47 protein-coding genes and 3 pseudogenes are annotated in these 54,100 nt (G+C 60.7%); 34 read left to right on the top strand and 16 right to left on the bottom strand.

Annotated features, from left to right (window positions below):
• Positions 1-345: 345 nt before the first annotated feature.
• Positions 346-2,193: an asparagine synthase (glutamine-hydrolyzing) gene (asnB, locus tag HV675_RS25490; RefSeq protein ID WP_175114227.1), complete on the bottom strand. Its 1,848-nt coding sequence runs from the start codon at positions 2,191-2,193 to the stop codon at positions 346-348.
• 1,181 nt (positions 2,194-3,374) lie between these two features.
• On the opposite strand from asnB, the gene HV675_RS25485 reads away from it, so the two are divergent.
• Positions 3,375-4,478, top strand: coding sequence for a catalase family peroxidase (locus HV675_RS25485; RefSeq protein WP_175114226.1), 1,104 nt, complete (start codon positions 3,375-3,377; stop codon positions 4,476-4,478).
• A 701-nt stretch (positions 4,479-5,179) separates the two neighbouring features.
• On the opposite strand, the gene HV675_RS25480 is transcribed toward HV675_RS25485, so the two are convergent.
• Positions 5,180-6,070: a TolB-like translocation protein gene (locus tag HV675_RS25480; RefSeq protein WP_175114225.1), complete on the bottom strand. Its 891-nt coding sequence runs from the start codon at positions 6,068-6,070 to the stop codon at positions 5,180-5,182.
• 576 nt (positions 6,071-6,646) lie between these two features.
• Between HV675_RS25480 and HV675_RS25475 the strand changes: the two genes are divergently transcribed.
• From HV675_RS25475 to HV675_RS33010, 5 genes and pseudogenes are all read left to right on the top strand, one after another.
• Positions 6,647-8,188, top strand: coding sequence for a GMC family oxidoreductase (locus HV675_RS25475; protein ID WP_175114224.1), 1,542 nt, complete (start codon positions 6,647-6,649; stop codon positions 8,186-8,188).
• A 201-nt stretch (positions 8,189-8,389) separates the two neighbouring features.
• On the top strand, positions 8,390-9,928 hold the full coding sequence (locus HV675_RS25470) for a class I adenylate-forming enzyme family protein (RefSeq protein ID WP_175114223.1): 1,539 nt from the start codon (positions 8,390-8,392) through the stop codon (positions 9,926-9,928).
• Positions 9,929-10,002: 74 nt separating this feature from the next.
• Positions 10,003-11,023 (top strand): annotated as a pseudogene (locus HV675_RS25465) (ISNCY family transposase); the annotation flags it as partial.
• 178 nt (positions 11,024-11,201) lie between these two features.
• Entirely contained in the window at positions 11,202-12,452 is a 1,251-nt protein-coding gene (locus HV675_RS25460; RefSeq protein WP_217478252.1) for an IS4 family transposase, read from the top strand.
• Positions 12,370-12,636 carry an IS4 family transposase gene (locus HV675_RS33010; protein WP_377700488.1) on the top strand — a complete coding sequence of 89 codons (267 nt, stop codon included), beginning with the start codon at positions 12,370-12,372 and terminating at the stop codon, positions 12,634-12,636. Before HV675_RS25460 ends, HV675_RS33010 begins: the two co-directional genes overlap by 83 nt.
• A 70-nt stretch (positions 12,637-12,706) precedes the next feature.
• On the opposite strand, the gene HV675_RS25455 is transcribed toward HV675_RS33010, so the two are convergent.
• The 10 genes and pseudogenes from HV675_RS25455 to HV675_RS25410 all read right to left on the bottom strand — a co-directional run bounded on the left by HV675_RS25455 (position 12,707) and on the right by HV675_RS25410 (position 21,015).
• Positions 12,707-13,468: an AraC family transcriptional regulator gene (locus HV675_RS25455; RefSeq protein WP_377700487.1), complete on the bottom strand. Its 762-nt coding sequence runs from the start codon at positions 13,466-13,468 to the stop codon at positions 12,707-12,709.
• A gap of 1,751 nt (positions 13,469-15,219) precedes the next feature.
• Positions 15,220-15,519 (bottom strand): hypothetical protein, encoded by a 300-nt coding sequence (locus tag HV675_RS25450; RefSeq protein WP_175114221.1) that lies wholly within the window; start codon positions 15,517-15,519, stop codon positions 15,220-15,222.
• A 157-nt stretch (positions 15,520-15,676) separates the two neighbouring features.
• On the bottom strand, positions 15,677-15,901 hold the full coding sequence (locus HV675_RS25445) for a hypothetical protein (protein ID WP_175114220.1): 225 nt from the start codon (positions 15,899-15,901) through the stop codon (positions 15,677-15,679).
• Between the two features lie 27 nt (positions 15,902-15,928).
• Positions 15,929-16,456, bottom strand: a pseudogene (locus HV675_RS25440) (recombinase family protein); the annotation flags it as partial.
• Positions 16,457-17,073: 617 nt separating this feature from the next.
• Positions 17,074-17,343 (bottom strand): DUF6953 family protein, encoded by a 270-nt coding sequence (locus HV675_RS25435; RefSeq protein ID WP_217478251.1) that lies wholly within the window; start codon positions 17,341-17,343, stop codon positions 17,074-17,076.
• Positions 17,340-17,540, bottom strand: coding sequence for a YodC family protein (locus HV675_RS25430; protein ID WP_175114218.1), 201 nt, complete (start codon positions 17,538-17,540; stop codon positions 17,340-17,342). The genes HV675_RS25435 and HV675_RS25430 overlap by 4 nt, the downstream gene beginning before the upstream one ends.
• A gap of 380 nt (positions 17,541-17,920) precedes the next feature.
• The gene (locus HV675_RS25425) at positions 17,921-18,298 is read right to left on the bottom strand and encodes a hypothetical protein (protein ID WP_175114217.1); all 378 of its coding nucleotides are present in this window, start codon (positions 18,296-18,298) and stop codon (positions 17,921-17,923) included.
• A 98-nt stretch (positions 18,299-18,396) separates the two neighbouring features.
• Entirely contained in the window at positions 18,397-19,431 is a 1,035-nt protein-coding gene (locus tag HV675_RS25420; RefSeq protein ID WP_175114216.1) for a hypothetical protein, read from the bottom strand.
• A gap of 509 nt (positions 19,432-19,940) precedes the next feature.
• Positions 19,941-20,648: a lysozyme inhibitor LprI family protein gene (locus HV675_RS25415; protein WP_175114215.1), complete on the bottom strand. Its 708-nt coding sequence runs from the start codon at positions 20,646-20,648 to the stop codon at positions 19,941-19,943.
• A gap of 139 nt (positions 20,649-20,787) precedes the next feature.
• Positions 20,788-21,015 carry a hypothetical protein gene (locus HV675_RS25410; protein ID WP_175114214.1) on the bottom strand — a complete coding sequence of 76 codons (228 nt, stop codon included), beginning with the start codon at positions 21,013-21,015 and terminating at the stop codon, positions 20,788-20,790.
• 200 nt (positions 21,016-21,215) lie between these two features.
• Here HV675_RS25410 and HV675_RS25405 point away from each other — a divergent pair, with 200 nt between their 5' ends.
• The 7 genes and pseudogenes from HV675_RS25405 to ftsB all read left to right on the top strand — a co-directional run bounded on the left by HV675_RS25405 (position 21,216) and on the right by ftsB (position 27,904).
• Positions 21,216-21,584 (top strand): helix-turn-helix domain-containing protein, encoded by a 369-nt coding sequence (locus HV675_RS25405; protein WP_175114213.1) that lies wholly within the window; start codon positions 21,216-21,218, stop codon positions 21,582-21,584.
• A gap of 255 nt (positions 21,585-21,839) precedes the next feature.
• Positions 21,840-22,028 (top strand): annotated as a pseudogene (locus HV675_RS25400) (hypothetical protein); the annotation flags it as partial.
• 103 nt (positions 22,029-22,131) lie between these two features.
• On the top strand, positions 22,132-22,935 hold the full coding sequence (locus HV675_RS25395; RefSeq protein WP_175114212.1) for an alpha/beta fold hydrolase: 804 nt from the start codon (positions 22,132-22,134) through the stop codon (positions 22,933-22,935).
• A gap of 380 nt (positions 22,936-23,315) precedes the next feature.
• The gene (pyrG, locus tag HV675_RS25390; protein ID WP_175114211.1) at positions 23,316-25,001 is read left to right on the top strand and encodes a CTP synthase; all 1,686 of its coding nucleotides are present in this window, start codon (positions 23,316-23,318) and stop codon (positions 24,999-25,001) included.
• Entirely contained in the window at positions 24,998-25,852 is an 855-nt protein-coding gene (gene kdsA, locus HV675_RS25385) for a 3-deoxy-8-phosphooctulonate synthase (RefSeq protein ID WP_175114210.1), read from the top strand. Before pyrG ends, kdsA begins: the two co-directional genes overlap by 4 nt.
• A 233-nt stretch (positions 25,853-26,085) precedes the next feature.
• Entirely contained in the window at positions 26,086-27,369 is a 1,284-nt protein-coding gene (gene eno / locus HV675_RS25380; RefSeq protein WP_075156776.1) for a phosphopyruvate hydratase, read from the top strand.
• A gap of 88 nt (positions 27,370-27,457) precedes the next feature.
• Positions 27,458-27,904 (top strand): cell division protein FtsB, encoded by a 447-nt coding sequence (gene ftsB, locus HV675_RS25375; RefSeq protein ID WP_175114209.1) that lies wholly within the window; start codon positions 27,458-27,460, stop codon positions 27,902-27,904.
• A gap of 171 nt (positions 27,905-28,075) precedes the next feature.
• Here ftsB and HV675_RS25370 read toward each other — a convergent pair whose 3' ends face one another.
• The 3 genes from HV675_RS25370 to HV675_RS25360 form a co-directional block, all read right to left on the bottom strand.
• Positions 28,076-28,447, bottom strand: coding sequence for a hypothetical protein (locus tag HV675_RS25370; protein ID WP_175114208.1), 372 nt, complete (start codon positions 28,445-28,447; stop codon positions 28,076-28,078).
• 257 nt (positions 28,448-28,704) lie between these two features.
• Positions 28,705-29,658 carry an Hsp33 family molecular chaperone HslO gene (gene hslO, locus HV675_RS25365; RefSeq protein WP_175114207.1) on the bottom strand — a complete coding sequence of 318 codons (954 nt, stop codon included), beginning with the start codon at positions 29,656-29,658 and terminating at the stop codon, positions 28,705-28,707.
• A gap of 58 nt (positions 29,659-29,716) precedes the next feature.
• Positions 29,717-30,241, bottom strand: a complete 525-nt coding sequence (locus HV675_RS25360; RefSeq protein WP_175114206.1) for a gamma carbonic anhydrase family protein — start codon at positions 30,239-30,241, stop codon at positions 29,717-29,719.
• A gap of 303 nt (positions 30,242-30,544) precedes the next feature.
• Between HV675_RS25360 and HV675_RS25355 the strand changes: the two genes are divergently transcribed.
• From HV675_RS25355 to HV675_RS25310, 10 genes are all read left to right on the top strand, one after another.
• Positions 30,545-31,390, top strand: a complete 846-nt coding sequence (locus HV675_RS25355) for a ferritin-like domain-containing protein (RefSeq protein WP_175114205.1) — start codon at positions 30,545-30,547, stop codon at positions 31,388-31,390.
• 84 nt (positions 31,391-31,474) lie between these two features.
• Positions 31,475-32,359, top strand: coding sequence for an alpha/beta fold hydrolase (locus tag HV675_RS25350; protein ID WP_175114204.1), 885 nt, complete (start codon positions 31,475-31,477; stop codon positions 32,357-32,359).
• Between the two features lie 169 nt (positions 32,360-32,528).
• Positions 32,529-33,359 (top strand): 3',5'-nucleoside bisphosphate phosphatase, encoded by an 831-nt coding sequence (locus tag HV675_RS25345; protein ID WP_175114203.1) that lies wholly within the window; start codon positions 32,529-32,531, stop codon positions 33,357-33,359.
• A 69-nt stretch (positions 33,360-33,428) separates the two neighbouring features.
• A complete protein-coding gene (locus HV675_RS25340; protein WP_175114202.1) occupies positions 33,429-34,064 on the top strand; it encodes an L-threonylcarbamoyladenylate synthase in 636 nt (211 codons plus the stop codon).
• A 271-nt stretch (positions 34,065-34,335) separates the two neighbouring features.
• The gene (locus HV675_RS25335; protein ID WP_175114201.1) at positions 34,336-34,998 is read left to right on the top strand and encodes a site-2 protease family protein; all 663 of its coding nucleotides are present in this window, start codon (positions 34,336-34,338) and stop codon (positions 34,996-34,998) included.
• A gap of 7 nt (positions 34,999-35,005) precedes the next feature.
• Positions 35,006-36,208 (top strand): tryptophan--tRNA ligase, encoded by a 1,203-nt coding sequence (locus tag HV675_RS25330; protein ID WP_175114200.1) that lies wholly within the window; start codon positions 35,006-35,008, stop codon positions 36,206-36,208.
• Positions 36,209-36,254: 46 nt separating this feature from the next.
• Positions 36,255-36,920: a class I SAM-dependent methyltransferase gene (locus HV675_RS25325; RefSeq protein ID WP_246270529.1), complete on the top strand. Its 666-nt coding sequence runs from the start codon at positions 36,255-36,257 to the stop codon at positions 36,918-36,920.
• 42 nt (positions 36,921-36,962) lie between these two features.
• On the top strand, positions 36,963-37,901 hold the full coding sequence (gene dapA / locus HV675_RS25320) for a 4-hydroxy-tetrahydrodipicolinate synthase (RefSeq protein WP_175114199.1): 939 nt from the start codon (positions 36,963-36,965) through the stop codon (positions 37,899-37,901).
• Between the two features lie 169 nt (positions 37,902-38,070).
• Positions 38,071-39,195, top strand: coding sequence for an outer membrane protein assembly factor BamC (bamC, locus tag HV675_RS25315; protein ID WP_175114198.1), 1,125 nt, complete (start codon positions 38,071-38,073; stop codon positions 39,193-39,195).
• Between the two features lie 8 nt (positions 39,196-39,203).
• Positions 39,204-39,977: an MBL fold metallo-hydrolase gene (locus HV675_RS25310; RefSeq protein WP_175114197.1), complete on the top strand. Its 774-nt coding sequence runs from the start codon at positions 39,204-39,206 to the stop codon at positions 39,975-39,977.
• 162 nt (positions 39,978-40,139) lie between these two features.
• Here HV675_RS25310 and HV675_RS25305 read toward each other — a convergent pair whose 3' ends face one another.
• Positions 40,140-40,838 (bottom strand): Bax inhibitor-1/YccA family protein, encoded by a 699-nt coding sequence (locus HV675_RS25305; protein ID WP_175114196.1) that lies wholly within the window; start codon positions 40,836-40,838, stop codon positions 40,140-40,142.
• Between the two features lie 309 nt (positions 40,839-41,147).
• On the opposite strand from HV675_RS25305, the gene ndk reads away from it, so the two are divergent.
• The 11 genes from ndk to hflK all read left to right on the top strand — a co-directional run.
• A complete protein-coding gene (ndk, locus tag HV675_RS25300) occupies positions 41,148-41,573 on the top strand; it encodes a nucleoside-diphosphate kinase (protein ID WP_175114195.1) in 426 nt (141 codons plus the stop codon).
• A gap of 115 nt (positions 41,574-41,688) precedes the next feature.
• Complete coding sequence (gene rlmN / locus HV675_RS25295; RefSeq protein WP_175114194.1) at positions 41,689-42,840, top strand: dual-specificity RNA methyltransferase RlmN; 1,152 nt, start codon at positions 41,689-41,691, stop codon at positions 42,838-42,840.
• Positions 42,841-43,090: 250 nt separating this feature from the next.
• Positions 43,091-44,263, top strand: a complete 1,173-nt coding sequence (locus tag HV675_RS25290; protein WP_175114193.1) for a helix-turn-helix domain-containing protein — start codon at positions 43,091-43,093, stop codon at positions 44,261-44,263.
• 251 nt (positions 44,264-44,514) lie between these two features.
• Positions 44,515-45,819, top strand: a complete 1,305-nt coding sequence (ispG, locus tag HV675_RS25285; protein WP_175114192.1) for a flavodoxin-dependent (E)-4-hydroxy-3-methylbut-2-enyl-diphosphate synthase — start codon at positions 44,515-44,517, stop codon at positions 45,817-45,819.
• A gap of 21 nt (positions 45,820-45,840) precedes the next feature.
• Positions 45,841-47,181 carry a histidine--tRNA ligase gene (gene hisS / locus HV675_RS25280; RefSeq protein ID WP_175114191.1) on the top strand — a complete coding sequence of 447 codons (1,341 nt, stop codon included), beginning with the start codon at positions 45,841-45,843 and terminating at the stop codon, positions 47,179-47,181.
• A gap of 90 nt (positions 47,182-47,271) precedes the next feature.
• Positions 47,272-47,910: a tetratricopeptide repeat protein gene (locus HV675_RS25275; RefSeq protein WP_175114190.1), complete on the top strand. Its 639-nt coding sequence runs from the start codon at positions 47,272-47,274 to the stop codon at positions 47,908-47,910.
• 70 nt (positions 47,911-47,980) lie between these two features.
• Entirely contained in the window at positions 47,981-49,126 is a 1,146-nt protein-coding gene (gene bamB / locus HV675_RS25270; RefSeq protein WP_175114189.1) for an outer membrane protein assembly factor BamB, read from the top strand.
• Positions 49,127-49,756: 630 nt separating this feature from the next.
• Entirely contained in the window at positions 49,757-51,094 is a 1,338-nt protein-coding gene (gene der / locus HV675_RS25265) for a ribosome biogenesis GTPase Der (protein WP_175114188.1), read from the top strand.
• Positions 51,095-51,246: 152 nt separating this feature from the next.
• Positions 51,247-51,483 (top strand): RNA chaperone Hfq, encoded by a 237-nt coding sequence (gene hfq / locus HV675_RS25260; RefSeq protein ID WP_028224456.1) that lies wholly within the window; start codon positions 51,247-51,249, stop codon positions 51,481-51,483.
• An 84-nt stretch (positions 51,484-51,567) separates the two neighbouring features.
• Positions 51,568-52,794: a GTPase HflX gene (hflX, locus tag HV675_RS25255; RefSeq protein ID WP_175114187.1), complete on the top strand. Its 1,227-nt coding sequence runs from the start codon at positions 51,568-51,570 to the stop codon at positions 52,792-52,794.
• Between the two features lie 72 nt (positions 52,795-52,866).
• The coding region (hflK, locus tag HV675_RS25250) for an FtsH protease activity modulator HflK (protein ID WP_175114186.1) at positions 52,867-54,100 on the top strand (1,234 nt) is incomplete at its 3' end.

The following is a 54,100-nucleotide window of genomic DNA, read 5'->3' as shown; positions in this document are numbered from 1 at the left end:
GCTCGATTACGTCAGCCCCATGACGTTCGAAAAGAACTGGTTCGCAGCTCAAAGAGGCGAAGCCGCATAATTCCCCCCAGCTATGGGATTCGTCAAACGAGGGCAAGGTCAATCGTTCTACCTCCTTGAACACGGTCTCCCGTATGATTCAAGTTCGAAGCTGTTGACTGGCGGCTTGAGGTCGAAGAACGGGAGCGCGTTTGGGGGTGAACAAAGGCGCGCTGGTTCGAAGAGAGGTGTCGCAAAGCTTGGGCGCGAAACGCCCCGACTCAAGGAGAAGAAGGCGCTTCAAAAATGCGGTCGCCTCGGCTTTGCAAACGCGTCACGAAGCGTCGGCGGATGGACTTAGTTAGTGTGAAGGTGAAGTTGTATGTCGTAGCGCTCTAACCAGTCTATCATCGCAAGCGAGTGATCCAGATCTCCCCTGTCCCAGTGCGTGCCGACATGGGTTACGGGATCGTCGGCGAGCTCACTAAGTGCAACGGGGTCTACGATCTTCATCGTTTTACGTGAGGCAGTATAGACTGCTTCGTTTAATTTCATACGTAATGCCTTTTCATACAAAGGATCTTGCGTATTAGGATAAGGGCTTTTTACTCGCTGCAAGATTGCTTCGGGTACCACGTCACGAACAGCAGCGCGTAAGAGACTCTTTTCGCGTCCATCAAACGTTTTCATGTTCCATGGCGTATTGAATACGTATTGCATCAGTTCATGGTCGCAATAAGGTACGCGTACTTCTAGTCCGACGGCCATGCTCAGTCTGTCCTTGCGGTCGAGCAGAAGGGGCAGCCAGTTTGCGAGGTGTAGGTAGCACAGTTCGCGCATCCGTTTCTCGGTGCCCGTTTGTCCAACATGGGGAACTGCCCGAAGCGCTGTGGCATAACAATCAGCTTCATATTCCTTGAGGCGAAGTTCGCCGGCCACATCATGCGCCAGCAGGTTCTCCAACCGCGACGATGAGAACTGCATCCATGGGAACGTGTCACCGTTGACCGTCTCTGGCGTGTGAAACCATCGATAGCCGCCGAAGACCTCATCAGCGGCTTCTCCGGACAGGGCGACAGTCGAGTGCTTCCGTACTTCCGAAAACAGCAGGTAGAGGGACGGATACATGTCACCGGCATGAATCCAACCCTTGTCTAACGCATCAACGACGGCACTGCGGACGGGCTTGTCCGCCATTGTGCGGCTTTCCAGTATGACCTCGGTGTGCTGTAATTTTAACTGGGTGACCAATTCACGCACATATGGTGTATCGGCGGTATCGCGATACGCGTCTTTTTCGAACGCTTCGCTATAGCCGACAAAATCAACCGAATACGAATGGACACCTTTACCATCACGTTGTCGCAAGATTCGATCAGCCATCGCAGTGATGAACGAAGAGTCCAGTCCGCCGGAAAGAAGGCTGCAGAGCGGCACATCTGCAATGGTTTGCTCACGCACAATGCGGTCCAGATGCGATCGGATAGTCTCTACAGTTACCTCTAGCGAATCGGTATGCTCTTGACCTTCAAGTTTCCAATAACAACGGGTGCTGATGCCCTCTCGCGAAACCTTCACTATATGACCCGGGGGTACTTCGTACATTCCTTCATAGACCGCATCGCCTGGCATGCGAAAGACACTCATCGCGCGTCGCAATCCGTCGATGCCGACCCGGGCGACGACATCCGGATGCGCAAGGATGGCTTTCGGCTCGGATCCGAATAGTACTCCGTGCTCGCGAGGCTGATAGAAAAGCGGCTTTACACCTACGCGGTCGCGCACTAGCAGCAACTGCTGTTTACGTAGATCCCAGATCGCGAACGCATACATTCCGACCAGTTGGTCCACGAACGACTCGCTCCATTCAAGATAGCTTCGCAGTACCACTTCGGTGTCACTCTTTGTCCTGAAGCGATGTCCGCGTTTGGTTAACTCGTCCCGTAATTTGACGAAGTTATAGACTTCGCCACTGTAGGTAAGGCACGCAACCACTTGCCCTCCCTCGACGGCTTGCATAGGTTGTCTCCCTCCCTCAACGTCGATGACAGCAAGCCTCCGATGACCAAGTGCCGCATGCTTACCAATCCAGACGCCGTCCGCATCCGGACCACGCAGAGCCATCGTCTGGGTCATGGCTTGAACTGTCGACCGATATTCATGGAGGTTGCGTCCGTAATCTACCCATCCAGCGATCCCACACATACTCATCTCCTTCGCAATAACTCTCAAGGCAACAAATGGGTCGGGACGCAACCTATTCTTGCGCGCGTTACAGTGTGCGAGTGCATATCCCGCCCCCTTCATGTCGGAGAACACTTTGTCATGTGAGTAAATTCCGTTCAACAAGAGGTTTCATGCACGAACGCGTACTAGAATCAATTGGTTATTGCGAATATGTGAAATATATAGTATGTGTAACTAAAATAGACAAAGTAATTCAGAAATTCACGCTGCTACGAGCCGGGAGTTACCGTTCGGATGGGTGGACACGACTAGTCTTTTGGTGCTTCTGTATTGGTGCGTCGGCGATGGATATGACGCCCAGCGTTTGTCCTATTTGTCCGTATCGTGCATCTACTTGTCTTTGACGACCTTCTTGGGATGTCTTGGCGAAAGCATGGAGGGCCGTCCGTCAAGGACAGGTTCAAACACCGCGATCTCTTCGGGTGCCTCTTCGATAACTAGATTTCCTTCGTCCAAGCTAGATGGTCTCAGTGGGGAATACGCCGACGCCGAGGTCACTCCAATCGCTCACCTTGGTGTATATGTGAGAGATTTTTGGAGAATACGGGATATCAACTTGATCAAAACGCAACTTGACAGATGGTTCCGTTAGATATGGAATACCGCTTGTCAGAAGCGTCAACCGATGTTCCGAGCGCGACCAGCAGAAGGGACCACGATCGGTCGTAAGGCACAACGATGACCAACTAGTTATGCTTTGCATTTTTCCTATCAGTATGATCGATCTGGATGTAATACCTGAGACGCAACGTATTGGATATAAGTGGTAGTCGTGCACTTTTTGGAAAGTGGTAGATATGGCGACATTCCTTGACGCATTTGGTGTCAGTTGACGCCCCGACACGAGAGTTTGTGTGTTTGCGGTATTTGATCGAAGCAGTATCGTACCGTTCATATCGAGTGAGACTAGCCGGTTTGGTTTCGGGCAGCGTTTCTTCGTTGCCTCGTCCAACGGCTTCTTTGCCATGGCACGCATCCCATCAATCCCTCAGAGATATAACGTGCCAGCATCGAATCGGTTGCCATATCATGAGCCTGTACAAATATTTCTGTACTCGACATGGCTATGCTGGAATATCAGGCGACCTGCTCTTGTTTGCACGGGAGAACCCAACAACACCGTGAAAGGAGTGGTCGCGATGAGTCAGAACCAAAAGAAAGCTGAAGAAAATGGCCCAAACAGCCGCCGCTCGTTTCTGAGCACGGCGGGCCGCCTAACGATGGCGGGCGCAGTTGCGCCGGTCATCGGGCTGCAGGCTCCCCCCGCGCTTGCTGAGGAAGCGCAACCGTCACAAGCGGAGTTGCCGACCAACGGATATCTCGAAGCGACTGCCCAACGTTCTCTAAGCGCTCTTGAAAGCGCGTATGGCGCACACGAGGGGCAGCGACGCAATCACACGAAAGGTATAGGTGCGATCGGTAAGTTCGTTGGTACCTCTGCGGCACGTGAATACTCACGATCGCTCCTCTTTTCCGGCGAGACGATCGAGGTTGTTGCGCGCTTCTCGTTGGCCGGCGGGGATCCAGACGCATCTGACGCCGAGCGCAGTGCACGCGGGATTGGACTGCAATTTAGGCTACCCGACGGTAGCCTGCAGCACATGACAATGTTGCACACACCAATATTCTTTGCGACGATGCCCCAAACGTTTATCGACAAATTCTTCGCACTAACGCCGGACGTGGCGACCGGCAAACCGGATCCTGCGCGATTCAGGGAATTTTTGAGAAGTCATTCCGACAACGATGCACAGGCGCATTATCTTGGTACCGTAAATCCACCAATTAGTTATGCGAATTGTCAATTCTTTGGTATCCACACGTTCAAATTCATCAGTGGAGATGCCAAGGTATCCATGGTTCGCTGGCGATTCGTGCCCCGAGATGGAGCGAAGAATCTGACCGACGACGAAGTGAAGAATGCTCCGAGAGATTTTCTGCAAGCTGCGCTTGTGGAGCGCGTCAAGCGCGGTCCGATTCAGTGGGACATGATCGTGTCGATTGGCGAACTCGGTGATTCGGTTACCAACCCGACCGTGCTGTGGCCGGAAAATCGCAAGGAGTTCAACGCAGGCATACTCACGCTGACCGATGCGATGCCGCAGGAGCTGGCCCCAAGCTACGGCATCAACTTCGATCCTCTGGTAATGGCTGATGGCATCGAACCGAGCGACGATCCAATCCTGCGGTTCCGCTCACCTTCCTATGGTCTGTCGTATTCAAGGCGCTTACGCGAGCTGTGAGTCGTAGCGCCTTTGTGCGGTGCAGCCGTAAGGCACGACATGTCAGACAACGCAATCGAGAAATCCCTAGGGTTTTCTCGATTACGACCCGTCTGCCGGTCTGGTGTGAGTAGGTCTCAACGCATCGTTTCCTGTCGATGAATCGGTGTTATTGCCGCAACGTTTACTATTAAACGCGCAAATCCCAATGCTATCGTACTCCGGGGTAGGCCATAATTTGCGAGTGCGTTCGGAGCCGGATCTAGCGGTGCGAACTGTGAAGCTCGGCACGGCGTGAAACTATGTGTCATATCCCGGGCCAGTGCGCGGAAGAGTATGACCAAGAATTCCGGGCCGTGGTGGTGTCCGTCAGGATACCGCACATGTAGATTCGATACACCGATGTGGGCGGATGGAAGCTACGCGGAAGCTGGCGTATCAACCGTCGGTCGTGCGGGGTGTTCGGTGTGATCGTGTCAAGAACAAAGTCGCCCGTTGGAACCGGAGCGTTGCGCATGGCTGTGGGACGAGTAGGAGGAACTTGCGAGGCGAGATATGCTCATGTTTCTTTCCTGGTCAGCCAACCCAACATCCTGAACCGCATGAGCTTTTTCTGGCAGAGTGTAGATACCTCGCGGACCGTGTCGCGGTTCATGAATAGATGAGATGTGTTGCGTCGGAACGATGAAGTAGCTGCCAGTGGAACTCGCATCGGGACTGGCTCACGCAAACGAAAACTGCGAAAGGTAACTGTTGTGTCCCATGCCGGATGTGAACACGATGTGCTTACCATCCGGAGACCATGCGGGATGAACGTTGTCGACCAACGGCGGTTGTCGTATCAAACGCACATCACCACTATCGACATCGATCGTCATGATCTTGAAGTGTGCGGTACCACTTCTTGCCGAGACCGCTAGCCTGCGGCCGTCCGGACTCCAGAACGGCTGTTGCCAGTCTCCGCGGTTGTTGATCCGCGTTGGGTCTTCGCCATTTGGCCCGCACGTCCAGATTTGAAACCCGTTTGTTCCAGCATTTGCCGAGTACGCGATTCGCTTTCCATCCGATGACCACCAAGGCTGGCGGCTCTCGCCTGGCCGGTTGGTCATCTGACATGTGTTTGAACCATCGGGAGAGACGGTCCATATGTTCAGTTTGTTTCCGCCCTTTCGTGAGAAGTACGCGATCAAATTAGTCGATGACCACGTCGGACCGAAACTCCACCACTGAAGATCGGACACGCGCGTTAAGTTGCCGCTTGCCATATCGAGAACATAAATCGCGTTCCGGCCATCGCGATCGGAACTGAAGCTGATATGCGTTCCATCCAAGTACGTTGCAACGCGTCCGAAGTCGTTTGCGTTGCTTTGATGCAAGCGGCTTAGCGCGTTACCGTCCGGGTGAATCGACCAAAGTTGAGACTTGCCGGTGCGCATCGATGCAAACACGATTCGATTTCCGTCGGGCATGTAGACCGCCCGATTGTCGCCGTGACCTGAGCCCGTGAGTTGATAGAGCTCGCCCGCGTCCACCATACGCTGATCGGCCGCGATTGCCTGCACTGGTGGGGATGTCATCGCGATTGCAGAACATATAAAAAGCCGACGATTCACGCTGAGCCTCCATCTTACAGACTGAAACACCTAAATTTTCCTACCTAGATCGACTCGATGTAATGACCACGGACGCGGCGACGCCAAAGCATCGGCAGAGGCCATCGGTGGGCTACGCGGTGTGTGCAGTGGCCATCGAGAAAGAGCAGATTACCGCTTCAACCGTATAAACCTTTATTGTGGCTCTTTATTCCAGACGAAGTGACTTTTTGACCGGGATTCGCATGGCGTCGCTATTGTACGAAAACGTAAGCGTTACCATGTGACGGCCGAGCATGATCCGCTGAGGGGCGCTACGCACGCCTACAAGGGAGGGTTTATGGGGGCATGGAGCGAGGCACGTGCGGTTGTCTAGTTTGGCCTGTTCAAAGAGACCGAAGCGTTCGGAGCTGTGCACCGATGCCGCACGCCGTTACTTTTCATGCGTTTACGACATCGCTCAACGCTGGGGTTGAGGGTTTTCACCGGTCGCGTCGAAGAAATGGTCACTCTGCGGCAATCTACGCGCCGCCGCCGGGCAAATTCGCGACCGCAATCGAAAGTACAGTGAAGACGTGCAGTCCTTGGAGATCTCGCATGATATTGACCACCGCATCCGCATCCGCATCCGCATCCGCGCCCGTTGACACCTATGACCATATCGTCATCGGCGCCGGGCCAAGCGGGTGTGTCCTAGCGGCTAGATTGTCGGAGCAAAGTGGAAGACGGGTACTGCTGCTCGAGGAGGGCGGAGCCGGCATCGAGCGCACCTCGATCGAGGACCCGGATCTGTGGCGTACCAACCTAGCAACTGATATCGACTGGCAATACAGCACGACCCCTCAACCGAAGCTTGACGGCCGCAGAATCATATGGAACCGTGGCAAAGTGTTGGGTGGCTCCAGCACAATTAATGCGATGGCATGGGTTTGGGGGCAGCAGGCAGACTTCGATGGTTGGGCCGCGGCTGGCAATGTAGGTTGGGATTTCGCGAGCCTCGAACCTGAGTTCCAGCGAATCGAGACGTCCTTGCCGCAGCGGGGTCGAGGTACGTCAGGCCCGATGCCTCTTTATTCGATTCCCTCAGATGAGCCTCTGGTCAAGGCGTTCTTGGCGTCGTGCGAAGCGGCTGGCCACGATGTACTTGCGAACGCCTGTGCGCCTGTACGCATGGGCGCTGGCACCAACGAACTGAACATCACGAATGGCGCACGCTTTAGCGCAGTCCACGCATATCTACTGCCGGCGATGCAACGGAAAAATCTGACCGTGCTGACCAACAGTGCGGCTCTAGAGCTAGTTTTTGATGGCTTGCGTTGCGTGGGTGTTCGTTGCAATGTCAACGGTACATATAGGATGTTCCGGTCGTCCGAAGACGTCGCGCTATGCGCGGGTGCGATCGAATCTCCGCGTCTGCTCGCACTCTCTGGTATCGGTAACGCCACTGACCTACGTCGACTCGGCATTGACGTAGTAGCCGACTTGCCTGGTGTTGGCCTGAACCTCCAAGACCATTGCGTTGTTCGAGCGTATTCGACCACCCATACTCCGCAACCGAGGTCGAGACTTGATGCACATCTGTACCTGAACAGCAAAGGTACATCGCCAATACCGGACATTGAGGTCGCACTGCTTCGAGGTGCTACCACGGGCGTGTTGGCAAGTGACCCCGCGTCCAGCTACGCATTGCTCGCCTGTTTACTGCGGCCGCGTAGTCGCGGGGAAATCGCCCTGCGTTCGTCTGACAATCGTGTGCCTCTAGACATTAACCCAAACTACCTGAGCGAGGCTGCTGACGTTGATGCCCTTTGCGAGGCTACCCGCATCGCAGCTGACCTTGGAAATTCGTCCCCGTTTGCGCCTTGGCGCAAGGGGGATGAAACGGCTGCACCATCAACCAAACGGGAGATCGAAGCCTACATGCGACGCTCCGCAACCACCTACTGGCATCCGGCAGGGACCTGCGCAATGGGAACTGGCGTTTGCGCTGTTGTGGACCCAATGCTCAGTGTTCGAGGGGTCAGCAATCTCCGAATTGCAGACGCATCCATTATGCCAACGATTCCAACCGGCAATACGCTGGCGCCGACCTTGGTCGTGGCCGAACGCGCCGCCCGATTGATACTGGCTCAATCTTAGGATGAGGATCCCTTAAGAACAGGAGCCTCCTGAAAACTTGGGTCGGTGAGCTCGAAGCGAAATTTTGTTAATGTTTAGAAAAGCGTTTAGCATTACAGAGGAAGATGGCGGCCGACGGTAGCTGCCTGCGACATGAGTGCCTCACGTTAGCTCCATAGAGCTGCCGGAGGTCGTAAGGTTCATCAAAACCGGGAATCGCCCATGCCTAGCGTTTCGCAAACCACATATGTGCCGGCCATGAGTGTTGGTGAAGACCGTGTCGCCGATCGATTCTTTGCTACGGCACGGAATTCACCCGACAGAGCAGTTTATTTCGCCAACGGAAACGTTTGGACCGCTGGTCGGCTAGCTGACGACGCCCGGCGTCTCGCCCGGGGCATGCTTGCGTCAGGCCTGAATCCGGGAGACCGGGTTGTATCGCAACTCAGCAACCGGCCGGAGGCCGCTGTGATTATTGGCGCGTGCCTTGCGGCCGGCATGATCTGCATACCCCTCAACCCAGGGTACAAACCGGCCGAGATGGACGCCTATCTGCGCAAGCTCCGTCCGTCAATCTGCTTCTGCGAAGCGCGGTATTTCGCATCGGTTGCCAAAATCCCTTCTTCCGTGGTTGAGATGGAAAGGCGATTGATAGTCGGAGACGATATTGAAGGGACCGGTCTCAGGTCCTGGCAGGCACTTCAAAGGGAAACCGGCGATCCCCTGCCGCCTGTCGATCAGCAAGCGCCAGCCGTGATGATTCATACCTCAGGCACGACTGGAAGTCCGAAGTTCGTTGTGCATACGCAAGCTTCACTGGCGCACATCCTCGAGCGTATTGCCGGGGCCGGGTTCGACGACTCTACAAGACTACTCGTCACCTTACCGTCTTGTTACATGTCGGGGCTGGTTGCGCTCATTAGCTGTATGTCGTCCGGCATGAGCGCAGTGCTGCTGGAAAGCTATGAACCCGACGCGTCGCTTGACGCGATCGAGAAACATCGCTGCACGTCCATCTTCATGACTCCGTACATGATCAGTTCGCTAAATCAGGCTCAGCGAATGCATCCGCGCCGAGTGGACTCGCTAAAGCTATGCGTCGTGGGCGGGGACGTCTGCCGTCCGGCCATCAAACAGGAATTTGCCGAGTTGTTCGGCCAACCGCTTCGCAGCGGCTGGGGCATGACCGAGGCGATCGGTACGTTATCGGGGGGGGAAGTGGACGGAGCGTATGTCGCCCGACCGGGTTGTGCGCAATTGGTCGGTGAGGACGGCAATGTCGTGAAGGATGGCGATGAAGGCGAACTGGTCATTCGTGGAAACAATGTTTTCATGGGCTATTGGCTCGGACCGAACCTTGTCGACGATGGGCGCATAGACGGTTGGTTTCATACTGGCGACATCATGCGTAAAGATGACAACGGCGAACTTCGATATGTCGCACGTAAGAAGGACCTTATCGTCATCAATGGTCACAGTGTCGCGCCTGTCGAAGTCGAAAATGCGCTGTTGTTGCATCACGCCGTCGTTGAGGCAGCCGTTGTTGGTTTGCCCGACCTCGAACGGGGTCAACGAATTGTAGGCTTTGTCGTGCTCAATGCTTCTTCCGGCTCTAGTCCAGAGGATATTCTGCGCGACGTTGCGACGAAGGTAGCTGGTTATAAGGTTCCTGAGAAGCTTTTCATCGTCGATCGCATTCCACGCAACGGCATGGGCAAGGCGATTCGCCCAAGGCTCATGGAACAAGCTACGGAGGTATAACGGCTAAGTTGTAATGTCCGCTTTTTCGATGCGTAAGCGGTCCGGCTGCCGGTTGTCCGGCGCCGGGAGCTTTGATGGCTACGACAGAACGGATAACGATGCCAATAACACGAGCTAGACAGGTACAAGAGCGATTCAGGACATGGCCGATGGCGTGCTCAGGCCGGGGCGTGCGGCTGAGCGGCTCGGATTGACGACCGCGGCAGGTCCGCCGACTGGTGGCCCGATTGCGTGAACATATGGGCCGAGCTGGTGTCCGGCCGACGCTCCAAGGCGAGTCACAACCGGCTGGACGCCACGACGGCTGATCGGACCATAGCGATCAGCCGGGAGCGCTACGCCGATTTCGACCCGACGCTGGCGTGCGAGAAGCTCGCCGAATGTCATGGCGTGATGCTGGGCACGGGGAACCGTGCGGCGCTGGATGCGTGATGCCGGGCTGTAGATTCCGCGCAAACAGCGGCCGCCAAAGCTGCATCAGCCGCGTAACCGCCGCGCGTGCCTAGGCGAACTGATCCAGATCAACGGCAGCGAGCATGCATGGTTCGAGAAGCGCGCGCAGCAATGCACGCTGCTGCTGTATGTGGACGATGCCATGAGCCGCCGATGATGCTGCATCACCACCAGCGGGGGTCAGCCTTCAGCTACTTCGAGGCGACGAGCGCTTACCTCGAGCGTTATGGCAAGCCGGTGACGTTCCATAGCGACAACGCGAGCGTGTTCCGTAGCACGGCAGCCAGAAAGACCGGCAAGTGCGTGACGCACTTCGGGCGCGCGATGTACGAGTTGAACATCGACACATTCTGCACGAGCTTGAGCTCTGCGAAGGGGCGGGTCGAGCGCGCGCACCTCACGCTGCAGGACCGCCTCGTGAAGGAACTCAGGCTGCGCGGCATGAGCACGGTGGCCGCGGCGAACGCGTATGCACCCTCTTTCATCGCCGCCTATAACGCGCTCTTCGCGAAGCCGCCGCGCGGCGACTTCGATGTGCACCGGCCCTCTGCGGGCGCACGAGAATCTCGACCAGTTGATGGCTTGGCATCAGACGTGTCGAGCATCGAAATCGCGACGATGCAGTACGATCGCGTGATGTACCGATGTACCTGCTGGATGACACGCTGGTCACGCAGCGGAAAGTTGGGCACGACCTTCCCATGTCCATCTTCGCTGAGAACCGGTCCGTAGGTAAGCGAGTTCTCAGTCTTGCAATCACCCACATCTTCGCCGCGAAACCTGGTAACCTGGCATACGTCATGTTCCGTGTGTAAACAAGATGGCCGGCAAGCGACAGGCGGATGATCGGTCGTGGTTGGATCTTGAAGTCCAGGGAAGCGAATTCCAGGACACACGGTTGCGCCGCCGCTTCGCAATGCTGCTCGAAAAGCTGTGGGACGGTATGGGGCATACTATTCCGTTTGCGTGTCAGGACTGGGCTTCGACCAAGGCCGCGTACCGGTTTTTGTCGAACGTCCGCGTCAGCGAACACGATATCCTGAGCGGGCATTTCCAGGCGAGCGCTGAACGAGTGAAGGCCACCTGTGGGCCGGTGCTCATCCTGCAGGACACGACCACGTTCTCGTACCAACGGGAGCGTCCCGAACTCATCGGCTACACCGGCAAGACGACCCTGCGAACGGGAAAAAAGCGGCGTGGGTCCGCGACAGCCGCTCACGCAATGACGCATCCTTATGCATCCGAGTCTGGTTGTCACTGCCGATGGATTGCCACTTGGCCTGGCGGCGGTGAAGTTCTGGACGAGAAAGCAATTCAAAGGGCGTCGGAACTCAAGCGCCATGTCAATCCCACGCGCGTACCGATTGAGGAAAAGGAAAGCTGGCGCTGGCTGGAGAATATGCGTCAGTCGACTGAGCTTCTCGACGATCCTGTGCGCTGCATTCACATCGGTGACCGGGGAAACGATATTTACGAGCTGTTCTGCACCGCATACGATCTTTGCACCCACTTTCTCGCGCGCACCTGCGTCGACAGGCTCGCGGGAGAGGGGCAGCACACGATCTCCAAAGCCATGCAGCAGGTTCAGGTCAAGGGGCTCCATCGCGTCGAGCTTCGCGACGCGAAAGGTCGACCGATGACCGTGACACTTGAACTTCGCTATCAGCAAATGACTGTTCTGCCCGCCATCGGCAAGCAAAGCCGCTACCCTGCGCTACAACTAACAGTCCTTCACGCACAGGAGCGCAATGCGCCGCCCGGGCGTGCTCGCGTTGAGTGGAAACTGATCACCAACCTGCCGGTACGCTCACGTGCCGAGGCAATTGAGATGCCCGACTGGTATGCGATGCGCTGGAAAATCGAGACGTTCCACAAAAATCCTGAAATCGGGCTGCAAAGCCGAAGAGTCCCGGCTTCGCACAGCCGACAGGCTAACGAACCTGATCGCAGTCTTCTGCATCCTGAGCTGGCGCATATTCTGGCTCATCATGCTCGGCCGATCGGCGCCACAGGCCGACGTCGAACTTGCGTTCACGCACGCCGAAATCGAACTGCTCGAACGGCTTGTTAGTGACACGCCTCAAAATGCTCAGGCACCACCCATGGCGCGCAACGTCATCAGGCTCGCTCAGCTCGGCGGCTATCTTGTGCGAGCCAGCGATCCACCGCCGGGCAATACCATGATGTGGTGCGGCATGCGACATCTTACTGACATTCGGATCGGCTATGAGCTTGCGCTAAAAAGATGTGGGTAATTGCAATCTTGGGACACCGCTTACGTCCGTAGAGGATGCGTGAGTGTTGGTCATGTATGGCGCGAGGCGGTTAGAGTGACCTATTATGGCGAACAGCTTGAACCTCCAGGTCGGACGTTTGCGCTTCCTCGTCTGCTTGCGAGAGGACTAGCTCCTTCGGAGTGATCCCATATCGTTCTTTGAATACTCGGCAAAAATGCGCGTGAGTTGTAAATCCGCAGTTGTGTGCGATCTCGCCGATCTTGCCAAGATTTCGGCCGCCATGTTTAAGGGCATCCGTTGCCATTTCAAGACGGCGGTCGAGCACATATCGCATGAGCGATTGCCCCTCCTCCTTCGTAAAGAGCCGGTTGAGATGAGAGTCGGATACATGTGCCGCCGCGGCGATAACTGTCGGATCGAGGCCTGCGTTGCGAAGGTTTCGTTGGATAAAACGCTTTGCGCGGAAAACCGTCGCGCCCCCGCTACGTATTTTTTGCGGCTCGCACAAAAACAAATCGACCACATCAAGGAAGTGCTCTCCTTGGCGGCGCCGCACTTGCGAGCTCGGTGCGCCTTTTTGTGCAGCGACTGCTACGATCAGGTCAATGACCGCGCGAACATCGGGGGATTCCATATTCGGCGCGAAGAAGCCTTGCACCTGATGACGGAGGCCACGCTCTTGTAGCACATTTTTTGAAAAACACAATACAACTAGGTCCACCGGTTCAATGAAAACTTGTTTGCAGGGAACCGACGGGTCCAGTAATACCGCGTCGCCCGCATTGAATTCACGAAGGCCGCTCTCGGACTCCACCAACATCGTGCCTCGTGTCACGACCGTGATGCTCATTCGTGAAGTGGCTGCTGTGTCAATCGGAAAAAAGGACAGGTTAGCAAGCCGTGCTGTTGTGATCCCGACTTGGCCTAGTGTCCATGTAGTTGTGCGTGTACCTGCCGGATTTCCTCGGCCAAAATCGCAAGTCAGTCGATAGGTACTTGAGCAGCGTTCACGCCATATATCGGCGTCGCGTACGCTGCTCAACGAATTGACCAAAATAGGTTGGCTTTGCATACGAAGATAACCGGCAAATTAGGTACAGGATTCATCCAGGCCCGATTAGGCACGCGCGCGTACTGCACGCCGTCTGGTGTTGTCGTATTTTCGAGTGTCGCATGGCTGCCTCAGCTTATGCAGCTTAGGGACATTGCGGCATCACGTTCTCCAATTCGTCTTGGACTACACTCTCGCGCGCCGACGAGAACCTCGGCGATAGCCCAAAGTCGCTGGCGCCGCGCAGATACGTCGCCTCGGCTACTTCAGTGCGAGTCTACGCATACATCGGATGCTACTATCCAACGGCAACCAAGTGGTTGTGCAACTGACGGCTCACAGGCCGTACCCAATGCGGCGGATTGCACCTCCAGCGCGGTCAGCGCCGGGTAGCAACGGCGCATCACAGCACCACCGTCCCCTAAGAACCATACGTGAGACTTTCGCCTCATACGGCTCAAGCCCAATGAGGCCCCGTTTTCGGGACCGGCAATCCTCAATTTTCATCGAACGACGGCCTTCGTCGGCTATTGCACTACGTGGTTCTCAATATGGGAACGGAGAACCGTCAATGTTGCCGACGGTAACTCACTTGCTGGACCCAGGTAATACCTTGAGGACACGATTAGAATCATTGCAGCCTGCCAACGATCACTGCGCCTGGTGGAAGGCTGCACGCTTTCGCGATCGGACAAAGCTTGAATCCGTATCCCGACCGCTACAGCCGGGCATTCGCTTTTTCCACTTTCCTCTACCCGCTCCACCAGCAGCTTCCCCTGCCTTCTCCGATGCCCCGGAGGATCGGCGGTGAATCGGGCTTACCGTGTTCCACATAGATGACAAAGAGTAATTTAGGTTCTGCCTGTATGCCGGCAATCTGATGTCCATGTCTCCCAGAGACGAGGGAATAACCGACCGCGCGCCTTTTGGATCGAGCCTGAGCATCTTTGGCTTGTTGCTGTGACGACACATCCAACGGCAGTTCGATTCCTCTAACGTTGTTACTGAACCTGGCACCACCTCCGCCTGATGCTGGCAGAGAACAATGCCCCCTCTCGGGAGCGTTGCAGCTCCCGAGAGCAGATTACATTGTCGGGGTGGCTTCATACATGGTCGTTACCGACCATGCATGCACCCTTAGGTTACGGCTGATGGACAGCTGGTTTCTCCACCCCTGTGCTAGCAGGTGAAACAATCACCTATGCGACTTCACGTCGCAACGCCCCATCCAACCAAGCCTACTTGACGCAAACCGGGTCGAAGTACTTCTTGATTAACACTCAAAGTGCAACGCTTATTCCGTGTTAGATCGAAAAATATCAATCGCCTTTCAATTTGCGGAATAAATTGCGATATCTGACGCCCGCGCAGTTTGCACGGGCACATGAAGTAACCCAGCAGGTTTTAACCTAGGGCTCTAACTGCGTTCCGGACTAAGACCGGGGGCAGGTCACCAACACCGTGCGCGAGCCGTACAGCGGCGCGGATTTGAAATCACGCGCTGTCTTCCGCCTGACTGGCTTCCCGTTTCGCTTCTTCGGCGACCGCGTTCACTTCATCTTCGTCAAGATTCGTGAAGCGATGTAGTTCCGTTCCGCCCCGGCACGCACCAGCAGATGGACTGCGATTAGCAACAGCATCCCGATCACATCTGGGGCAGCCGGGCTGCAATGTTCGAGTTCAGTCATGCGCTCGCGGCCAGCGTGACGTGCGATCAGACTTGTGAGGCTCGTATGAACGAACGCGCACAGAATGCGGTAATTGATATAGGCCGGGCCAAGGTTGGCGCGCTTCGGCTTTTCTTCGATGGCGGGCTTTTCATATCCGGCCTTGCGAAGGCCCTTGCGCACGGGTTCTTCGCGTTCGATCCATTGGGCGAGCGTCGCGACGATGTCTTCTGAAACGTCTTCAAGTTGCGCATAGCCATTGAACAGCGCGACGTTATTCCGGGCGTTCTCGTAGCGCAGTTAATCGAGATAATCAGCGTTCGCCGACAGGTCCATGAGGTCAGCGACGCCTTCGAGCATCGAACGGATCGGTTCCGCCGCATGGCTTGCGTGACTGGCATCGATAAGGCATAGCGACCGCGCGGAACTGCTCAAAGATTGTCAATATGAGGCAAGTGCCGATGCGCACTTCGCCCGCATCGGCGACATTTGCACGCTCGATCAGTCCATCGAATATTTCAAGGATCGTCGTCGCGGCGGCGCGTGCCGGCCCGGGCTTTGTCATCTGATCAAGCTCGGCATCGTTGATCTACTTCGCGCGGCCCGTGTACTTACCTGCGGCCTTGGCATGCTCGATGCACTTGGCTTGCATTTCACGCCGGTTGAGAAAGTCGGCTTCGCCTTGTGCACCCAAGAAGGCCAGCACGGCGTCTCTAGTGGTCTTGGCGATTGCGTCAGTAGCTCGGCCATCGAACGTCATGCCGTTGAGCGTGCAACGAACCAGCACGCCTTTGTTCATGAGACGGCGCATGGTCGTGTGCAGTTCATCGTAGCGGCGGCTGATACGGTCGAGCCAACGAACTACTAGCACATCGCCGGCGCGAAGACAGCGTTCAAGGTTTGCCCATTGCTTGCGGTCGAGTGGCGCGACGTGGAAGCCGCTTACGCCTTCGTCAACATAGACGGTGGCCGGGTCAATCTTCAGGGCTTGCGCTTCGTTGATCTGCGTGGCAATGGTCTGGCTGTCAGTCGTGCTGACTCGACCGTAAAAAACGTTTGGGACAGGGAATGGAGTACTGGTGTCAATAGAATGGGGTGTCGAATTGTGGCGCGGTGTCATAATACAATCAACCCTAATGGCACCAAGTTTTGAATACCTTTTCGTGGTTTCAATTCGGTATACCCTAGTGAACTAGTTTCGAACGGATATTTTTAAAGATTATCGTCTTTGGAGTGAAAACTCCGGAAACCACGCCGACAAAGACAAGCTTAGGTTTCTGGAGGGTTTTCGAAAGATGTATGGCTTTACTGATGTGCGACCGGCAGACAAACGTGTTTTTTCGCGGAAGAGGTAAAAAAATGGATACTTTTTGACTCGGGAAATATGTATAGGCGCAGGGGATATAGAAAAATTTCGAGTATTCGTAATCAGCGGATGTTCGTTATGCAGGCTACATCGTGAATATCAATCTAAGTTGGACCTAGAATGATCAACGTCACCCGACCTACCGAGACTGGCATAACGCGCTGGCGTCTTGATGCATGCGCCACGTATGCAGCCAGTCCCGAAGCGTGGCGATAACGGGAATGGCGAGAAGTTGGACTGCGACAAGTAGCGCAAAGCGTGGCAACGGGACGGGCAGGCGGAGCCGTTCGCGGATCGGCTGCTCTATACGAGAATCCATTCGATGCAGTATGAATTCAAGCCCTTGGGCGGTGCAGCCGAATTCTGCCGACTCAGCCGCGCGCTTCACGCCCCGGTTCGTCTTCAGCAACCCGGTATCGCCAGTAGCGATCCGGTTTAACCCAGACAACCGTGGTCTCGGTGAGCTTCCGAAACTCAGCGAGCACCTGCTTACCGATCACTAGATTGCCATCAGTATTCTCAGTCGCGAGGTCTTCCCGCGCCGCCTTTACGAGGTGATCGACCACGTCGTCTTGGTAGATGCACCCATCGCGCTCCAACTCGCCCAACATCCAGTGGGCAACGTCCGACGCGGTCATCATTCCGGGTCAGTTGACACGGAGCGAACAAGCACCAAAGACTCCGGCGCAAAGTCGCCGCTTTCGAGCTTTTTCCCTGCGAACCATTGGCATCGAAACACGCCGCCGCTGATCGTACTGAAACTTTTGACAGCCATGTCGGGGCCACCCGAAACCAACTTGACGATATCCCCGACGTTAAATTTGTCGCTCGCGCTCATCTTTATCTCCATTGTGTTTGCCGGAGAGGGCTCCCCGAATCACGGTATATAGGGGCCGCATCCGTGGTTTCAATAGGTAATTGCGGTTGAACGATGAAGACAGCCTATGTGAATTCGACGGTTTTGCGCTGTTATATTGCTTGTCGAGCGCGCTGCGAGCGTAACGTGCATCGACGAAAAAAGCCCGCTGAGATTGGGTCTCAGCGGGCATAGTGCAGGGCAGCATAGAAACAGATTTGGACCATATAGGCAAACAAGCCTACGCCCTGACGAGCTAGATGCTTGAGATATCGGCCAGTGGCTTCAGGCCATTACAGAAGGGGTGGGGCGCGAACGCGCCCGCTCATTGTCATCGGCGGGGATCAGGCATCACGCCTTTGTTACTCGTACAGGCCTTTCAGTGCGCCATCGGTAAATGTGCGCATTACCTCGATCGCTCGCCGCTCTGTCTTGAAGTCTCCTGTCGATCCGAGATAAGATATTAATCCACTCAATGCGGATATTGCCTCGCGCGCCTCTACCGGCGTCGCATTGCCTTGGATTATCCGTCTGTAGAGATCCATAATATCCGACTCCACAATTTTGTATAAATTGGAAAATCTAATTTCACTAACGATTATGTGTGCGTCGCCTCCGCGCGCCGTATCGGGGCAGGTGTTGATCTGATTGGTCGGCGATACGTCTTTTACCAGACGCTCAATCGCTTGCGATCCGTGATCAAACTGTGGAATTTCATTTTTCTGGGTATGCGTCTTCATGTATTTTTCCAGTTCTGTGAATATTTTCGGATATTCAATATATATATTTATGTGCCGGAAAGGCTGAGTATGCATTTCGGCGTGGTTAGGTCGCTGAATTATTGATTGGGATTTTCGAATGCTTCACGCGGGAAGAACGGCAACTCTTCAAGAGCGTCGATGGTGTCGTTAAATGCCGTGACCGGGTCGCACAGCTTGATTTCTGACTTGTCCCATAGCCGCTTTACGCGGGTGTGCATGGTGCGCGACGGTCGGTAGTCTTCGAGTGCCTTGTCAATGCCCACGGCGCGAACATGGCTAATGAACAGCTTCGCTTCGAGCAGTAGCTCGCGTCCGATTTCTTTTGATTGGTCGAACGGCTTCAGGTCGATATAGCGGAAGTCCAGCATTGCAAACCGGTTTGGCATCGTGTGCGCGAGATACAGCGGCAGGCCGTTCAGCTTGTCCCATCGGCATTCAACGCGCGTCACCGGCTTTCCGTCCAAGAGGCGCTGATAGATGCCAAGAATGCGCTCTTCCTCTTGCTCGGTCTTTGCGGCTTTCATCGCCTCAACCTGCCGATACTTCTGTTCGGTGTGCTTCTCGTACACACACGTTCGCGACGCAGAACCAAGTTTTCCGAAGTACATGCCGCTAGTCCGTCCGGGTATATCCGCATCGCCCACGGTCGAGTAGGTCTCGAAGTTGCGCGACCGCTTGTTGCTCACCAGCAGCGAATTCACCTCAAGGTCTTGAATATCGAGGGCGCTGTGGATCGCTTGCAGCTGCGCGGCGCGCAGAACAGCAGGGGCGTGGTTACCTAGCACACGGCAAAGGATCGAGTGGAAGGTCGATAGCTCGGCAGAGTAGTACCGCGCCGGATTCAAAGTGAAGGCAATTGCGCCCTTGCAAACGGTGGGATTCTGCGAACCGATACGGAGTATAGGGCGGTGGCCGAACGGGTTGCCGACGTGCGTTTGGAAGACGTGCTGATAGCCGCGTCTGGAATGCGGGAGCTTGACCAGCGTTCCTTCAGCCACCAGTGCTTCGATATTCGGCAGCAGGGCGTTAATCAGGCGTTCATGATTGTTGTAGTCTGTGCGCGTAGCGTAGGGCAACACGACAGAAAGCTTGTCGAGAACAGGCGAGTTCATTTTTGGATATTCCTTGTTGACCGGGAAAATTCCCTCGCCATGTATTTACTGATCGGTTTACGGTTTTCGTTTGGGACGTGAATTTTTCTTTGATACGGATGTTCGGGCCGTTCAATGCGTGGATTGCTGGCCAGCTCGGTGAGTAGTTACGAACCTTGAAAACCTTCAGGTGCGAACGATGCTTACGATTTGATCGGGACTGCGCGAAGCGCGAATGCGATCAATAGGCGAGGCACGTTCAGTGCGGACGGGCGCATTGCCATTCAGGGATTGATGGAAGCAGATGGTCGGCATGCAGGGAATCAGATGGATTCCCAGAAAGGCATTTCGTTCTGGAACAGGGAGTTAGTGCGGATAGTGGAGAGTTCCGTACCGTTAATATGACGCGCGCGACCCCTTATAGCGCCACTGATTCGTGTCGTGGGCGTTCAAAGCGAAAGCGCAAGCTAACTAGGGGCTTGCGCGCGGCGAACGATTCTCAGTGACTGGTTCGCGTGGCGGACTTCGGGTTATTGGAGTGTTGCTAGGGCGTTCGTGCAGTTGTGAACGTCGCCACGGGCAAACAAAATTGGAGTGAGCGCGCCGCCCAATTGACCGACGATTTTCTGCTTTAGATCTTGAGAGGCGCAGTATTGCGCTGCGGCCATTGTTTTTCCCTGCTTGGCCGCTTGTTGCATGGCTGCTTTAAATTTCGCGACGCCTTCCGCCGTGCTCTCACGGGATTTTGCTGCGGCCGCAGGATCGTTGTAATCGAGCCAGTTGGCGACATCGGCACCGCATATCTCCGACACGCGCACAATCTGCGCGCATGCGGGCGGCATTTGCTGCGCACTGTCTGGCTGCGCGAGAGTGTCATTCGATTCGATCTGGTTCGGGGCGGACTTATATGAAGAAAGCTCGTCCTCGTACTCTGTAAGCTGATTGTCGTACCAATCCGAAACGCACTTGGCGTCGTGGCACTTCTGGCGATCTTTCAACTCATTACGCGCCCATTCCTTGAAGGCTGGCTGGTCTGCAGCGACAGTCCTTGCCTTCTTGATCAAGTCGGCAAGCCGCACGTCCTTTGCCGCTAAGTCCTCGTTTTCGCAGATAAGGTGCTCTGAATCTGACTTTGCTTTAGAACAATCGAAGCTCGTCGGGTACGTCTGGGCGGCGGACTGCGCGTGTGCGCTTGCTGTGGTCATTGCGAGCGCGACGGCCAGAACGGTTTTTTTCATGTTCATTTCGTTTGTTGAATAAAGGTTCTATCAAAGTAAGGGGCAGGGCAGATTTGATGTCGCCACGCGCGTCGACAAGGCCTAGGAAAGCTTCCCGAGTATCTGCACGCTTGTCGATCGCGGGATCTTTCACGATGGTTTATAGGCTGCTCACTATCCGCGCTTTTACTGTTTCATATTCCGAATCACTGATAAGCCCTTGCTCAAGCATTTGCTTAGCTTTTTGAAGGCGTTTCATTGGAGCTTCATCCGCAGACGTTGAAGCTACATCGCCGCTTCCAAAGCTCCCTTGGAAGCCGCCCGCCTTCGCGCGCATCTCTTCCAACTCGCGGAAGTGCCGCTTTTCGCGCCAGGCTTCCGTGCTCATGTTGGTCTTACCTAATATCCAAATCGATTTTCAGCTCGGACCAAGCTTTCCGCGTTGGGCCGCCCAGCTGACATTCGGGATATCGGCAGTCATAAGGCAACATTTAGTGTTGATGACAACATTTTAATGTGTTAACTCGCATGCTGTGGTGACGCCACTATCTGTAGGGAATTTTTGTGGTGTTCAACACGAGGTGTCGCATGACAAGATCTGGGGCTCAGGAAGAAATCTTTGCGAAGCGAATTGGCCAGGCGTTGGCACGAGCACGCAACGCCGCGGCGATGACGCAGGAACAAGCCTCAGAATCGTTAGCCGTCAACACCGAAACAATCAGTCGCTTCGAGCGCGGACACACGCTTCCGCCTCTTGGGCGCCTTTTCGAATTAGCGACGTTATATGGCGTTCAACCCGAGACGCTCATCGCGGGTGGCGAAGCGCGATCGATCGACCCCGCATCGGACGTTGCGAAATTGATCAATGGCCTTTCGAGTGATGATCGAGAGTTTGTGCGGGACTGGGTAGCCGCAATGTGCGCGAGGCTCACTCCAGTAAAGAAACGAAAGGCGTAGTCGCGTTCCCCGGAGTGGCAAACGATCGCCAACCCGGTCAACCCGCACCTCGGCACGATCGGGTCAACTTCAGTAGCGCGAGGCGGCGCGGCCCTGCAGTGTGCCCACCTTGTGACCAAGTTGTGTCTTAACATATCGTAGAAAGGTTGAAGAACCTCTAAAAACCTAGCAATGGTCACAGTTCCGAGTTTGACCGGCGCAGAACTATTTTTTAAAAATCAATAACTTATAAGTCTATGTTGCACGGTTGGTGGGGTAGGCTATCGCAACCGTTTTCATCATCCTCATCCGGGCGTCTTTGCGCGCTATGTCGCGCGGCATATCGAACTGCCGCGCAGCGACACGGACGGGGCGGTGCGCATCGAAGCCGGCGTCGCGGGGCAGGGCACGCTGACGCTGGAGCGCTACCGGCACACGCGCCGCCGGTACTGGATGGACCCGTAAGCGTGCCCGTGCACGCGGCGCGCGCGTTCACTCACGGCGTCCGCATGCAAGCGAAGCACACATCCAGCAGCGGCGGCATAACGGCGAACGGAGACAGCAGCGCTTGAAAAACATCATTCATTTTTCACACGCGAACGGCTTCCCCGCGTCGACTTACCGCACGCTTTTCGCGGAGCTCGGCGACACCTGCGAGCTGCGTTACATCGAACGCATCGGTCACGATCCGCGCTTCCCGGTTACGCGCGACTGGCCGCATCTCGTCGAGCAGTTGCTCGACGAGATCGCGCGCGCGTACGAGCAGCCGGTATGGCTCGTCGGGCATTCGCTGGGCGGCTATCTGTCGCTGATGGCCGCGCTGAAAAAACCGCAGTGGGTGCGCGGCGTTGTGATGCTCGATTCGCCGGTGATTGCCGGCTGGCGCAGCAGCATGCTGCGCGTGTCGCAGTGGACCGGCCTCGACGAGCGGCTCTCGCCCGCGGCCGCGACGCGCAAGCGGCGCACCCACTGGCCGAGCCGCGACGACGCGTGGCGGCACTTCCACGCGAAGCCTGCGTTCGCGCGCTGGGACGAACGCGTGCTGTCCGACTACATCGACTTCGGTCTGCCGCAGTCGGCGCCCGACGGCACGCGCACGCTCGCGTTCGAGCGCGGCATCGAGTACCTGATCTACCGGACGCTGCCGCACACGCTCGGCTCGCGCCTTGCGCACGGCACGCCGGTGCCGGTCGCGCTGATCGCCGGCACGTCTTCGAAGGAAATCCGCCAGGTGGGACTCGCGGCCACTGCGCGCGCAACGGGCGGTCATATCGAATGGATCGACGGCAGTCATCTGTATCCGATGGAAAAGCCGCTCGAAACCGCGCGTGCGATTCAGCGAATGCTGCACGAACTGGACGATCGCGCGTAGCATGCACGAGTGGCGCCGGGCGCTTGCAAACCCGCGCAAGAGCTACGCAATGACTGCGCAATGAAGGTGCGCGCGCGGGTCGCGTCAACCACGATGCGCGGCTGGCGCACATGTCGCTTTCCTGTCGCGCGTGCGTCGCGGTTTCGTCGTCCGCGCGCGCTCGAGTGCGACGCGAACGGCATGCGCGGCCGCACCCGGCCGGACCTTTGGGCAGCCCTTGGCGCGGCTTGAATCGGCAAGTGCATGACACACGAAGCGGCACGCGAAGCCGACATCGGAGCGACACAGGAACGACACGAAGACGGCCCGGATCGAGCTTTTATTGCTGGGTCGGGACCCTGCTTTCAGGTATAATCCGTTTTTCCCGCGAGCATTCAGCGATGACCAAATATGTTTTCGTCACCGGCGGCGTAGTCTCCTCACTCGGCAAGGGTATTGCCGCCGCCTCCCTCGCCGCGATCCTCGAATCGCGCGGTCTCAAAGTCACCCTCCTCAAGCTCGATCCCTACATCAACGTCGACCCCGGCACGATGAGTCCGTTTCAACACGGCGAAGTGTTCGTGACGGAAGACGGCGCGGAGACGGATCTGGACCTCGGCCACTACGAGCGCTTCATCAGCACGAAGATGCGCAAGGCCAACAACTTCACCACCGGCCAGATCTACGAATCGGTTATCCGCAAGGAACGCCGCGGCGATTATCTGGGCAAGACGGTGCAGGTCATTCCGCACATCACGAACGAAATCCAGGCGTTTATCGAACGCGGCGCCGCATCGGCGACGTGCGGTGAGCCGGATGTCGCAATCGTCGAAGTGGGCGGCACCGTGGGCGACATCGAATCGCTGCCTTTTCTCGAGGCCGCGCGCCAGATGAGTCTGCGCCTCGGCCGCAACAGCGCGTGCTTCGTGCACCTCACGCTGGTGCCGTTCATCGCCACCGCGGGCGAACTGAAGACCAAGCCGACGCAGCACAGCGTACAGAAGCTGCGTGAAATCGGTATCTATCCGAACGTGCTGTTGTGCCGCGCGGACCGTCGCATTCCGGACGACGAACGCGCGAAGATCTCGATGTTTTCGAACGTGCCCGAAGATGCGGTTATCTCGGTGTGGGACGTCGACAGCATCTACAAGATTCCGCAGATGCTCAACGACCAGGGCCTCGACGGCATCATTTGCGACGAACTGAAGATCTCGCCGCCGCCGGCCGATCTGTCGATGTGGGCGCAACTCGTCAACAAGCTCGAAAACCCGAAGCACGAAGTGACGATCGGCATGGTCGGCAAGTACGTCGATCTGACCGAATCGTACAAGTCGCTGATCGAAGCGCTGCGCCATGCGTCGATTCATACCTCGACCAAGGTCAACATCGAGTACATCGATTCGGAAGAGGTCGAGGCGAACGGCGTCGACAGCCTCAAGCATCTGAACGCGGTGCTCGTGCCGGGCGGCTTTGGCCGGCGCGGCACCGAAGGCAAGATCGCGGCAATCCGCTATGCGCGCGAAGCGAAGGTGCCGTATCTGGGCATCTGCCTCGGCATGCAACTCGCGGTAATCGAATTCGCGCGCGATGTGGTCGGCCTCAAGGATGCGAACAGCACTGAGTTCGACGCCGCGACGCCGAACCGCGTCGTCGCGTTGATCACCGAGTGGTACGACCGCGAAGGCAAGGTCGAGAAGCGCACCGAGGAATCGGATCTCGGCGGCACGATGCGCCTGGGCTCGCAGCGCTGCCCGATCAAGCCCGGCACGATGGCCGCTGAAATTTACGGCAAGGACGTCAACGAGCGGCACCGTCACCGCTATGAAGTCAACAACCGCTTCGTGCCGCAGCTCGAAGCGGGCGGCCTCGTCATCAGCGCGCGCACGCCGAGCGAAGATCTGCCCGAAATGATGGAACTGTCGCGCGATATGCATCCGTGGTTCGTCGGCGTGCAGTTCCACCCGGAATTCACGTCCACGCCGCGCGACGGGCATCCGCTCTTCAAGGCGTTTGTCGAAGCCGCTCATGCGCACCAGCAGGCGCATCAGCAGGCACGCATGGAGGAGAAGAAAGAGGAGAAAGTATGAAGCTCGCCGACTTCGAGATCGGGCTCGACAAGCCGTTCTTTCTGATCGCCGGCACCTGCGTCGTCGAATCGGAACAGATGACGATCGACACCGCGGGCACGCTGAAGGAAATCTGCGCGAAGCTGAAAGTCCCGTTTATCTACAAGTCTTCGTACGACAAGGCGAACCGCAGCAGCGGCAAGTCGTTTCGCGGTCTGGGCATGGACGAAGGGCTGCGTATTCTTTCCGAAGTGAAGCGTCAGCTTGGCGTGCCGGTGCTGACCGATGTGCACAGCATCGAGGAAATCGAGCAGGTCGCCGCGACGGTCGACGTGCTGCAAACGCCCGCGTTCCTGTGCCGGCAGACCGACTTTATCCACGCGTGCGCGCGTTCGGGCAAGCCGGTCAACATCAAGAAAGGCCAGTTCCTCGCGCCGCACGACATGAAGAACGTGATCGACAAGGCGCGCGATGCGGCCCGTGAAGCCGGGCTTTCCGAAGACCGCTTCATGGCTTGCGAACGCGGTGTGTCGTTCGGCTATAACAACCTCGTGTCCGACATGCGCTCGCTTGCGATCATGCGCGAGACCGGCGCGCCGGTCGTGTTCGATGCAACGCACTCGGTGCAACTGCCGGGCGGGCAGGGCACGAGTTCCGGCGGGCAGCGCGAATTCGTGCCGGTGCTCGCGCGCGCGGCCGTCGCGACCGGCGTTGCGGGGCTGTTTATGGAGACGCACCCGAACCCCGCGCAAGCGAAGTCCGATGGCCCGAATGCCGTGCCGCTCTCGCGCATGGCCGATCTGCTCGAGACGCTGATTACGCTCGATCAGGCCGTGAAGCGCACGCCGTTTCTCGAGCACGATTTCAACTGATGCCGCGCGCCGTGCGTCAACCGCGTATCCGGATTCCGGCACACTGCGGGGCAGTTGGACACGCAGCTCGGCCGGCAATCCGCACAGCGTCCCGCGCAGGGTCCGCAATACATGGCGCGCATGCCGCGAGCCAACCGATCGCCGTCGCTCCGTGCGGCGCTGCGCAGGCCACGAGGCCGGCTCGCACCGCACGGTTCACCGTAATGAATCCACCGTAACTTCTTGAGGAAACCATGAGTGCTATCGTAGATATCATCGGTCGCGAGATTCTCGATTCGCGAGGCAACCCCACCGTCGAGTGCGACGTGCTGCTGGAATCGGGCACGATGGGCCGTGCGGCGGTGCCGTCGGGTGCGTCGACCGGTTCGCGTGAAGCGATCGAACTGCGCGACGGCGAAACGGGCCGCTATAGCGGCAAGGGCGTGCTGAAGGCGGTCGAACATATCAACACCGAAATCTCCGAGGCGATCATGGGCCTCGACGCGTCCGAGCAGGCGTTTCTCGACAAGACGCTGCTCGAGCTCGACGGCACCGACAACAAGTCGCGCCTCGGCGCCAACGCGCTGCTCGCGGTGTCGATGGCGGTCGCGAAGGCCGCGGCGGAAGAGGCCGGCCTGCCGCTGTACCGCTACTTCGGCGGCTCGGGCGCGATGCAACTGCCGGTGCCGATGATGAACATCGTGAACGGCGGCGCGCACGCGAACAACAGCCTCGACATCCAGGAATTCATGATCGTGCCGGTCAGCCAGCCGACCTTCCGCGAAGCGCTGCGTTGCGGCGCGGAAGTGTTCCACGCGCTGAAGAAAATTTTGTCGGATCGCGGCATGAGCACGGCCGTGGGCGACGAAGGCGGCTTCGCGCCGAACTTCGGCAGCAACGACGAGTGCCTGTCGACCATCCTGCAGGCAATCGAAAAAGCCGGCTACCGCGCCGGCGAAGACGTGCTGCTCGCGCTCGACTGCGCGGCAAGCGAGTTCTACCACGACGGCAAGTACCAGCTGGCGGGCGAGGGTCTGCAACTGTCGTCGGCGGAATTCACCGACTATCTGGCGACGCTCGCCGACAAATTCCCGATCGTATCGATCGAAGACGGCATGCACGAAAGCGACTGGGAAGGCTGGAAGCTCCTGACCGACAAGCTCGGCAAGAAAATCCAGCTGGTCGGCGACGACCTCTTCGTGACCAACACGCGCATCCTGAAGGAAGGCATCGAGAAGGGCATCGCGAACTCGATCCTGATCAAGATCAACCAGATCGGCACGCTGACCGAAACCTTCGCGGCAATCGAAATGGCCAAGCGCGCGGGCTATACCGCGGTGATCTCGCACCGTTCGGGCGAAACCGAAGACTCGACGATCGCGGATATCGCGGTCGGCCTGAATGCCGGGCAAATCAAGACGGGCTCGCTGTCGCGCAGCGACCGCATCTCGAAGTACAACCAGCTGCTGCGCATCGAGGAAGATCTCGGCGATATCGCGAGCTACCCGGGCAAATCCGCGTTCTACAATCTGCGTTGATTCGCGTAATCTGCTCCCGGTAGTCTGATTGACCCCGCCGCCCTGCGTCCAGCAGGGCGGTGGCGCATTCACTGATCAAAAAGCCTTCATGCGCCTTGTCACTGTCGTTCTGCTCGTCCTGCTGGTGCTGATCCAGGTTCCACTGTGGTGGGGACACGGAGGCTGGCTTCGCGTGCACGAACTGCGGCAGCAGCTGGATCAGCAACTGCAGAAAAACGCGGACGAGAAGGTTCGCAACGAGCGCATCGAAGGGGAAGTGCAGGATCTGCAGAATGGCAGCGCCGCGGTCGAGGAGCGTGCGCGCTACGAGATGGGGATGGTCAAGGACAGCGAAGTGTTCGTGCAGTTCGTGTCGCCGAATGCGCCGCTGCCGGCCTCGAATGCGCCCGGTTCGTCGATCTCGACGCGTGGCCAGATGTCGGCCGCGCCGGTGACGGTCGTGCCCAACCCGGAGTCGCGGCCGAAGGCTGAGCGCAACAAGCGCGGCGCGAAGAAGAACGCGGAAGAGAACGCGAAGAAGAAAGGCGCGGGTTGAACGGGCTTCGCCCGATAGCCCGTCAATCCGTCAATCCGTCAACCCGTCAATCCGTCAATAACGAATCGCGTGGCGCAGGCGCCTGCGCCTGCCGCCGCGCCATTATCAGCGCTGCCACCCGTGGCCGGTGCCAGCGCGGGTTGCCGCGCCGGTGTCAGCGCCGGTGCCACGTTACCAGCCCCATCCCCAGCCCGGATAGCCGTAGCCGATTCCGGTGCCCCAGCCGTGTCCCCATCCGCCGCTGTAGTAGCTGCCGTAGACGCTGACCGGCGCCGCGTAATAGCGTGACCACGCCTGTGCGGCGGCTTCGGCGGCGATCGCCTGATCCTGTTCGGCCAGCACCTGTTTGTCGATCGCGTCGTAGCGGGCGCGTTCCTCGGGCGTGAACGGGTGCGCGGCGGCCGTCGTGTCGAGTTGATCGGCGGGCAGGCGGCTGTAGATCGGCGACGGCCCCGGCGGGTCCATCATGCAACCCGCCAGCGTCACCGCGCCGCCGACGAGCAGCGGCGTCGCGGCGGCGCGCAGCCGGTTCCGTCGGTTCATCCGTTGAGGACGCCGTGGCGAAAGCGAATTCATGATGGCCTCCATCAGTCGGATGCCTAAGTAAAAGGAGCGGGCCTGTGCGCGCGAAGGAGCGCTGTCCGCGTGCCGCGCCGGGATTCATCTTGCCGCGCCGGCGAACGGCGGGCAAGACAGCGGCGGATATTGACAGGCCGAGTATGAGGTCAACAGCGAGGTCAGCCGCGAGGCCGGCCGCACGACCAGGCGCGCACCGCCTGCCGGCGCGCGCCCGGCCAGCCTCAGTGCCGCTGCCCGGCAGCCGGCGCTACTCCCTCTGAGAGCGCGCTTGCGACGAAAAGTTGCGCGACGTCGACCGGGTCGAACTCATAGCGCTGGTTGCAGAATTCGCAGTGAATTTCGACATGGCCGCGTTCCTCGATCACACTGTCGACTTCCTCGCGGCCGAGCATCTTCAACATTCCGCCGACCTTTTCACGCGAGCACGTGCATTCGAAGCGCGTATTCGTCGGCTCGAAATGGTAGACGTTCTCCTGCCAGAAGAGACGCCGGAACAGCGTCGCCGGCTCTTCGCCCAACAGCTCGTCTTGCGACAGCGTGCCGCCGAGCGTGCATACGCGGTCCCATGTATCGGCATCGAGTTCGCCCGGATGCGGGACGATGCCGCCGTCGCCGGGCAGCTTCTGCAGCAGCATGCCGACCGCCCGGTCGCTGTTCGCCGCGAGCCACAGGCGCGTGTCGAGCTGTTCCGAATGATGCATGTAGTGCTCGAGCACCTGCGCGATCGATTCGAGCGGCCCGTCTTCACCCGACAGCGGCACGATGCCCTGATACGGCTGTTGCCCCGGCTGCTTGTTGCTCGGGTCCAGCGTAATCACGCAGCGGCCGTGGCCGCTTGCATTGATGAGCTCGGGCAGCGTGACGTTTTCGCCGAGCGCGTCCGCGGAAAACTGCGCGGAAAACTTCGCGGTCGCACGCAGCGCCAGATTCGAATTGCACTGCACGACCAGCATCTTGACCGGGCCGTCGCCGTAGATCTGCATGATCAGCGTGCCGTCGAACTTCAGATTGGCCGACAGCAGCGCGCACGCGGCCATCATTTCGCCGAGTACCGTGCGCACGGGCGCCGGGTAATCGCGGCGCGTCAGCACCTCTTGCCATGTATTGTGCAGCGACACGATTTCGCCGCGTACCGGCGCCGTGCTGAACATGAATTTTTGCAACTGGTCACTCACAACTTTCCCTCGATGATGTCGCGCAGCGGGTGGAGGCCGGCGCAAATGCCGGCTGGCCTCACCCGACTCGCACAAGCTGCGCCTTGTAGAATTCACGGCGCGTGATGTAACCCTCGGTGGCGCGCCGCATGCCGGCGATATCCGCGTCCGTCAGCTCGCGCACGACTTTCGCCGGCGCGCCGAGAATCAGCGAATTGTCCGGAAACTGCTTGCCCTCGGTGACGACGGCGCCGGCGCCGACCAGACAGTTGCGGCCGATCACCGCGCCATTCAAGACAATGGCCTGAATCCCGATCAACGCGCCTTCCCGGATCGTGCAGCCGTGCAGCATCGCCTGATGGCCGACCGTCACGTTCGGCTCGATGGTGAGCGGGAAGCCGGGGTCGGTATGCAGTACCGCGTTCTCCTGAATGTTGCTGCCGGTGCCGACTACGATCGGCTCGTTGTCGGCGCGCAGCGATGCGCCGAACCAGATGCTCGCATTCTCTTCGACGGTCACTTTGCCGATCAGCGTCGCGGTATCCGCCACGAACACGCTTTCATGGACGGTGGGGGCTGCGTCGCCAAGCTTGTAGATTGCCACGGTGTCTCCCGGATAAGCAGGGGGCGTCGGCCGCCGTCGGCCGCGCCGCGGACTTCTTGCGGTGGCGCGCCGCGGGGTTGAAGCGCGTATTGTAAATGGTTGTGCCGCGCGGCCACGTGACGCTCTCACGGGGCCAGACCCATATTCGACCGGTCTGTTGCGGAGGTACGGCGCACTCTTGTGCCGCTATGGGTCCGTCGGCGGAGTTCCAGCCGCCTGTCCGTTCGGCTAGCATCGGGCACTGACCTGTTCTGTTCGACCGATTTCACCGATATGTCGCATCCCGCCGTTCCCGTTATCTCTATGGCTGATCTATCCGGCGGCTGCGCGCGCAGCGACGCGCTCGGCATCCTGCTTGAAACCGATCCACCTGCGAAGGCGCAGGCCGTGCAGGCGCTGCACGCGCGCGTGCGCGACGGCGCGGCACGCTGGAACCCGCCGCGCGTCATCGATGAGCCGACGGGCTTGCCCGGGCGTCCGGCGCGTCCTGAACTCGTCGAGCCGCGCAAGCTCGGACGGCGCAGCATGCAGTCGGAGCAGGGGCGTGCGGTGCTGCTGCACGCGCTCGCGCATATCGAGTTCAATGCGATCAACCTCGCACTCGATGCGGTCTGGCGTTTCGCCGGCATGCCGGCTGCGTTTTACGACGACTGGCTGAAGGTCGCGGCCGAAGAAGCGCATCACTTTTCGCTGCTGAGCGCGCGCCTTGCCGGGTTCGGCCATGCGTACGGCGATTTTCCCGCGCACGACGGCTTGTGGGACATGTGCGAGCGCACGCGCGGCGACGTGCTCGCACGGATGGCGCTCGTGCCGCGCACGCTCGAGGCGCGCGGCCTCGACGCCTCGCCGCCGATCCGCGCGCGCCTGCAGCAGGCGGGCGATCATGCGTCGGCGGCGATTCTCGACGTGATCCTGCGCGACGAGATCGGCCATGTGCTGATCGGCAACCGCTGGTTCCGCTATCTGTGCGAGCACGCGCAGCTCGAGCCGCACGAAACCTACCTGCGGCTGGCGGATGAATATCGTGCGCCGCGGCTGCGCGGCCCGTTCAATTTCGACGCGCGCCGCGCGGCGGGTTTCGACGAGGCCGAACTGGCCGCGCTGGCGGGGCTCGATCCGTCAACGGCGCAGCCTGATCGCGGTGTTTGAACGGTTCCTCGAAAGGTACAGCGGACACGCGGAGCATGGTTCGATACAATCGAACGACCATTCTTTTTCACGCGGCTGCGCCCGATGACCGAATCCCGTTCCGAATTCATTCCCGTGCGCGGCGTGCGGCTGCACGTGCGGCGCTGGGGCGCGTCCGACGCGCCGATGCTCTTCATGCTGCACGGCTGGATGGACGTGGCCGCGTCGTTCCAGTTTGTCGTCGATGCGCTGCGCGGCGACTGGCAGGTCGTCGCGCCGGATGCGCGCGGCTTCGGGCTGTCCGATTGGCCGGTCGCGGCTCACGGCGGCGGCCATTACTGGTTCCACGACTATCTCGCGGACCTTGACGCGTTGCTCGATCACTATGCGCCGGACGGCGCGGTGAACCTGGTCGGCCATAGCATGGGCGCGAACGTCGTCTGTCTGTATGCGGGCGTGCGGCCCGAACGCGTGCGGCGCGTCGTCGATCTCGAAGGCTTCGGGCTCGCGCCCGCGCACGCTGCGCAAGCGCCGCGGCGTCTACGCGGCTGGCTCGACGACCTGCGCGAGCCGCCGCGGCTGCGGCGCTACGCGTCGCTCGACGAAGTCGCCGCGCGCCTCGTGGCCAACAACGCGCGCCTCGACCCGCGGCGTGCGCGCTTTCTCGCGCAGCATTGGTCGAAGCCGGACGGCGACGGCGGCTTCATGCTGCTCGCGGACCCCGCGCACAAGATTCGCAGCCCGCAGCTGTACCGGGTCGACGAGGTGATGGCCGTGTGGTCGCAGGTACGCGCGAAAGTGCTCCACGTTGAAGCGGCCGGCTCGCCGATGCTCGCCAGCTTCGCCGGCGAGATTGCGCTCGACGAGTTCAAGGCCCGATTCCGCGCTTTTCCCGACTGGCGCGAAAAGATCGTCGACGACGCCGGCCATATGGTCCATCACGATCAGCCGGAGCAGGTCGCGACGCTGATCGAGGCATTCTGCGCGTGACTTTTTGCGCATAAGGATCGATGTCCGACAAATGTTCATCAAATGTCCGTCAGCGGCGCGGCACTTGCTCCGATTTTCGCTCGACCGGCCGCCGCGGACGTTCGCAAATCGTATGCATATGGCTTAGTGCATTGCAGTAAAATGGTCCGACAACCTTTTTAAGACAGAGATGAACGCCGACCTGCATTGCCATTCCACCGTGTCAGACGGCCAGTTCGCGCCCGCCGACGTCGCGCGCCGTGCGCATGCGCACGGCGTGACGCTGTGGGCGCTGACCGATCACGACGAGGTCGGCGGCCAGGTCGAAGCGCGCGACACCGCGCGGGAACTCGGCATGGGTTACCTGTGCGGCGTCGAGATTTCGGTGACGTGGGCGGCGCGCACCGTGCATATTGTCGGTCTGAACGTCGACCCGTCGTGTCAGGCGCTGATCGACGGCCTCGAACGCACGCGCAGCGGTCGCGCGGCACGTGCCGAAGCGATGGGCGAGCAACTGGACGCGCTCGGCATTCCGGGCACGTACGAAGGCGCACTGAAGCTCGCCTCGAATGCGGACATGATTTCGCGTACCCACTTCGCGCGCTGCCTCGTCGAAAACGGCCACTGCAAGTCGACGCAAGATGCGTTCGATCGCTATCTCGCGGACGGCAAGCCGGGCTATGTCGCGCACCGCTGGTCGAAGCTCGCCGATGCGGTGAAGTGGATCCAGACCGCGGGCGGCGAGGCGGTCGTCGCGCACCCGGGGCGCTACGACTACACGCCGCTCGAGTTCGATGCATTGTTCGGCGAATTTATCGATCTCGGCGGCAAGGCGATCGAGGTGGTGACCGGCAGTCATACGCCGGACCAGTATCGCGAGTACGCGGACGTGGCGCGCCGGTTCGGTTTCGAAGCCTCGCGCGGCTCGGATTTCCACGCGGCCGGCGAAGGCCGCGTCGAACTCGGCGGCCTGCCGCCGCTGCCGTCCGACCTGAAGCCGGTCTGGGAACGCTGGTTGTGACGTCCGCGCCGCATGGGCACGCAGCGTGCGTGACCGATCGGTACTCCGTCTTTCGAACCGCAAGTCGCCATGTCCCAATACTTCCGGCTTCATCCTGACGATCCACAGCCGCGTCTCATCAAGCAGGCCGCGCAGATCATCTGCGGCGGCGGCCTCGTGGCGCTGCCGACCGACTCCAGCTACGCACTCGGCTGCCGGCTCGACGACAAGCACGCGGCCGAGCGTCTGCGCCGCATCCGCGGTCTCGATGAGAAAGCGCTGCTGTCGCTGCTGGTGCGCGACCTGTCCGAGCTCGCGAGCTTCGCGATGGTCGATAACCGGCAGTATCGGTTGATCAAATCGGTGACGCCCGGCCCGTACGTGTTCGTGCTCGAAGCGACCAAGGAGGTGCCGCGGCGCCTGTCGCATCCGTCGCGCAAGACGATCGGCCTGCGCGTGCCCGATCACGCGATCACGCTCGCGCTGCTCGAAGCGCTCGGCCAGCCGCTGCTCGGCACGACGCTGATCATGCCGGGCGAAACGCGCCCGCTCAACGATCCGGAAGAAATCCGCACGCGCCTCGAAAAACAGATCGATCTCGTGATCGACGGTGGCGCGTGTGTATGCGAACCGTCGACCGTGATCGATCTGACCGGTGAAGAACCGGTGCTGGTGCGGGCCGGCCGCGGCAGCCTCGCGCCGTTCGGCCTCGAGCAACCGGCGTGACACGACGCGCGCAAGCGATTCGAGGTCACCAACGGGCGACGGAACAAAGGGCGACTGACCAAAGGGCGACGGAACAAAGGGCCGTTGAAAAATGATGACAGGCAGGCCGATACCACGCACGAATCTCGTCATAGCGACCGGTAACGACCGCCGCCCTGTGACAAAGACCGCGGCGACCGCCACGACCGCCACGCCCGCTGCGGCGATAATCGAAAAGTGATGACCGAAACCGGACAGACGCGGCGGGCCGCGTTGTTACAATAGCCGCGCTATGGATTCTTCCCTGATACAAACAATCGTCGTCTACGCGCTGCCGGTGGTTTTCGCGATCACGTTGCATGAGGCCGCACATGGTTACGTCGCCCGCATGCTCGGCGACAACACCGCGTACGTGCTCGGCCGCGTGTCGTTCAACCCGATGCGTCACATCGATCCGCTCGGCACGATCGCGATCCCGCTGCTGCTTTATTTCGCGACCAGCGGCGCGTTCATGTTCGGCTATGCGAAGCCGGTGCCGGTCGCGTTCGGCAATCTGCGCAATCCGCGCTGGGGCTCGTTGTGGGTCGCACTCGCGGGGCCGCTGTGCAATTTCGTGCAGGCGCTGGTGTGGGGCGTGTTCGGCGTCGGGCTTGCCGCGCTCAATATCGAAGAGCCGTTTTTCACGCGGATGGCGGCCGCCGGTGTCGGCATCAACCTGGTGCTGGGCGTGCTGAACCTGTTTCCGCTGCCGCCGCTCGACGGCGGCCGCGTGCTGACCGCGCTGTTGCCGCCGCGGCCGGCGATCATGCTGGCGCGCCTCGAACCTTACGGCTTTTTCATCGTGATGGCGCTGGTGCTGACCGGCACGCTGACGAAATTCTGGCTGCGCCCGCTCGTGAGTCTCGGCTACGATGCCGTGACCGCCATCCTGACCCCACTCGTCTCGCTTTTCTGATCAAACCATGTATCCAGACCGAATTTTCTCCGGCATGCGGCCCACCGGCTCGCTGCACCTCGGCCACTACCACGGCGTGCTGAAAAACTGGGTGCGGCTGCAGTCCGAATACCCGTGTTTCTTCTGCGTGGTCGACTGGCACGCGCTGACGACGCATTACGAAACGCCCGAGGTGATCGAAAAGAATGTCTGGGAAGTGCTGATCGACTGGCTCGCGTCGGGCATCGACCCGGCGCAGGCGACACTCTTCATTCAGAGCCGCGTGCCGGAGCACGCGGAACTCGCGCTGCTGCTCGGCATGAGCACGCCGCTCGGTTGGCTCGAACGCGTGCCGACCTATAAGGAGCAGATGGAAAAACTGAAGGACAAGGACCTGTCGACCTACGGCTTTCTCGGCTACCCGGTGCTGATGGCGGCCGACATCCTGCTGTATCGCGGCTCGCTCGTGCCGGTCGGCGAAGACCAGGTGCCGCACGTCGAAATGACGCGCGAAATCGCGCGGCGCTTCAACTACCTGTACGGCCGCGAGCCGGGCTTCGAAGAGAAGGCGCTCGAGGCGGCGAAGAAGCTCGGCGGCAAGCGCGCGAAGCTGTACCACGAGCTGCGCAACTCGTATCAGCAGGAAGGCAACGACGAAGCGCTCGAAAAAGCGCGCGCGATGTTGCAGGAGTCGCAGAGCCTGTCGATGAGCGACCGGGAGCGCCTGTTCGGCTATCTCGAAGGCTCGCGCAAGCTGATCCTGATCGAACCGCAGGCGCTCTTGACCGAGGCGTCGCGTATGCCCGGCCTCGACGGGCAGAAGATGTCGAAGTCGTACGGCAACACGATCGGCCTGCGTGAAGACGCCGAAACGATCACGAAGAAAGTCCGCACGATGCCGACCGATCCGGCCCGCGTGCGCCGCACCGACCCGGGCGATCCGGACAAGTGTCCGGTGTGGCAGCTGCATCAGGTCTATACCGACGAAGCGACGCACGAATGGGTGCAGAAGGGCTGCCGCACCGCGGGCATCGGCTGCCTCGAATGCAAGCAGCCGGTGATCGAAGGCATTTTGCGCGAACAGCAGCCGATGCTCGAGCGCGCGCAGAAATACATGGACGATCCGTCGCTATTGCGTGCCATTGTCGCGGATGGCTGCGACAAGGCGCGCCGTTTCGCGACCGAGACGATGCGCGACGTGCGCGAGGCGATGGGGCTGTCGTACAACTGATGCGCGAACCGATGTGCGCGCGTTTTGCATCGGCAGAGGTGCCGCGATGAGCGCGACGAGTGGCGAGGAATCCGGCGCGCGCATGCCGCACGGGCTCGGCGAACCGTCCCGCTGGGTGCGGCGCTGGACGCATCTGATCGCGCCCGGCGGCGCGGTGCTCGACGTCGCGTCCGGGGCCGGGCGGCACGCGCGCTGGTTTGCCGCGCGCGGCCATCCGGTCACCGCGATCGATCGCGATGCCGCGGCGCTCGCGGCCATGCATGGCGAGCCGAACATCGCAACGCTTGCCGCCGATATCGAAAACGCCGCGTGGCCGCTTGCCGCGGATGCGCGATTCGCGGCCGTCGTGGTGACGAACTATCTGCATCGGCCGCTTTTTCCGCAACTGCTGAATGCACTCGCGCCGGGTGGCGTGCTGATCTACGAAACGTTCGCGCAGGGCAACGAGACGGTCGGCAAGCCCGCCAACCCCAATTTCCTGCTCAAGCCCGGCGAACTGCTCGATGCGGTGCGCGGGCCGTTGCGCGTGGTGGCCTATCAGGACGGTTTTCTGGCCGATCCGCGCGCGGCGTTCGTGCAGCGGATCTGCGCCGTAAAAGAATCACACGGGGAAGCGAGGGACAAAGCGCAGGACAAAGCGGGAGGCGAATCGGAAAGTGTTGCTTTTGAGTCCCACCTGCTGGTTCCCCCGCGTTACGATTTGGCCGGCTAATCCGCTACAATTCCGGTTTATCCAGTCAATTCATCGAGTTCAATGGCAAACGTGACCCAGGGCGGTACCGGCAGCACGCGCGGTGCCCGCCACGACAGTATCCGGATTCGCGGCAGTATTCCTGCCATCGTCACCCCCATGCACGAAGACGGCAGCCTCGATCTGCCGGCGTTCCGAAAACTGATCGACTGGCACATCGAAGAGGGCACGAGCGGGCTGGTCGTGGTGGGCACGAGCGGCGAGTCGGCGACGCTGTCGGTCGAAGAACATGTGCTGATGGTCAAGACCGCGGTCGAGCACGCGGCCGGCCGTATCCCGGTCATCGCCGGCGCCGGCGGCAATTCGACCGCCGAAGCAATCGAACTGTCCGCGCAGGCGAAGCAGGTCGGCGCCGATGCAACGCTGCAGGTGGTGCCGTACTACAACAAGCCGACGCAGGAAGGCATCTATCGCCACTTCGCGAAAATCGCGGAAACGGTTGAGCTGCCGCTGATCCTTTACAATGTGCCCGGCCGCACGGTCGCGGACATGTCAAACGAGACGATTCTGCGTCTGGCCGAGGTGCCGGGCGTGATCGGCGTAAAGGAAGCGACCGGCAATATCGATCGCGCCGCGCACCTGATCAAGGCGGCGCCCGCGCACTTCGCGATTTACAGCGGCGACGATCCGACCGCGATCGCGCTGATGTTGCTCGGCGGCCACGGCAATATTTCGGTCACCGCGAACGTCGCGCCGCGCGCGATGGCGCAACTGTGCAAGGCGGCGCTCGAGGCCGACGCGAAAACGGCGCGAGACATTCATTTGAAACTGCTGTCGTTGCACAAGAACCTGTTTATCGAATCGAACCCGATTCCGGTCAAATGGGCACTGCAGCAGATGGGCCGCATGCAAGGCGGCATCCGTTTGCCTCTTACACCGCTCGACGCGCGCTACCACGACGTGGTGCGCGCGGCGATGCGCGAAGCGGGACTGCCGGGTTAAGGCGGTCCGTCGCGCGAGTCCTGCTGCGCCATGCGCGGGCTCGCGACGCCGGCCGCTCCCGGCACTATGCGATTCCGGCCGAGCCCGGCATTTTGTTTTGTTTAACCACGATCACGCCCCCGTTCGGGCACCGAACCAGGCAGCGCGTTCCAGCATCACGAAGGACCACATGAAACGTTCCGCTCTTTACCTCCACGTCACGCGCGTCGCTGCGCTGACGCTTGCGGTGTCCGCGCTTGCCGGCTGTGATTCGCTGAACAGCATGCTTGCTTCGGATCGGGTCAACTACAAGGACACGCCGAGCGCGCCGCCGCTCGCCGTGCCGAGCGATCTGACGGCCGCGCAGATCGATCAGCGCTATGAGGCGCCGCCGGTCGGCACCGCGTTGGGCGGCGCGCCGCAGCGCGCGAAGACGGTAGCCGGCAACCTCACCGAAGGCACGCCGACCACACAGGATCCGTTTGGCATGCATATCGAGCGCGATGGCGATCGCCGCTGGCTCGTCGTCGACGGCCGCACGCCGGATCAGTTGTGGCCGCAGTTGCAGGAGTTCTGGGCCGAGAACGGTTTTTCGCTGAAAACGGACGCGCCGGCCACCGGCATCATGACGACCGACTGGGCTGAAAACCGCGCGAATATTCCGGACGACTGGTTCCGCCGCACGATCGGCCGCGTGATCGATTTCGCGTACTCGTCGGGCACGCGCGACAGCTTCCGCACGCTGATTTCGCGCGATGCGAACGGCGCAACCGATATCTCGATCACGCACAGCTCGATGGAAGAAGTGCTGACGGGAATGGACAAGACCTCGTCGAAATGGGTGGAGCGGCCGCGCGATCCGGCGCTCGAAGCAGCTTTCCTGTCGAAGCTGATGCAGAAGTTCGGCCTGACCGACGCGCAGTCCAAGCAGTTGATCACCGACGCCCGGCCGGCCGCCGCAAGTGCGCAACTGGCGGGCGAAACGACGCTCGATCTGCCGGAATCGTTCGATCTCGCGTGGCTGCGCGTGGGCCTCGCGCTCGACCGCACCAACTTCACGGTCGACAATCGCGATCGCGAGAAGGGCATCTATTACGTCCGCTACGCGGACTCGTTGCAGGAAGTGAAGCGCGAGGGGCTGTTCGGCCGGTTCCTGACCAGCAACTCGAAAAAGCCGAGCCCGGAATTCCTCGTGAACGTCCGGCCGAAGAGCGACACGCTGACGCAAGTCGCGGTCGTCGACTCGAACGGGCAAGTCGATACTTCGTCAGACGCGCAGCGCATCGTGACGCTGCTCCACGCGCAACTGAACTAACGCGGACCGTGCGGTTCGCCAGTCTGGGCAGCGGCAGCGAAGGCAATGCGCTGGTCGTCGAAGCCCGTAGCGGCGCGACGACGACCCGCGTCCTGCTGGATTGCGGATTCTCGGCAAAAGAGGTCGAACGGCGGCTTGCGCGGCTCGGCCTCGACGCCGTTCCGTTCGCCGGCATCGTCATCACCCACGAACACAGCGACCATATCGGCAGCGCGCTGACGCTCGCCCGCAAATGGTCGGTTCCGTTGTACATGAGCTGGGGCACGGCGCGTGCGGTCGGCGCCGACGACGCCGACATCGATTTGCGCGTGCTGTGGGGCGACGAGGCGGTCGCGATCGGCGATCTCAGCGTGCTGCCCTATACGGTGCCGCATGATGCACGTGAGCCGTTGCAGTATGTGTTCTCAGACGGCGCCGCGCGGCTGGGCGTGCTGACGGACGTCGGCACGTCGACGCCGCATATCGCCGCGGTGCTCAGCGGCTGCGACGCGCTCGTGCTCGAGTGCAATCACGATGTCGGCATGCTCGCCGCGAGCCGCTATCCGGCGTCGCTGAAAGCGCGTATCGGCGGCAATCACGGTCATCTGAACAACGACGCGGCGGCCGCCATTCTTGCTTCGCTCGACCGGTCGCGGCTGCGTCATCTGGTCGCGGCGCATCTGAGTCAGCAGAATAATCTGCCGGAACTGGCGCAAGCCGCGATGGCTGCGGTGCTCGGCGCGGCGCCCGACGAGGTTGTCGTCGCCGCGCAGGAAACGGGTTTCGACTGGCTGACAATCTGATCGCTTGCCGTCGCCGGACTCGACCCCGAACGCGACCCCCAACGGCCGGACTCGGCCCCAAAACAAAACGCCCGTGACGGTAATCGTCACGGGCGTTTTGGCAATCAGTGCCGGCGGTGGTGCAAATGCAGTGTGCGGTGCCGCCGGCTTTCAGCGATGTTGTCAGTTACGGTTGCCGCCGAAGATGCCGAGCAGCGCGAGCAGATTGACGAACACGTTGTACAGATCGAGGTAAATCGCGAGCGTCGCGGTGATGTAATTCGTTTCGCCGCCGTTGACGACCCGTTGCACGTCGAACAGCATGTACGCCGAGAAGATCACGATTGCGAGCACCGACACCGTAAGCATCAGCGCCGGCAGCTGCAGGAACATATTCGCGACCATCGCGAGCAGCAGCACGATCACGCCGACGAAGAGCCACTTGCCGAGGCCCGAGAAGTCGCGCTTGCTGACCGTGGCGATGGTTGCCATCGCGGCGAAGATCACGCCGGTGCCACCGAACGCGAGCATGATCAGCGACGGACCGTTCGAGAAGCCGAGGATGAAGCTGAGCAGCCGCGACAGCATCAGGCCCATGAAGAACGTGAAGCCTAGCAGCACGAACACGCCGACTGCGCTGTCTTTGGTTTTCTGGATCGCGAACATGAAGCCGAACGCGATCGCGAAAAACGCGAGCATGCTCATCGCGGGGCTGGTCGCGGCGAACAGCGAGAAGCCGGTGGCGACACCCACCCACGCGCCCAGCACCGTCGGCACCATCGACAGCGCGAGCAGCCAGTAGGTGTTGCGCAGTACGCGGTTGCGGGTTTCGACCGAGGTGACGGTGCCGCCACGGCCAAAGTTGTAGGGGGATTCGTTCATGGTTTCTCCTTGCGTCAGACGCAGTGTTGCGCAGTGGTTGCAATGTCTGTTCTACGGCGCCGGCAAGGCGGATTGCCGCCGGTCGCTCGACCCACCAACCCTAAGATAAGCGCGGCGCGCAAGAGTTTCAATGCGCGTCACATCGCGGCGAAGGGGTGATCGGGGCCCATCTCGGCTTTTGTAAGCCACGATGGGTATACGGCTTTGAGTCTTTCAATACTGTAAGGGTTCAATCACAATCATACCCTGGAACATGCTACAATAGCGGATTCATTTGAATTTGTAACTTCTTAATTTTTTGGAGTTTTTATGGCGATCGAACGCACTCTGTCGATTATCAAGCCGGACGCTGTGGCCAAGAACGTGATTGGCCAGATCTACACCCGTTTCGAAAACGCGGGCCTCAAGATCGTCGCGTCGCGGATGGTGCAACTGTCGCGTGCCGACGCAGAGAAGTTCTACGCCGTGCATCGTGAGCGCCCGTTCTTCAAGGACCTCGTCGAGTTCATGATTTCCGGCCCCGTGGTGGTGCAGGCGCTCGAAGGTGAGAACGCCATTCTGAAGAACCGCGAACTGATGGGCGCGACCGATCCGAAGAAGGCCGAAAAGGGCACGATCCGCGCCGATTTCGCCGACAGCATCGATGCGAACGCGGTCCACGGCTCGGATGCGGCCGACACGGCACGCGTCGAGATCGCGTTTTTCTTCCCGGAAGTCAACGTCTACTCGCGCTAAGCCGCACTCATTCGCAGTAAGGTAGTCACACAACAGCAGGAGCGGGCGCGAACGGCAAAGCGCTCATGCAGCTTGTTGCATGAACGCGGTCTCGCACTGAATGGCAGGATTCGATATGACGAGCAGTCCCACCGTCAACCTTCTCGATCTCGACGCCGAAGGGCTCGTCGCATACTGCGGCAGCCTCGGCGAGAAGCCGTTTCGCGCCAAGCAATTGCAGCGCTGGATTCACCAGTACAACGCGGCCGACTTCGACGGCATGACCGATCTCGCGAAGTCGCTGCGCGAAAAGCTGAAGAGCCGTGCGTCGATCACGATGCCCGGTATCGTCAGCGACCATCTTTCCGCCGACGGCACGCGTAAATGGCTGATCGACGTCGGCAACGGCAACGCGGTCGAAACCGTGTTCATTCCGGAAGACGGGCGCGGCACGCTGTGCGTGTCGTCGCAGGCCGGATGCGCGGTGAACTGCCGGTTCTGCTCGACCGGCAAGCAGGGCTTCTCGCGTAACCTCGGCACGGGTGAAATCATCGGTCAACTGCGCATGGCCGAATTCGCGCTGCGTGCGTCGCTCGGGGTCGATGGCGGCCGTGCGACGGGCGGCGACGGCAAAGGCGAGCGGGTCGTCACGAACGTCGTGATGATGGGCATGGGCGAGCCGCTGCTGAACTATGACGCGGTCGTCCCCGCCATGCGCCTGATGCTCGACGACAACGCGTACGGCTTGTCGCGGCGGCGTGTCACGCTGTCCACCTCCGGCGTCGTGCCGATGATGGACCGCCTCGCCGCGGACCTGCCGGTCGCGCTCGCGGTATCGCTGCACGCGCCGACTGACGACCTGCGCGACATGCTGGTGCCGCTGAACAAAAAGTACCCGCTGCGTGAGCTGATGGCGGCGTGTCAGCGGTATCTGAAAGTCGCCCCGCGCGATTTCATTACTTTCGAATATTGCATGCTGGATGGCGTGAACGACAGCGAGGCGCAGGCGCGCGAACTGCTCGCACTCACGCGCGACGTGCCGTGCAAGTTCAATCTGATTCCGTTCAATCCGTTCCCGGAGTCCGGGCTGATTCGCTCGAAACAGGAACATATCAAGCGGTTCGCGCACGTGTTGATCGACGCAGGGGTCGTCACGACGGTGCGCAAAACACGCGGCGACGACATCGATGCCGCCTGCGGCCAGCTGGCGGGTGCGGTCAAGGATCGCACGCGGCTTGCTGAACGTACGGGGAAGGCGGCGAAAGTCATCGAAGTCCGCGCCGTGTAACCGTGGTGGCCGGCCGGAGCAGCACGCGGGCGGCGCAGCACGACAGAAGTAGAGCGGATTGAATGCCGCCTGGCCGATGCATGGCGGGCGTGATCGGAAGCGGGTAGTCGGCCCGCGGACGATTCTGCATACAAAGCTGCACATTGAGCCGCACATTTTGTTATAAACAGTTTGCGATTCAGGCTCGGGCCAGCAGTGGGCCAGTAGCGGGCCGGTCGCACATAAAAGCACCGACGCGAAAGGATTTGGGATGAGTGAGCCGCAGCACCCGCAACCGCACGACACCGATAGACATGCCGGCCGTCCGGCGCCGGTAGCCGCTCCCGCTGCGTTGCAGCCGGCCGTGCAGGCGGGTAACGAGTCGCTTGCATCGGCAGGGGCGCGTCTTGCTCAGTTGCGCGAAGCGAAAGGCTGGTCGATCGAGGACGTCTCTGCGCGGCTGAAGGTGTCGGTGACCAAATTGCGCGCACTCGAAGCGGGCGATCTGAGCCGTTTGCCCGACACGACGTTCGCGCTTGGCGTCATACGCAGCTACGCGAAGACGCTCGATACCGATCCGGCGCCTTACACGCAGGCGCTGCGCCGCGAACGCGGCGTGCCCGCGCCTGATCTGACGATGCCCGCGTCGGCCGGCGGCGACTTGCCGCGCGGCAAGGTGTCGTTGTCGCTCGGCAGCAGCGGGCCGAAGCACCGTTCATGGCTGTGGGGCGTGGCGGCGGTCGTCGTCGCGCTGATCGCGCTGGCGATGTGGCATACGAACGGCGGCGAATCGAGCGCGTGGCTCGCGCGCCTGAAGGCGACGGCAAGCGGCTCGGGTTCGACCAGCGCGGCGGGTGGTGCGAGCAGCGCGGCTACTACGGTCGCGCAGGGTTCGACGACGGTGCAACCGGCCGATAGCGCCGACGCGTCGTCGGGTGCGCAGGGCGCCGACGCTGCGCAATCGGCTTCCGATACCACCACGCAAGCGCAACTGGCGACGCAACTGCCGACGCCGATGTCGTCGGCAGCGTCGTCCGCCGGCGCGGGCGTGTCGGCGCAGCCGAACGCGGCGCCAGCGCCAGCGGCCACGACCACGGCGAATCCGGCCGCGGGCGCAGCCGGCAACGCGGCGACATCCGCCAGCGCACCGGCCGCCGCAGCCGCGAATCCTGCTTCCGCACCGGCGGCGCCGGCGGGTTCGGTGACGGTGGAGGTGAAGGTCACGCAGGACAGCTGGTTCAGCATCCGCCAGAAGGACGGTAAGGAGGTGTTCTCCGGCCTCCTGCATGCGGGCGACAGCAAGGAAGTGAGCGGGGATGCACCGTTCAAGGTGACGGTGGGCAACAAGGCAGGCCTCGAGTCGATGACGCTCGACGGCCAGCCGGTCGATCCGTCGAAATATGCAGTGGCCAAGGGGAATGTGGCACGCTTCGCGTTGCCGTGACCGCGGCAGCGTGCCTCGGCCACTATCGACGCGTGCGGCAACGTGCTGAACGAACGGACGTCATGCGCCGCTCATCATTCATACGGCATAGTGATACAGGTCGAGCGCGCAGGCATCGCGAAAGACGCGGGCCGCGCGACTCGAAAATGGTTTCATAGCAGGTTCTAACAACCGGTTTCAAGCGCCCGCCCGCGCCGCAGCGGGCTTCAAGAGCAGACTTCAACGCGCAGCCTTTAATGGCGGGTTTACCGATGCACTCCGATCCCATGCAATCCACCACCAGTCAAATTTGTTCGTCCGAGCCGATTTTCGGCGGCCATGCACCGCGCCGCGCGTCGCACGCGGTCGATGTCCGTTGGGGCGGCAACCTCGTGACGATCGGCGGCGACGCGCCGGTGCGCGTGCAGTCGATGACCAACACCGATACCGCCGACGCGATCGGCACCGCGATCCAGATCAAGGAACTCGCGCAGGCGGGCTCGGAACTCGTGCGCATCACGGTCAACACGCCGGAGGCCGCCGCGGCCGTGCCGGCGGTGCGCGAGCAGCTCGACAGGATGGGCGTGTCGGTGCCGCTCGTCGGCGACTTCCATTACAACGGCCACCTGTTGCTGCGCGACTATCCGGCCTGCGCGGAAGCGCTGTCGAAGTACCGGATCAACCCGGGCAACGTCGGCCAGGGCGCGAAGCGCGACACGCAGTTCGCGCAAATGATCGAAGCCGCGGCAAAGTACGACAAGCCGGTGCGCATCGGCGTGAACTGGGGCAGCCTCGACCAGGATCTGCTCGCGCGGATGATGGACGAAAACGCGGCGCGCGCCGAACCGTGGGAAGCGCAAAGCGTGATGTACGAGGCGCTGATCCAGTCGGCGATCGGCTCCGCCGAGCGTGCGGTCGAACTCGGTCTCGCGCGCAACAAGATCATTCTGTCGTGCAAGGTCAGCGGCGTGCAGGACCTGATCGCCGTGTATCGCGAACTCGCGCGGCGCTGCGAATTCGCGTTGCACCTTGGGCTGACCGAGGCGGGCATGGGTTCGAAGGGCATCGTCGCATCGACGGCCGCGCTGTCCGTGCTGCTGCAGCAGGGCATCGGCGACACCATCCGCATTTCGCTGACGCCGGAACCGGGCGCGTCGCGCACCGGCGAAGTGATCGTCGGCCAGGAAATCCTGCAGACCATGGGGCTGCGCTCGTTCACGCCGATGGTGATAGCGTGCCCGGGCTGCGGCCGCACCACGAGCACGCTGTTCCAGGAGCTCGCGTCGCAGATTCAAACCTATCTGCGCACGCAGATGCCGGTGTGGCGCGACCAGTATCCTGGCGTCGAGAAGATGCACGTCGCGGTGATGGGCTGCATCGTGAACGGCCCTGGCGAGTCGAAGCAGGCGAACATCGGCATCAGCTTGCCCGGCTCCGGCGAGAACCCGGCCGCACCGGTGTTTATCGACGGCGAAAAGGTCAAGACGCTGCGCGGCGAGCGCATCGCCGAAGAATTCCAGCAAATCGTGAGCGACTATGTCGAGCGCCGTTATGGCCGCACCGAAGCGCTCAACTAAATATCCGCACTTGAAAGACAGATGACTGAACAGAAGAAAAAGCTCGACAAGCTGTCCGGCGTGAAGGGCATGAACGATGTGCTGCCGCAGGACGCGCAGCTGTGGGAATTTTTTGAATCGACAGTGAAGTCGATGCTCCGTTCTTACGGATACCAGAACATTCGCACACCAATCGTCGAGCATACGCAGTTGTTCACGCGCGGTATCGGCGAAGTGACCGATATCGTCGAAAAAGAGATGTACAGCTTTACCGACGCGCTGAACGGCGAAAATCTGACGCTGCGCCCGGAGAACACCGCGGCGGTCGTGCGTTCGGCGATCGAGCACAACCTGCTGTACGACGGTCCGAAGCGCCTGTGGTATGTCGGGCCGATGTTCCGCCACGAGCGGCCGCAGCGCGGGCGTTACCGTCAGTTTCACCAGGTCGGCGTCGAGGCGCTCGGCTTCGCGGGGCCGGACGCGGACGCGGAAATCATTCTGATGTGCCAGCGTCTGTGGGACGATCTCGGTCTCGCCGGCATCAAGCTCGAAATCAATTCGCTGGGTCTCGCGCACGAGCGCGCGGCGCACCGCGTCGAGCTGATCGCTTACCTCGAACAGCACCAGGACGCGCTCGACGAAGAAGCGAAGCGGCGCCTCTACACGAACCCGTTGCGCGTGCTCGACACGAAGAATCCGGCGCTGCAGGACATCGCGCGCCATGCGCCGAAGCTGCTCGACTTCCTCGGCGACGAATCGCGTGCGCACTTCGAAGGGCTGCAACGCATCCTGAAGGCGAACAACATCCCGTTCACGATCAACCCGCGGCTGGTGCGCGGTCTCGATTACTACAATCTGACCGTGTTCGAATGGATTACCGACAAGCTCGGCGCACAGGGCACGGTCGCCGCCGGCGGCCGTTACGATCCGCTGATCGAGCAGTTGGGTGGCAAACCGACGGCGGCGTGCGGCTGGGCGATGGGCGTCGAGCGCATTCTCGAGTTGCTGAAGGAAGAGCAGCTCGTGCCGGAAGAAGAGGGCTGCGACGTCTACGTGGTGCATCAGGGCGACGCCGCGCGCGATCAGGCGTTTATCATCGCGGAGCGCTTGCGCGACACGGGCCTCGACGTGATCCTGCATTGCAGCGCGGACGGTCAGACGGCCAGCTTCAAATCGCAGATGAAGCGCGCCGATGCGAGCGGCGCCGCGTACGCGGTGATCCTCGGCGAAGATGAAATCGCGAACGGCACGGTCGGCGTGAAAGCACTGCGCGGCACGGGCGCGGCGGACGCAAAAGGCGAACAACAGAGCGTGCCGGCCGAAGACTTGACCGAATTTCTAATCAATGCGATGGTTGCGTCCTCCGACGACGGGGACGACTGATTGCACCGTTTTGCGCCGGTTTTCTGGGGCAAAACGGTTAAAAACGTTTGAAAACAGACCAGGCTTCGACAAGAAAGGAATCGCTTCGCGATGAGTTACCACGACGAACAGGAATCAATTGAAAGCGTGAAGGCATGGTGGGCGCGGTGGGGCAACGCGACCACGTGGATTCTGCTGGTGGCGGTCGTCGCGGCGGCGGCCTGGAATGGCTGGAACTACTGGCAGCGTCATCAGGCGGCCGAGGCGGCGGTGCTGTACGACCAGTTGCAGCAGGCCACCGCGGCCGGCGACAAGGCCGACAAGGCGACCGTCACGCGCATCGCGGCGGATATGGAAGACAAATTCGGCGGCACGGCTTACGCGCAGATGACGGCGCTTGCCGCGGCAAAGGCGTTGTACCAGGCCGGCGACGAACCCGGTGCGAAAGCGCAACTGCAATGGGCGGCGGACCACGCGAAAGACGACGAGTTCAAGCAGATCGCGAAGCTGCGCCTCGCATCGTTGCTGCTCGACGAGAAGGCGTACGATGCGGGGCTTGCGCTCGTCGCACAGCCGCAATCGGATGCCTTCAAGGGCGTGGTCGCCGATAGCCGTGGCGATCTGCTCGCCGCGCAAGGCAAGCGTGACGACGCGCGCGCCGCGTACAAGCTCGCGCTCGACTCGCTGCCGAAGAACGATATTTCGACGCGTCAGCTGATTCAGTTCAAGCTCGATGCGCTGGGTGGTTAAGCGTCGTACGCGCTGTGCGCGACGCTCCGCCTTCAATCCAATCACTAAACCAGACATGCTTCGTTCACCGATGAATCTGCTGAAACGTTACGCTGTGCCCGTCGCTTGCGCGTTTGCCGTGCTGACGATGGCGGCGTGCTCATCGTCGAAAGACGAGCGCCGCGTACCGACGCCGCTTACCGAATTCAAGCCCGTGCTCGACGTGCAGCAGACGTGGAAGTCGAGCGTCGGCAAGGCCGGGCGTTATCTGTTCTCGCCGGTCGCGGTAGGCGACGCGATCTATGCGGCGGGCGCCAACGGTTCGGTCGCGAAGATCGACGCGAAAACCGGCAACGATATCTGGCGCACGAAGGTCAAGAGCGACCTGTCGTCGGGTGTCGGCACTGACGGCACGCTGACGGCGGTCGGCGCGCTGAAGGGCCAGGTGTACGTGCTCGGGCCGGATGGCAAGGAACTGTGGAAGGGCACGGCGCCGGGCGAAATCCTGTCGCCGCCGCTCGTCGGCAACGGTCTCGTGGTCGTGCGCACGATCGACGGCCAGATCGTCGCGTTCAATGCGCAAACCGGCGAGCAGCGCTGGGTGTTCCGCAACCGCGCGGTGCCGCTGAATCTGCGCGTGTCCGCCGGCATGACCTTCGCGGGCGACGCAGCGGTGCTCGCGGGCTTCCCGGGCGGCCAGTTCGCGGCCATCAATATTCAGAACGGCGATGCGTACTGGCAGACGCCGGTGTCGTATCCGAAGGGCGTGACGGAAGTCGAGCGGATCAACGATGTGACCGGGCCGCCGACGCTGGTCGGCGCCGAAACGTGCGCGGTCACGTTCCAGGGCCAGCTCGGCTGCTTCGATGCGAACTCGGGCCGGGCGCTGTGGGAAAAGCCATTCTCCAGCACGAGCGGCATTGCGCAGGATGATCAGGTCGTAGTGGGCGGCGACGACTGGTCGGTCGTGACCGCATTCGATGCGACGAGCGGCAAGCAGTTGTGGCGCAACGAGCAGCTGAAAAGCCGCGACGTCAGCGTGCCGACGATGCTCGGCCGCGCCGCGGTGGTCGGCGACTACAAGGGTTTCGTACACTTCCTGTCGCGCGATGACGGTTCATTCATTGCGCGCATGAAAACGGACGGCAGCGCGATTACCGCGGCGCCGGTGCTGGCCGGAGATACGCTGGTCGTGCAGACGCACGATGGCGATCTGTACGGGTTCCGGCCGCGCTAAACGCACAAGCGGCGCGGGGCGGGGTTGCGCGGTCCGCGTCGCGTTCGGGTCGACACATTGCCGGACATGCTGGCGACAGCACATGCATGAGTGCCGGCAGGCTTGCCGGACTCATGCGCGCGGCGACTTGATGCGCAGGCCGGTCGGCTCGGCTACTCACAAGCAAGATGGGCGCGCCGGGACAAGCCGGGCGCTGGGTGCGCTGTTCGCGCCACGGCGTGTGAATGTTGAACGTACCGGTCAGCGCGCGGCACGGCAGTGCGTCAAACGCGCCTGTCAGTCGAACGCTTGCGTCACGGCGAGAACGTCTTTTCGTACCGGCGTATCGCGTCGCACCGGACCGTGCCGTGTCGACGGCCAGCATGCGACATCGACACCGCCGGGCGCGTGGGCGAACCCGGCACGAGGCCAATCCACACCATGGCGCACTTTGCCGCTACGCCCGCCATGCCTACGCCGGCCACGCATCCGGAGCGGGCTGAATTCGTGCTAATTTGCGTCAAATGAAATAGCGACGACGCACGCCGTGCACCGGCCGCGCGGCGGCGTCGCAGCGCGGGCCCGATCAGCCTTATCGGCCGCGGATCGACCTCGATCGGCCAGCCCGCGCCTCACCGTGAACAACATCAGATGAAACCCGTTATTGCCCTCGTCGGGCGCCCCAATGTAGGGAAATCCACCCTCTTCAACCGTCTCACGCGTTCGCGCGACGCGCTCGTCGCCGACCTGCCCGGGCTTACGCGCGACCGCCACTACGGCGAAGGCCGCGTCGGCGAGCGGCCGTATCTGGTTGTCGATACCGGCGGTTTCGAGCCGGTCGCCAAGGAAGGCATCCTGCATCAGATGGCGCGTCAGACGCGTCAGGCGGTCGAGGAGTCGGATATCGTCGTGTTTATCGTCGATGGCCGCAATGGTCTCGCGCCGCAGGACAAGGCGATCGCCGACTATCTGCGCAAGACCGGCCGGCCGATCTTCCTCGTGGTCAACAAGGCCGAAGGCATGAAGTACAGCATGGTCGCCGCGGACTTCTACGAGCTCGGTCTCGGCGACCCGCGCGCGATCTCGGCTGCGCACGGCGACGGCGTCGCCGACATGATCGGCGAGGCGCTCGACGTCGCATACGCGGGCCAGCCCGAAGAGTCCGATGAGGAAAAAGCGCAGCACGGCGTGAAGATCGCGATTGTCGGGCGGCCGAACGTCGGCAAGTCGACGCTCGTGAACACGCTGATCGGCGAAGAGCGCGTGATCGCGTTCGACATGCCCGGCACGACGCGCGATTCGATTTACGTCGACTTCGAACGGCAAGGCAAGAAATACACGCTGATCGATACGGCGGGCCTGCGCCGCCGCGGCAAAGTATTCGAAGCGATCGAGAAGTTCTCGGTGGTGAAGACGCTGCAGTCGATTTCCGACGCGAACGTCGTGATCCTGCTGCTCGATGCGCACCAGGACATCTCCGACCAGGACGCGCATATCGCGGGCTTCGTCGTCGAGCAGGGACGCGCGCTCGTGGTCGGCGTGAACAAGTGGGACGGGCTCGATGCGCACGTGCGTGAGCGCACCAAGGCGGACTTGCAGCGCAAGCTAAAATTTCTCGACTTCGCGAAGTTCCATTTCATTTCGGCTGCGGAAAAGACCGGTATCGGCCCGCTGATGCGCTCGGTCGATGCCGCTTACGCGGCTGCCATGGCGAAGCTGCCGACGCCGAAGCTCACGCGCGCGCTGATCGATGCGGTGGAGTTCCAGCAGCCTCGCCGCAGAGGGCCGGTGCGGCCGAAGCTACGCTACGCGCACCAGGGAGGACAGAATCCGCCGATCATCGTGATTCACGGCAACGCGCTCGACGCGGTGACGGATACGTATAAGCGCTACCTGGAAAACCGCTTCCGTGAAACTTTCGCGCTGACTGGGACTCCATTGCGAATAGAGTTTCGATCGTCGACGAATCCTTATGCGGACAAGGGCTGAAAGCCCCGTGCACGTTGGGTTTGGCTGGATTAGACCGAATGGCCAGGCAAAGCGCGCATAAAGGAAAATCGGCTATAGTGTAGCGGTTGACGGCGGATTTCTTTTTCTTCGTCGTCAATTAAGTCAACCTGCAAAAAAACACGGAGTTTGCTATGAGCAACAAAGGGCAATTGTTACAAGACCCGTTTTTGAACGCGCTGCGTAAAGAGCACGTGCCGGTCTCGATCTATCTGGTGAACGGCATCAAGCTTCAAGGGAACATCGAATCGTTCGACCAGTACGTTGTGTTGCTCCGTAACACGGTTACCCAAATGGTTTACAAGCACGCTATCTCGACGGTTGTGCCTGCGCGTCCGGTGAATTTCCACCCGGATTCCGAAACGTCCTAACCCTCGTCGCGGCCGGTCGACGCACGCCGCCCTCCGGCGTTTCGCTCCGGCCGCTCAACAGCGCCCACTCCGGCCGCTTCCACTTTGACACCCGCCAATTTGACCAACGCCGCGCTTGTCGGCATCGACTTCGGCAAGATCGATTTCGTCGCCAGTCTCGAAGAACTCAGCCTGCTCGCGCAAAGCGCGGGCGCCCATCCCGCTGTCACGTTGACCGGCCGCCGTGCGAGCCCGGATGCCGCGCTGTTTGTCGGCAGCGGCAAGGCGGAAGAGTTGCGCGTGGCGTGCGAGGCGAACGATATCGAGATCGTCATCTTCAATCACGCGCTTTCGCCCGCGCAGCAGCGCAATCTGGAGCGCGTGCTTAACAGGCGCGTCATCGATCGCACGAGTCTGATTCTCGACATCTTTGCGCAGCGTGCGCGCAGCCATGAAGGCAAGCTGCAGGTCGAGCTCGCGCAACTGCAGTATCTGGCCACGCGCCTCGTGCGCGCGTGGACCCACCTCGAGCGGCAAAAAGGCGGTATCGGCCTGCGCGGCCCGGGCGAAACGCAGCTCGAAACTGACCGGCGTCTGATCGGCGATCGCATCAAGATGCTCAAGTCGCGCCTCGACCGGCTGCGCCGCCAGCACGGCACGCAACGTCGCGCGCGCGAGCGCAACCGCACGATGTCGGTGTCGCTCGTCGGTTACACGAACGCGGGCAAGTCCACGCTCTTCAATGCGCTGACCAAAGCGCAAGCGTATGCGGCCGACCAGCTGTTCGCGACCCTCGACACCACTTCGCGGCGCGTCTATCTGGGCGGTCAGGTCGGGCAGGTGGTGGTGTCGGATACGGTCGGCTTTATCCGTGAACTGCCGCACCAACTGGTGGCCGCGTTCCGTGCGACGCTCGAAGAAACGGTGCACGCCGATCTATTGCTGCATGTGGTCGATGCGTCGAGCGCGGTGCGCCTCGATCAGATCGATCAGGTGAACGAGGTGCTCGCCGGCATCGGCGCGGACACGATCCGCCAGGTGCTGGTGTTCAACAAGATCGATGCGGTGCCTGAGCTGGCGGCCCGCGCCGAGGCAGTCGAGCGGGACGAGTATGGTAATATTTCGCGCGTCTTTTTGAGCGCGCGCACGGGGCAGGGGTTGGACGCATTGCGCGCTGCCATCGCTGAAATCGCCACTGCTGAACCTCTTTCGGGTGCTGACAGTTTGTTGCCGGACGAACGTAACCGGCCAGAAGCCATTCCTGTCGATCGCCACGAAGACCTTCACGAAGAACATCGCGAACACCGTGGAGTCACCGAGCCCGGGCATTGACCTCCACGCGCATTGACCTTGGCCTTTTTCGAATTGCATCGACCCGCTGTCTACTCTGGTGAACGAACACAGGTGAATCAATACAACCAACGGAGTATCTGGCTGCATGTGCGCGCCATGATGTCGCTGAACGACCCGCGGTGGGGCCGCGGCGACGGCAACGGCAATGGCGGCAATGGCGACCGGCAACGCGCGAACGATTCGAAGCGCCCGCAGAACGGCAAGGGCGGCGACGGTCCGCCGGATCTCGACGAAATGTGGCGCGATTTCAATCGGCGCCTGTCGCGTCTGTTCGGCCGCAAGGGCGGCGGCGATCGCCGGCCGGATAACGGGCGCGGCGCGCGCATCGGCTTTGGCATCGTGGTCGGCGTGCTGATCGCGATCTATCTCGGCAGCGGCGTGTTCGTCGTGCAGGAAGGGCAGGCGGGCGTCGTGCTGCAATTCGGCAAATATCGCGGCACGGTCGAGCAGGGCGTGCACTGGCGTTTGCCGTATCCATTCGAATCGAACGAGATCGTCAACATCGGACAGATCCATTCGGTCGAAGTCGGCCGCAGCAACGTCGTACGGCTCGCGAACGTGAAAGACGCGTCGATGCTGACGCACGACGCCGATATCGTCGACGTGCGGTTCGCGGTCCAGTTCCAGATCCGCAAGCCGGTCGACTACCTCTTTCGCAGCGTCGATCCGGAGCAGAGCGTCGCACAGGCCGCGCAGGCCGCGATTCGCGAAATCGTCGGCGCGCGCAGCACGAACGATGTGCTTTATCAGGACCGCGAAGCCATCCGCCAGCAACTGACCGACGCGATCCAGCATTCGCTCGACGAATACAAGACCGGTCTCGCGGTCACCGGCGTGACGATCCAGAGCGCGCAGGTGCCCGAGCAGGTACAACCCGCGTTCGAAGACGATGCGAAAGCGCGCCAGGACCGCGAGCGCGCGAAGCGCGACGCGCAGGCGTACGCGAACGATCTGCTGCCGCGCGCGCAGGCCCAGGCCGCGAATCTGCTTGACGAAGCGAAGAGCTACAGCGATCGCGTGGTCGCGCAGGCGCAAGGCGATGCCGAACGCTTCAAGGAAGTCTATGCACAGTACTCGAAGGCGCCCGCGGTGATTCGCGAACGGATGTATCTCGACACGATGCAATACATCTACTCGAACACGACCAAGGTGTTCGTCGACAGCAAGGCGGGCAACAACGTGCTGTATCTGCCGCTCGACAAGCTCGTCGCCGATAACCGCGAGCGTGCCGCCGAGGCGGCGGGCGCGGCCGCCAATGCGGCGTCCGCGGCAGCCGGCGGCACAG

The sequence above is a fragment of the Paraburkholderia solisilvae genome, from assembly GCF_902859875.1.
Classification (GTDB): Bacteria; Pseudomonadota; Gammaproteobacteria; order Burkholderiales; family Burkholderiaceae; genus Paraburkholderia; species Paraburkholderia solisilvae.
Note: the sequence above shows the minus strand (reverse complement) of the source record. Positions and strands in the feature narration are given on the sequence as shown.

Bases quoted from the DNA above. Each gene is read 5' to 3' on its own strand.
- asnB (WP_175114227.1), bottom strand. From the start codon at position 2,193: ATGTGTGGGATCGCTGGATGGGTAGATTACGGACGCAACCTCCATGAA.
- HV675_RS25485 (WP_175114226.1), top strand. From the start codon at position 3,375: ATGAGTCAGAACCAAAAGAAAGCTGAAGAAAATGGCCCAAACAGCCGC.
- HV675_RS25475 (WP_175114224.1), top strand. From the start codon at position 6,647: ATGATATTGACCACCGCATCCGCATCCGCATCCGCATCCGCGCCCGTT.
- HV675_RS25470 (WP_175114223.1), top strand. From the start codon at position 8,390: ATGCCTAGCGTTTCGCAAACCACATATGTGCCGGCCATGAGTGTTGGT.
- HV675_RS25460 (WP_217478252.1), top strand. From the start codon at position 11,202: ATGGCCGGCAAGCGACAGGCGGATGATCGGTCGTGGTTGGATCTTGAA.
- HV675_RS33010 (WP_377700488.1), top strand. From the start codon at position 12,370: ATGCTCGGCCGATCGGCGCCACAGGCCGACGTCGAACTTGCGTTCACG.
- HV675_RS25455 (WP_377700487.1), bottom strand. From the start codon at position 13,468: ATGAGCATCACGGTCGTGACACGAGGCACGATGTTGGTGGAGTCCGAG.
- HV675_RS25445 (WP_175114220.1), bottom strand. From the start codon at position 15,901: ATGACAAAGCCCGGGCCGGCACGCGCCGCCGCGACGACGATCCTTGAA.
- HV675_RS25435 (WP_217478251.1), bottom strand. From the start codon at position 17,343: ATGATGACCGCGTCGGACGTTGCCCACTGGATGTTGGGCGAGTTGGAG.
- HV675_RS25430 (WP_175114218.1), bottom strand. From the start codon at position 17,540: ATGAGCGCGAGCGACAAATTTAACGTCGGGGATATCGTCAAGTTGGTT.
- HV675_RS25425 (WP_175114217.1), bottom strand. From the start codon at position 18,298: ATGAAGACGCATACCCAGAAAAATGAAATTCCACAGTTTGATCACGGA.
- HV675_RS25420 (WP_175114216.1), bottom strand. From the start codon at position 19,431: ATGAACTCGCCTGTTCTCGACAAGCTTTCTGTCGTGTTGCCCTACGCT.
- HV675_RS25415 (WP_175114215.1), bottom strand. From the start codon at position 20,648: ATGAAAAAAACCGTTCTGGCCGTCGCGCTCGCAATGACCACAGCAAGC.
- HV675_RS25410 (WP_175114214.1), bottom strand. From the start codon at position 21,015: ATGAGCACGGAAGCCTGGCGCGAAAAGCGGCACTTCCGCGAGTTGGAA.
- HV675_RS25405 (WP_175114213.1), top strand. From the start codon at position 21,216: ATGACAAGATCTGGGGCTCAGGAAGAAATCTTTGCGAAGCGAATTGGC.
- pyrG (WP_175114211.1), top strand. From the start codon at position 23,316: ATGACCAAATATGTTTTCGTCACCGGCGGCGTAGTCTCCTCACTCGGC.
- kdsA (WP_175114210.1), top strand. From the start codon at position 24,998: ATGAAGCTCGCCGACTTCGAGATCGGGCTCGACAAGCCGTTCTTTCTG.
- eno (WP_075156776.1), top strand. From the start codon at position 26,086: ATGAGTGCTATCGTAGATATCATCGGTCGCGAGATTCTCGATTCGCGA.
- ftsB (WP_175114209.1), top strand. From the start codon at position 27,458: ATGCGCCTTGTCACTGTCGTTCTGCTCGTCCTGCTGGTGCTGATCCAG.
- HV675_RS25370 (WP_175114208.1), bottom strand. From the start codon at position 28,447: ATGAACCGACGGAACCGGCTGCGCGCCGCCGCGACGCCGCTGCTCGTC.
- HV675_RS25355 (WP_175114205.1), top strand. From the start codon at position 30,545: ATGGCTGATCTATCCGGCGGCTGCGCGCGCAGCGACGCGCTCGGCATC.
- HV675_RS25350 (WP_175114204.1), top strand. From the start codon at position 31,475: ATGACCGAATCCCGTTCCGAATTCATTCCCGTGCGCGGCGTGCGGCTG.
- HV675_RS25345 (WP_175114203.1), top strand. From the start codon at position 32,529: ATGAACGCCGACCTGCATTGCCATTCCACCGTGTCAGACGGCCAGTTC.
- HV675_RS25340 (WP_175114202.1), top strand. From the start codon at position 33,429: ATGTCCCAATACTTCCGGCTTCATCCTGACGATCCACAGCCGCGTCTC.
- HV675_RS25335 (WP_175114201.1), top strand. From the start codon at position 34,336: ATGGATTCTTCCCTGATACAAACAATCGTCGTCTACGCGCTGCCGGTG.
- HV675_RS25330 (WP_175114200.1), top strand. From the start codon at position 35,006: ATGTATCCAGACCGAATTTTCTCCGGCATGCGGCCCACCGGCTCGCTG.
- HV675_RS25325 (WP_246270529.1), top strand. From the start codon at position 36,255: ATGAGCGCGACGAGTGGCGAGGAATCCGGCGCGCGCATGCCGCACGGG.
- dapA (WP_175114199.1), top strand. From the start codon at position 36,963: ATGGCAAACGTGACCCAGGGCGGTACCGGCAGCACGCGCGGTGCCCGC.
- bamC (WP_175114198.1), top strand. From the start codon at position 38,071: ATGAAACGTTCCGCTCTTTACCTCCACGTCACGCGCGTCGCTGCGCTG.
- HV675_RS25305 (WP_175114196.1), bottom strand. From the start codon at position 40,838: ATGAACGAATCCCCCTACAACTTTGGCCGTGGCGGCACCGTCACCTCG.
- ndk (WP_175114195.1), top strand. From the start codon at position 41,148: ATGGCGATCGAACGCACTCTGTCGATTATCAAGCCGGACGCTGTGGCC.
- rlmN (WP_175114194.1), top strand. From the start codon at position 41,689: ATGACGAGCAGTCCCACCGTCAACCTTCTCGATCTCGACGCCGAAGGG.
- HV675_RS25290 (WP_175114193.1), top strand. From the start codon at position 43,091: ATGAGTGAGCCGCAGCACCCGCAACCGCACGACACCGATAGACATGCC.
- ispG (WP_175114192.1), top strand. From the start codon at position 44,515: ATGCACTCCGATCCCATGCAATCCACCACCAGTCAAATTTGTTCGTCC.
- hisS (WP_175114191.1), top strand. From the start codon at position 45,841: ATGACTGAACAGAAGAAAAAGCTCGACAAGCTGTCCGGCGTGAAGGGC.
- HV675_RS25275 (WP_175114190.1), top strand. From the start codon at position 47,272: ATGAGTTACCACGACGAACAGGAATCAATTGAAAGCGTGAAGGCATGG.
- bamB (WP_175114189.1), top strand. From the start codon at position 47,981: ATGAATCTGCTGAAACGTTACGCTGTGCCCGTCGCTTGCGCGTTTGCC.
- der (WP_175114188.1), top strand. From the start codon at position 49,757: ATGAAACCCGTTATTGCCCTCGTCGGGCGCCCCAATGTAGGGAAATCC.
- hfq (WP_028224456.1), top strand. From the start codon at position 51,247: ATGAGCAACAAAGGGCAATTGTTACAAGACCCGTTTTTGAACGCGCTG.